Source organism: Oceanicella actignis (assembly GCF_008124525.1).
Lineage (GTDB): Bacteria > Pseudomonadota > Alphaproteobacteria > Rhodobacterales > Rhodobacteraceae > Oceanicella > Oceanicella actignis.
The window spans coordinates 113,662-154,369 of sequence record NZ_VNHJ01000009.1; the positions used below are offsets into that span (position 1 = coordinate 113,662).

33 protein-coding genes and 1 tRNA gene (1 of these 34 cut by a window edge) are annotated in these 40,708 nt (G+C 71.7%); 30 read left to right on the forward strand and 4 right to left on the reverse strand.

Annotated features, from left to right (window positions below):
* Both hisS and LY05_RS12760 read right to left on the reverse strand, forming a co-directional pair.
* On the reverse strand, window positions 1-969 hold the 5' portion of the coding sequence (gene hisS / locus LY05_RS12755) for a histidine--tRNA ligase (RefSeq protein WP_148923413.1). Its footprint begins 537 nt before the window's first position; only the first 969 of its 1,506 coding nucleotides appear in the window; its start codon is at window positions 967-969; its stop codon lies off the left edge, out of view.
* Between the two features lie 698 nt (window positions 970-1,667).
* Complete coding sequence (locus LY05_RS12760) at window positions 1,668-2,624, reverse strand: FAD:protein FMN transferase (RefSeq protein ID WP_148923414.1); 957 nt, start codon at window positions 2,622-2,624, stop codon at window positions 1,668-1,670.
* Between the two features lie 394 nt (window positions 2,625-3,018).
* Between LY05_RS12760 and LY05_RS12765 the strand changes: the two genes are divergently transcribed.
* The 4 genes from LY05_RS12765 (at window position 3,019) to LY05_RS12780 (ending at window position 8,943) form a co-directional block, all read left to right on the forward strand.
* On the forward strand, window positions 3,019-4,002 hold the full coding sequence (locus LY05_RS12765) for a TAXI family TRAP transporter solute-binding subunit (protein WP_148923415.1): 984 nt from the start codon (window positions 3,019-3,021) through the stop codon (window positions 4,000-4,002).
* 310 nt (window positions 4,003-4,312) lie between these two features.
* On the forward strand, window positions 4,313-7,048 hold the full coding sequence (locus LY05_RS12770; RefSeq protein ID WP_148923416.1) for a TRAP transporter permease: 2,736 nt from the start codon (window positions 4,313-4,315) through the stop codon (window positions 7,046-7,048).
* Window positions 7,049-7,056: 8 nt separating this feature from the next.
* Window positions 7,057-7,707 (forward strand): ribonuclease HII, encoded by a 651-nt coding sequence (locus LY05_RS12775; RefSeq protein WP_148923433.1) that lies wholly within the window; start codon window positions 7,057-7,059, stop codon window positions 7,705-7,707.
* Between the two features lie 90 nt (window positions 7,708-7,797).
* Window positions 7,798-8,943: a site-specific DNA-methyltransferase gene (locus LY05_RS12780; RefSeq protein WP_072747984.1), complete on the forward strand. Its 1,146-nt coding sequence runs from the start codon at window positions 7,798-7,800 to the stop codon at window positions 8,941-8,943.
* Window positions 8,944-9,025: 82 nt separating this feature from the next.
* On the opposite strand, the gene mutY is transcribed toward LY05_RS12780, so the two are convergent.
* On the reverse strand, window positions 9,026-10,144 hold the full coding sequence (mutY, locus tag LY05_RS12785; RefSeq protein ID WP_148923417.1) for an A/G-specific adenine glycosylase: 1,119 nt from the start codon (window positions 10,142-10,144) through the stop codon (window positions 9,026-9,028).
* A gap of 58 nt (window positions 10,145-10,202) precedes the next feature.
* On the opposite strand from mutY, the gene LY05_RS12790 reads away from it, so the two are divergent.
* The 7 genes from LY05_RS12790 to LY05_RS12820 all read left to right on the forward strand — a co-directional run bounded on the left by LY05_RS12790 (window position 10,203) and on the right by LY05_RS12820 (window position 18,701).
* On the forward strand, window positions 10,203-10,982 hold the full coding sequence (locus LY05_RS12790; protein WP_170259003.1) for a DUF721 domain-containing protein: 780 nt from the start codon (window positions 10,203-10,205) through the stop codon (window positions 10,980-10,982).
* Between the two features lie 140 nt (window positions 10,983-11,122).
* Window positions 11,123-11,758, forward strand: a complete 636-nt coding sequence (locus LY05_RS12795) for a DsbA family protein (RefSeq protein WP_091764261.1) — start codon at window positions 11,123-11,125, stop codon at window positions 11,756-11,758.
* A gap of 112 nt (window positions 11,759-11,870) precedes the next feature.
* The gene (gene smc, locus LY05_RS12800) at window positions 11,871-15,335 is read left to right on the forward strand and encodes a chromosome segregation protein SMC (protein ID WP_148923419.1); all 3,465 of its coding nucleotides are present in this window, start codon (window positions 11,871-11,873) and stop codon (window positions 15,333-15,335) included.
* Window positions 15,336-15,420: 85 nt separating this feature from the next.
* Window positions 15,421-16,305 carry a prolipoprotein diacylglyceryl transferase gene (gene lgt / locus LY05_RS12805; RefSeq protein WP_148923420.1) on the forward strand — a complete coding sequence of 295 codons (885 nt, stop codon included), beginning with the start codon at window positions 15,421-15,423 and terminating at the stop codon, window positions 16,303-16,305.
* Window positions 16,302-17,411: a class I SAM-dependent methyltransferase gene (locus tag LY05_RS12810; RefSeq protein WP_148923421.1), complete on the forward strand. Its 1,110-nt coding sequence runs from the start codon at window positions 16,302-16,304 to the stop codon at window positions 17,409-17,411. The genes lgt and LY05_RS12810 overlap by 4 nt, the downstream gene beginning before the upstream one ends.
* 10 nt (window positions 17,412-17,421) lie before the next feature.
* Complete coding sequence (gene pgeF, locus LY05_RS12815; RefSeq protein WP_148923422.1) at window positions 17,422-18,204, forward strand: peptidoglycan editing factor PgeF; 783 nt, start codon at window positions 17,422-17,424, stop codon at window positions 18,202-18,204.
* A complete protein-coding gene (locus LY05_RS12820; protein ID WP_148923423.1) occupies window positions 18,201-18,701 on the forward strand; it encodes a hypothetical protein in 501 nt (166 codons plus the stop codon). The genes pgeF and LY05_RS12820 overlap by 4 nt, the downstream gene beginning before the upstream one ends.
* 236 nt (window positions 18,702-18,937) lie before the next feature.
* On the opposite strand, the gene LY05_RS12825 is transcribed toward LY05_RS12820, so the two are convergent.
* Window positions 18,938-19,438: an Lrp/AsnC family transcriptional regulator gene (locus LY05_RS12825; RefSeq protein WP_148923424.1), complete on the reverse strand. Its 501-nt coding sequence runs from the start codon at window positions 19,436-19,438 to the stop codon at window positions 18,938-18,940.
* Window positions 19,439-19,570: 132 nt separating this feature from the next.
* Here LY05_RS12825 and LY05_RS12830 point away from each other — a divergent pair, with 132 nt between their 5' ends.
* The 19 genes from LY05_RS12830 to tuf form a co-directional block, all read left to right on the forward strand.
* Window positions 19,571-20,632 carry a mitochondrial fission ELM1 family protein gene (locus LY05_RS12830; RefSeq protein WP_148923425.1) on the forward strand — a complete coding sequence of 354 codons (1,062 nt, stop codon included), beginning with the start codon at window positions 19,571-19,573 and terminating at the stop codon, window positions 20,630-20,632.
* Between the two features lie 108 nt (window positions 20,633-20,740).
* Window positions 20,741-21,703 carry a thioredoxin-disulfide reductase gene (trxB, locus tag LY05_RS12835; protein WP_072747976.1) on the forward strand — a complete coding sequence of 321 codons (963 nt, stop codon included), beginning with the start codon at window positions 20,741-20,743 and terminating at the stop codon, window positions 21,701-21,703.
* A 208-nt stretch (window positions 21,704-21,911) separates the two neighbouring features.
* The gene (locus LY05_RS12840; protein ID WP_148923426.1) at window positions 21,912-22,382 is read left to right on the forward strand and encodes an acyltransferase family protein; all 471 of its coding nucleotides are present in this window, start codon (window positions 21,912-21,914) and stop codon (window positions 22,380-22,382) included.
* Window positions 22,383-22,698: 316 nt separating this feature from the next.
* Window positions 22,699-22,950, forward strand: coding sequence for a hypothetical protein (locus LY05_RS12845; protein ID WP_148923427.1), 252 nt, complete (start codon window positions 22,699-22,701; stop codon window positions 22,948-22,950).
* 106 nt (window positions 22,951-23,056) lie between these two features.
* Window positions 23,057-23,941: a crotonase/enoyl-CoA hydratase family protein gene (locus LY05_RS12850; protein ID WP_072747974.1), complete on the forward strand. Its 885-nt coding sequence runs from the start codon at window positions 23,057-23,059 to the stop codon at window positions 23,939-23,941.
* Between the two features lie 20 nt (window positions 23,942-23,961).
* Window positions 23,962-24,037, forward strand: a tRNA-Trp gene (locus LY05_RS12855).
* A gap of 49 nt (window positions 24,038-24,086) precedes the next feature.
* A complete protein-coding gene (gene secE / locus LY05_RS12860) occupies window positions 24,087-24,284 on the forward strand; it encodes a preprotein translocase subunit SecE (protein ID WP_072747973.1) in 198 nt (65 codons plus the stop codon).
* A gap of 169 nt (window positions 24,285-24,453) precedes the next feature.
* Complete coding sequence (nusG, locus tag LY05_RS12865) at window positions 24,454-24,987, forward strand: transcription termination/antitermination protein NusG (protein ID WP_072747972.1); 534 nt, start codon at window positions 24,454-24,456, stop codon at window positions 24,985-24,987.
* A 103-nt stretch (window positions 24,988-25,090) separates the two neighbouring features.
* The gene (gene rplK / locus LY05_RS12870) at window positions 25,091-25,519 is read left to right on the forward strand and encodes a 50S ribosomal protein L11 (protein ID WP_072747971.1); all 429 of its coding nucleotides are present in this window, start codon (window positions 25,091-25,093) and stop codon (window positions 25,517-25,519) included.
* A 4-nt stretch (window positions 25,520-25,523) separates the two neighbouring features.
* Window positions 25,524-26,219, forward strand: coding sequence for a 50S ribosomal protein L1 (rplA, locus tag LY05_RS12875; RefSeq protein ID WP_072747970.1), 696 nt, complete (start codon window positions 25,524-25,526; stop codon window positions 26,217-26,219).
* Window positions 26,220-26,480: 261 nt separating this feature from the next.
* Window positions 26,481-26,993 (forward strand): 50S ribosomal protein L10, encoded by a 513-nt coding sequence (gene rplJ, locus LY05_RS12880; RefSeq protein WP_072748064.1) that lies wholly within the window; start codon window positions 26,481-26,483, stop codon window positions 26,991-26,993.
* Window positions 26,994-27,065: 72 nt separating this feature from the next.
* Window positions 27,066-27,446, forward strand: coding sequence for a 50S ribosomal protein L7/L12 (gene rplL / locus LY05_RS12885; protein ID WP_072747969.1), 381 nt, complete (start codon window positions 27,066-27,068; stop codon window positions 27,444-27,446).
* Window positions 27,447-27,716: 270 nt separating this feature from the next.
* A complete protein-coding gene (rpoB, locus tag LY05_RS12890) occupies window positions 27,717-31,814 on the forward strand; it encodes a DNA-directed RNA polymerase subunit beta (protein WP_072748063.1) in 4,098 nt (1,365 codons plus the stop codon).
* Between the two features lie 87 nt (window positions 31,815-31,901).
* Window positions 31,902-36,137 carry a DNA-directed RNA polymerase subunit beta' gene (gene rpoC / locus LY05_RS12895; RefSeq protein ID WP_148923428.1) on the forward strand — a complete coding sequence of 1,412 codons (4,236 nt, stop codon included), beginning with the start codon at window positions 31,902-31,904 and terminating at the stop codon, window positions 36,135-36,137.
* Window positions 36,138-36,310: 173 nt separating this feature from the next.
* Window positions 36,311-36,538 (forward strand): hypothetical protein, encoded by a 228-nt coding sequence (locus tag LY05_RS12900; protein ID WP_072747967.1) that lies wholly within the window; start codon window positions 36,311-36,313, stop codon window positions 36,536-36,538.
* A gap of 244 nt (window positions 36,539-36,782) precedes the next feature.
* Window positions 36,783-37,154: a 30S ribosomal protein S12 gene (gene rpsL / locus LY05_RS12905; protein WP_072747966.1), complete on the forward strand. Its 372-nt coding sequence runs from the start codon at window positions 36,783-36,785 to the stop codon at window positions 37,152-37,154.
* 12 nt (window positions 37,155-37,166) lie between these two features.
* Window positions 37,167-37,637, forward strand: a complete 471-nt coding sequence (gene rpsG, locus LY05_RS12910) for a 30S ribosomal protein S7 (protein WP_072747965.1) — start codon at window positions 37,167-37,169, stop codon at window positions 37,635-37,637.
* A gap of 21 nt (window positions 37,638-37,658) precedes the next feature.
* Window positions 37,659-39,800: an elongation factor G gene (gene fusA, locus LY05_RS12915; RefSeq protein ID WP_148923429.1), complete on the forward strand. Its 2,142-nt coding sequence runs from the start codon at window positions 37,659-37,661 to the stop codon at window positions 39,798-39,800.
* A 73-nt stretch (window positions 39,801-39,873) separates the two neighbouring features.
* Window positions 39,874-40,708 (forward strand): elongation factor Tu (gene tuf / locus LY05_RS12920; protein WP_148923120.1); only part of this gene is annotated, 835 nt, incomplete at its 3' end.

Here is a 40,708-nt window from a genome sequence, read left to right on the forward strand (position 1 = left end):
CAGCTCTGCCTCGTAGACCGGGCCGGTGTAGTAGCCCAGGCCGCGCACCACCGAGGGGTCGATCACGACGCGGTCGGGGCCCAGCCCCTGCGCCGCCAGCAGCTCGGCGATCTGCTCGAGCTCGGCCACGCCCTCTTCGCCGACGGCGCTGCCGGCGACCAGCTCGCGCAGGCGCGCGCAGGTTGCGGCGCCGTCCTCGCGGCGCGCGTCGAGAAAGCTCATCACGATCTCGGCGGCCGCGTCGTCGAGCCCGGCGCCGGGGGTGAAGTCGCCGCTCTCGTCCTTGCGGCCGGCGCCCAGCAGGGCGCGCACGCCCTCGCGGCCCAGCCGGTCGAGCTTGTCGATCGCGCGCAGCACGATGCCGCGCCGGGCGGCGTCGCGCTCGGGGTCGGCGGGGTCGAGCACGCCCGCGCGCTCCATCACGCCGTTGAGCACCTTGCGGTCGTTGATGCGGATCACATAGTCGCCGCGCGCGATGCCCGCGGCCTCGAGCGCCTCGGCCAGCATGGCGCAGATCTCGGCGTCGGCGGCCATCGAGGCCGCGCCCACCGTGTCGGCGTCGCACTGGTAGAACTGGCGGAAGCGGCCGGGGCCGGGCTTTTCGTTGCGCCAGACGGGGCCGACGGCGTAGCGCCGGTAGGGCGTGGGCAGCTCGTTGCGGTGCTGGGCGTAGACGCGCGCGAGCGGCGCGGTCAGGTCGTAGCGCAGCGCCAGCCAGCCCTCGTCCTCGTCCTGCCAGGCGAAGACGCCTTCGTTCGGGCGGTCCACGTCGGGCAGGAACTTGCCCAGCGCCTCGACGGTCTCGACCGCCGAGCTTTCGAGCGGGTCGAAGCCGTAGCGGGCGTAGACCTCGGTGATGCGCTCGAGCATGCGGGCGCGCTCGGTGACCTCGGCGCCGAAATAGTCGCGGAAGCCGCGCGGGGTCTCGGCGCGGGGGCGCCGCGTCTTGGTGGGCTTGGTCTTGGCCATCGGCTGATCGTCCGTTTGAGGTCGCGCGCGGGTTTCCTGGCGGATCGTCCGGTTTCCTAGCGGATCGTCCGGGCCGGAGCAAGGCGGCGGGCGCGCGGGGCGGTTCGCGCGCGGGCGTGGCGCAGACCGGGCGGCGCGCGGGGCGGTTCGCGCGCGCGGGCGGGGGCGCAGGGGCGACATGCTGGGCGAGCGCGGGCTTTGGTTCGGTTCGCGCGCGCGGGCGGGGGCGCAGGCGGGGCGGGTGCGGGCCTGCGCGCGCCTCGAGCGGCCGGGTGGGGGTCGGCGCGCCTCTTGCAGGGCGAGCGTCGCGCGCCCGCGCGCCGCCTGCGATGCCGTCGAGCGCAGGCACGTCCCGCGCGGCGGATGAGCGGCGCCGCGAGTCCTGATGCGGGGCGGGCGGGGCGCGAGGGCGCCGCAAGGCGGGGGCGAGGGGGCGCAAGGGCCGGCTGTGCAGGGTTCGCAAGGCTGGGGCGCGCGGGTGCGCAAGCTGGGGCGCGCGGGTGCGCAAGGCAGGACGCACGTGTGCGCGAGGCAAGCCGTGCGTGCGCGCGAGGCAGGCCGTGCGTGTGCGCGAGGGCTGGGCGCGTGGGTGCGCAAGGGCGGACGGCGCGGATGGCAAGAGCGCTGCGCGCGGGGCGCGCGAGGGCGCACCGCGCAGGGGCCGCAAGGGCAGGGGCGCAGGACGCGGCGGCGGGCGCTCAGGCGGCGCGCCAGAACCAGGCCTGGGCGCCGGCGGCGCGGGCGGCGGCGCGGGCCGGCGCCTCGTCCATCAGGCACAGGGCGGTGGACAGCGCGTCGGCCAGCGCCGCCGAGGGGGCGCGCACGCTGACCTGCGCCCAGCGCGGCCCCGCGCCCTCGGGGCGGGGGTCGAGGATGTGCCCCGGCCCGCTGGGCGCGAACAGAAGCCCCGCCGGCGCCGAGGTGGCCAGCGCCGCGTCGCGCAACGCGAAGGGCGCGCGCCGCCCCTCGGCGCCCGGCGGCGGCGCAAGGCCGATGCGCCAGGGCCCGCCGTCGGGGCGCGCGCCCAGCGCCCGGTGCTCGCCCGCATCGATCAGCGCGCTGCGCAGGCCGGCGGCGCGCAGCAGCGCCGCGACGCGGTCGGCGGCCAGCCCTTGCGCCAGGCCGTTGAAGGTCAGCGCCATGCCCGGCGCGGCGAAGCGCAGCGCGCGCCCGTCGTCGATGACGCGGCCAAGCCCGATGCGCGCGCGCGCTTCGGCCAGCTCGGCCGCCGAGGGCCGCCCGCCGCTGCGCGCCATCAGCCGCCAGAGCGGCTGCACGGTGGGATCGAAGGCGCCGCCGGTCAGCGCATGCACGCGCCGCGCCAGCGCCACCGCCGCGCGCAGCTCGGGCGGGGGCGCGTCCAGACGGCCCTCGCGGTTGAGGCGCGCCAGCGCGCTGTCGGGCCGGTGCAGCGAGAAGATCGCCTCGATGCGCGCCAGCTCGTCGCGGGCGGCGGCCAGCAGGGGGCCGGGTTCGGGGTGGTCGAGCAGGATCTGCGCCTCGGCGCCCAGCGCGACGCCGCGCCAGCGCGCAAGCGGCCTCGCGCCGGCGCGGCCCTCGCGCCCGGGGCCGAGAGCCGCGGCGACGGCCGCCGCGCCGGCCGCGATCAGCACGAAGCGGCGCCCGCGCGCGGGCGGCTCGGCGGCGGGCGGCATGGCGCGGGCATCCTTCGCGCCGGGCCGGGCGCGGCGTCGGGGCGGGCGGTGGGGCGTCTGGCGCTCTGGCATGGCGGCGTCCGGGTCCTGGCGCGGGCCGCGGCTGCGGCGGCGGCTGGGGGCGGCTGGGGGGCGGGCATCGCAACATGGCGCCCCGTTCGGCGGCGCCGCGCAACTGGACTTTGGTCGGGTCCGGCCGGATTTGGGGCCGGAATGGGGCGAAAAGCGGGTCGTGCCGCCGCAAAACCGCCGTCTTGGGCGTGTTTTCGTCCGTTTCCGCCCATGTGCGCCCATCGGCGCGCGACGGGAAGCCGCAGGGCGCGGCAGATGTTAACATTCGCCCATGCGCCCCGGAGAATCGCTTGGGGGCGGAACAACGAGACAGGAGGGTTCGATGAAGACCACGATCACGAGATTCGCCCGCGGCGTCGCCGCGGCCGCCGGGCTGGCGGCGGGCTTCGCCGCCGGCGGCGCGCTGGCGCAGGAGAAGTTCATCACCATCGGCACCGGCGGTCAGACGGGCGTCTACTATGTGGTCGGCCAGTCGATCTGCAAGCTGGTCAACCGCGGCGCCGCCGAGCACGGCATCAAGTGCACCGCGCCGTCCACCGGCGGCTCGATCGCCAACATCAACGCCATCCGCGCCGGCGACATGGACATGGGCGTGGCCCAGTCCGACTGGCAATATCACGCCTATCACGGCACCTCGAAGTTCGAGGGCCAGCCCTTCCCCGAGCTGCGCGCCGTCTTCTCGGTGCATCCCGAGCCCTTCACCGTGGTCGCGCGCGCCGACAGCGGCATCCGCACCTTCGACGATCTGAAGGGCAAGCGCGTGAACATCGGCAACCCCGGTTCGGGTCAGCGCGGCACCATGGAGGTGCTGATGGCCGCCAAGGGCTGGACGATGGACGACTTCGCCCTGGCCTCCGAGCTGAAGGCCGCCGAGCAGAGCCAGGCTCTGTGCGACAACAAGGTGGACGCCATCATCTACACCGTCGGCCACCCGAACGGCTCGATTCAGGAGGCGACCACCTCGTGCGCCGCGGTCATCGTGCCCGTCGAGGGCCCCGAGATCGACAAGCTGGTGGCCGAGAACCCCTACTACTCGAGCGCCGTCATCCCGGGCGGCATGTATGCCGGCAACGACAAGGACGTGAAGACCTTCGGCGTGCGCGCCACCTTCGTGTCGTCCTCGAAGGTCGATCCGGACGTGGTCCATGCGGTGGTCAAGGCGGTGTTCGACAACTTCGACCGCTTCAAGCGCCTGCATCCCGCCTTCGCCCATCTGAAGGAGGAGGAGATGATCTCGGCCGGCCTGTCGGCGCCGCTGCATGAAGGCGCCGTGCGCTATTACAAGGAGCGCGGCTGGCTGAAGTGACGCCGGCGCGCCGGGGCGTGGGCCGCGCGCCCGCGCCCCGGCCCTGGCGCGCGGCCCCCGAACGGGGCGGCGCGCCTTGCCGCGGGGCCTTCGGCGCCGCGGAACGATCGCCGATCGGGCGCGGGGCCGCCTCGCCGCCCTGGGGCGTCCCGCCCCCTGCGTCCGGCCCCCCTGCGCCCGGGCGCCTCGCAGCCAAAGCCGGCGCGCCCCGCCGCGCGCGCCGGACGCGGCCCGCCGCGGGCCTGCTTCGTCCCGTCGCGGCCGGCCTCTTCCGCCGCGCATCGCGCCACACCTTGCCAGGAGACCGCCCATGACCAGAACGACGGCAAGTCCCGAGGGCCGCCCCGCGGCCGACGTCGAAGACCTGGTGGCCGCCGCCGACACCGGCGCGCGCGCGCCCGAAGGGGGCGTGGGGCGGCTGCTGATGCTGACGGCGCTGGCCTGGTCGCTGTTCCAGCTGTGGTTCGCCTCGCCGCTGCCCTTCATGCTGGGCTTCGGCGTCTTCAACGACACCGAGGCGCGCTCGATCCACCTGGCCTTCGCCATGTTCCTGGCCTTCACCGCCTTTCCGGCGGGCGAGGGGCCGGCGCGCAACGTGCTGGGCATCGTCGTGCCTCTGGCGCTGACGGGGCTGTTCATGATGGGCGCCAAGGACGAGGTTCCCGTCTGGTGGATCCCGCTGGTCGGCCTGGGCGTGGCGGGCGCGGCGGCGCTGGGTTCGCGGCGCGAGCGCATCGCGCCGTGGGAATGGGCGCCGGCGCTGCTGGGCGCGGCGGCGGGGGCGTATCTGTTCGTCTTCTACAGCCAGATCTCCGAGCGCGTGGGCGCCGCCAACATGCAGGACATCGTCGTTGGCGTCGCGGGGCTGCTCCTGCTGCTCGAAGCTGCCCGGCGCGCGCTGGGTCCGGCGCTGATGGTCGTGGCGACGCTGTTCCTGGCCTACGCCTTTCTCGGGCCGCACATGCCCGAGATCATCGCGCACAAGGGCAACTCGCTGGGCGAGGTGATCAATCACCAGTGGATCACCACCGAGGGCGTGTTCGGCATCGCGCTGGGGGTCTCGACCAGCTTCGTCTTCCTGTTCGTGCTGTTCGGGGCGCTGCTCGACAAGGCGGGCGCGGGCAACTACTTCATCCAGGTCGCCTTCTCGCTGATGGGGCACCTGCGCGGCGGGCCGGCCAAGGCGGCGGTGGTCAGCTCGGCCATGACGGGGCTGATCTCGGGCTCGTCCATCGCCAATGTGGTGACCACGGGCACCTTCACCATTCCGCTGATGAAGAAGGTCGGCTTCTCGGCCGAGAAGGCCGGCGCGGTCGAGGTGGCCAGCTCGGTCAACGGGCAGATCATGCCGCCGGTCATGGGCGCGGCCGCCTTCCTGATGGTCGAGTATGTGGGCATTCCGTATTTCGACGTCGTCAAGCACGCCTTCGTGCCGGCGGTGATCAGCTACATCGCGCTGGTCTACATCGTGCATCTCGAGGCCATGAAGGCGGGGATGAAGGGCCTGCCGCGCGGCTACGAGCCCGGGCCGATCATGCGCCGCCTGGTCGGCTTCGCCTTCGGCGCCGCGCTGCTGAGCGGCCTGTCGCTGGCGGTCTATTACGGCATGGGCTGGATCCGCGCCGCCTTCCCCGACACGGCGGGCTACATCGTGTTCGCGCTGCTGACGGCGGCCTATCTGGCGCTGCTGCGCGTCTCGGCGCGCGAGGCGCCGCTGCAGCTGGACGACCCCGACGCCCCCATCGCGGCGCTGCCGCGGCCCGGGCCGACGGTGCGGTCGGGGCTGCACTTCCTGCTGCCGGTGATCGTGCTGGTGTGGGCGCTGATGGTCGACCGCCTGTCGCCCGGCCTGTCGGCCTTCTGGGCGACGGCCTACATGATCTTCATCCTGCTGACGCAGCGCCCGCTGACCGCGCTGTTCCGCGGCGAGCCGCTGGACGGGCAGCTGGCGCGCGGCGCGGCCGACCTTCTGGACGGGCTGGTCGCGGGCGCGCGCAACATGATCGGCATCGGCATCGCCACGGCGGCGGCCGGCATCATCGTCGGGGCGGTCAGCCAGACGGGCGTCGGCTCGGCGCTGGCGGACGTGGTCGAGGTGCTGTCGGGCGGCAACCTGATGGCGATCCTGTTCCTGACGGCGATCCTGTCGCTGATCCTGGGCATGGGGCTGCCGACCACGGCCAACTACATCGTGGTGCAGGCGCTGCTGGCGCCGGTGATCGTCACGCTGGGGCAGCAGAACGGGCTGATCGTGCCGCTGATCGCGGTGCATCTGTTCGTGTTCTACTTCGGCATCATGGCCGATGTGACGCCGCCCGTCGGCCTGGCCAGCTTCGCCGCCGCGGCGGTGTCGGGGGGCGACCCGATCAAGACCGGCCTCATCGCCTTCTTCTACAGCCTGCGCACGGCGGCGCTGCCCTTCCTGTTCATCTTCAACACCGACCTTCTGCTGATCGACGTCGGGCCCTTGCACGGCGCCTTCGTGTTCGTCACGGCGACGCTGGCCATGCTGCTGTTCGCGGCGGCGACGCAGGGCTGGTTCCTGACGCGCAACCGCATTCACGAGGCGGCGGCGCTGCTGCTGGTGGCGTTCACGCTGTTCCGTCCGGGCTACTGGATGGACCAGCTCTACCCCCCCTTCGAAGAGACGCCGCCCGCCGCGCTGGTCGAGGCCGCCGCCGCCACCCCCGAGGGCGAGAGCCTGCGCATCCGCGTGCGCGGGGTGGACGAGGTGGGCGATCCGATCGAGTTCGTCGCCCTTGTGCCCATGCGCGGCCCGGCCGACGGCGCCGCCCGGCTCGAGGCGGCGGGCCTTGCGGTGGTCGAGCGCGACGGGCGCGTCGTCATCGACGACGTGGCCTTCGACTCGGCGGCGCAGAAGGCGGGGCTGGACTGGGATCAGGAGGTGCTCAAGGTGCTGCGCCCGCTGCCGCAGCCCTCGAAATACCTGATGTACATTCCCGCCCTGGCGCTGCTGGCGGGCGTGGCGGCCATGCAGCGGGCGCGCGCGCGGCGCGCTTCGCCGGCGGCGCCGGCCGCGGCCTGACCGTGGCCGTGCGGGCCGGGGAGCGGGGCGCGCCGGGCCCCGACTTCTCGCTCGAGCGGGCGGCGGCCGCGCGGCTGGGCGCCGGCGCCCGCCTCGTCTGCGGCGTGGACGAGGCCGGCCGCGGCCCCTGGGCCGGGCCGGTGGTGGCGGCGGCGGCGGCCTTTCCCGACCCCGCCGCGGCCCCCGAGGGGCTGAACGATTCCAAGAAGCTGACCCCCGCGCGCCGCGCCGCGCTGCTGGCGGCGCTGCGCGAGCGGGCGCTGATCGGGGTGGGCGTCGCGTCGGTCGAGGAGATCGACCGGCTGAACATCCTGCGCGCCACCTGGCTGGCGATGCGCCGCGCGGTGGCCGCGCTGCCGCGCGCGCCCGACTTCGCCCTGATCGACGGCAAGCATGTCCCCGACGGCCTGCCCTGTCCGTCCGAGGCCGTGGTGAAGGGCGATGCGCGCTCGATCTCGATCGCCGCCGCCTCGATCGTGGCCAAGGAAACGCGCGACGAGATCATGCGCGCGCTGGCCCGCGCCCATCCCGGCTACGGCTGGGAGCGCAACATGGGATATGGAGTCCCCGCCCATCGCGAGGCCCTCAAGCGCTTGGGGGTGACGCAACATCATCGGCGCTCCTTTGCCCCCATACACAAGATATTGCTTCAAGATTGATTTCTAAATCCCTGATTCAAAAAAGAAATTGACGCCGAATCGCTGGCGCCTCATCTTGGCCCTACACAACAGGCAACGAGGGGCAAGCCAATGGCGTCCAGCATCAAGACGGGATCGGCCGGCGCATCGCGCGCCGCCGCGCGGGCCGGGGCGGGCGAGCTTCCGCTCAACCAGATCGTGGCGGGCGACTGCATCGAGGCGATGAACGCCATGCCCGCCGGCTCGGTGGATCTGATCTTCGCCGATCCGCCCTACAACCTTCAGCTCAAGGGCGAGCTGCACCGGCCCGACAACAGCCGCGTCGACGCGGTGGACGACGCCTGGGACCGTTTCGACAGCTTCGCCGCCTACGACCGCTTCACCCGCGCCTGGCTCAAGGCCGCGCGGCGCGTGCTCAAGCCCGACGGCGCGATCTGGGTGATCGGCTCGTATCACAACATCTACCGGGTGGGCGCGGCGCTGCAGGATCTGGGCTACTGGATCCTGAACGACGTGATCTGGCGCAAGTCCAACCCCATGCCCAACTTCCGCGGCAAGCGCCTGACCAACGCGCACGAGACGCTGATCTGGGCCGCGCGCGACGAGGCGGGCAAATACACCTTCAACTACGAGGCGCTCAAGGAGCTGAACGACGGCGTGCAGATGCGCTCGGACTGGGTGCTGCCGATCTGCTCGGGCGGCGAGCGCCTGCGCGACGAGAACGGCGACAAGGCCCATCCCACCCAGAAGCCCGAGGCCCTTCTGCACCGCGTGATCGTGGGCACGACCAATCCGGGCGACGTGATCCTGGACCCGTTCTTCGGCACCGGCACCACCGGCGCGGCGGCCAAGCGGCTGGGGCGCAACTGGATCGGCATCGAGCGCGAAGAGGCCTACCGCAAGGTCGCCCAGGCGCGCATCGACGCGGTCGTGCCCTATGACCTGGACGCGGTGCGCGTGACGCGCGCGCGCCGCAAGGAGCCGCGCATTCCCTTCGGTCAGCTGGTCGAGCGGCGGCTGCTCGAGCCGGGCGACCTGCTCTACTCGATCAACGGGCGCCATGTGGCCAAGGTGCGCGCCGACGGCACGCTGGTCGCGCGCGACGCGCGCGGCTCGATCCACCAGGTGGGCGCCGCGCTCGAGGGCGCGCCCAGCTGCAACGGCTGGACCTACTGGCACTTCAAGAAGGACGGCCGCCCGGCGCCCATCGACGTGCTGCGCCAGCAGCTTCGGGCCGAGCTGGGCGACGGCGCCTGACCTTTCCGCCCGCCGGCGCGGCGGCGCCCGGAGCGCAGGCTCCGGGCGTCTGCGCGTGCGCCGTGGTTGCGCGCCGGGGCCGTCAGCGCCCCGGGCCGGCGGCCTCGAGCTCGGGCAAGGCCAGCTCCACCGCCTTGCGGAACACGGTCGGCAGCTCGGCGGCGCGGGCACGCGCGTCGGGCGCGAAGAAGGCGCCGCCCTCGGGCGCCGCCTCGGGGCCGAGCCGCGCGGCGCGGATCTCGAGCGTCAGGGCGAAGTGGGTGAAGACGTGCCGCGCCTCGGCCGTCAGGCGGCGCCAATCGCCGGGGCAGGGCGGGGCCGGGTCGTCGAGCGGCTCGGCCGCCTCGCGCCACGCGCCGCCGGGCAGGCCGGTCATGCCGCCCAGCAGCCCCTCGGGCGGGCGCGTCTCGAGCAGCAGCGCGCCGTCTTCGCGCAAGCCCACGAAGACCACGCCGCGACGATGCGGGCGGGCGCGTCTGGGCGCCTTGCGCGGCAGCTCGGCGGCCAGGCCCAGGCGCCGGGCGGCGCAAGCCTCGCGCCAGGGGCAGGCGGGGCAGTCGGGCTTGCGCGGCGTGCAGACCGTGGCGCCCAGGTCCATCACCGCCTGCGCATAATCGCCCGGCCGCCGCGCGGGCGTCAGCCCGGCGGCCAGCGCGCGCAGGCGGGGCTTGACGGCGGGCAGCGGATCGGTCGCCGCGAACAGGCGCGCCATCACGCGCTCGACATTGCCGTCCACCACCGTCGCGGGGATGTCGAAGGCGATGGCCGCGATGGCCGCCGCCGTGTAGGGGCCGATACCGGGCAGCGCGCGCAGCGCGGCCTCGTCGGCGGGAAAGCGCCCGCCCGCCGCCGCCACGATGCGCGCGCAGCGCAGCATGTTGCGCGCGCGCGCGTAGTAGCCCAGCCCCGCCCAGGCGGCCATGACCTGATCCTCGGGCGCGGCGGCCAGCTCGGCCACCGTGGGCCAGCGGCGGATGAAGGTCTGGAAATACGGAATGACCGCCGCCACGGTGGTTTGCTGCAACATGATCTCGGACAGCCAGACGGCGTAGGGATCGGGCCGTGCCGCCGCGCCCGGCGGCGTGCGCCAGGGCAGGCGCCGCGCGGCGCGGTCATACCAGGCCAGCAGCGCCGCCGGGTCGGGGCGCGGCGCGTCGGGGCAGGGCGCTTCGGGGCGCGGCTCCTGGGGCGCCTCGGCCATGGGCCCTTCCGACTCGGGGGCGGGGCGCGTATCGTGCGCGCTGGAACGGAGCGAGGTCATGACCAGCCACATTGACCATCACGACGCCGCGGGCAAGCCCCCCAGGGCCCCGCGCAAGCCGCGCGCGGCCGCCTCGGCGCCCCAGGAGCCGCCCCCGCGCAAGGCGGTGGGGTTCCTGCATGCGGCCGCCATGATGCGCAAGCCCGTCGCCGGCGCCTTCGGCAAGCGCGGCTTCGCCGAGCCCGCCGTTCTGGCGCACTGGCCCGAGATCGTGGGCGAGTCGCTGGCCGCGCATTGCCGCCCGGTGAAGATCTCGTATGCCGCCGGCGGCATGGGCGCGACCCTGATCGTGCTGGTCCCCGGCGCGCGCGCCCCCGAGGTCGAGATGCAGGCCCCCCGCATCATCGAGCGCATCAACGCCATGTATGGCTACCGCGCCGTCTCGCGCGTCAAGGTCACGCAGGTGGCGCCCGACGCGCCCGCCGGCATGGCCGAAGAGCCCGCCGCCTTCGCGCGCGCCCGCCGCCTCATGGCCGCGCGCCGGCTGCCGCCCGAGAAGGCGCGCGATCTGGCCCGAACCGTGGCGCCGGTGCAGGACGAACGTCTGCGCGCCGCGCTCGAGCTTCTGGGCCGCAACGTCAGCGCCCGCGCGCTGGGCCTCGGCGCCAAGCCCGCTTCGCCCGCCGCCGCGCCGCGCCCCGGGGCCGAGGGCCAGCGGCCCGCCGCGGCGCCCTCGCCCGGCGCGCCTGGCCCGAAGCCTGGCCCGAAGCCGGATCTGCGGTCGGGGCCGAAGCCGGCTCGCGCCGGGCGCGGCTCCGAAGGCGAGGGGGGGTTCTAGGGCGGCGCCGCCCGGCCCGGCCTTCGGCCCCGGCGCGCTCAAGCATCCGTGAGCGGCATTGCGAATCCGGCCCCGGACGGGCATCTGGAAACGGGCGGCCCATGACGCCGCCGCTTGGCATATCGCAGGAAGGAACGTCCATGAGCTTCGACACCGCCATGACCCGCCGCGGCGCGCTGCGCCTTTCGCTGGGCGTCCTGGCCGCCGCCCCGCTGATGACCGCCGCCGGCGCGCGCGCCGAACAGTCCGCGCCCGAATTCGTGCTGGGCGAGCAGGTCATGGGCGATCCCGACGCGCCGGTGACGGTGATCGAATACGCCTCGCTCACCTGCCCCCATTGCCGCCGCTTCCATGAAACCGTGTTTCCGCGGCTCAAGCGCGAATACATCGACACGGGCAAGGTGCGCCTGATCTACCGCGAGGTCTATTTCGACCGTCTGGGCCTGTGGGGCGGCATGCTGGCGCGCTGCGGCGGCAAGGACCGCTATTTCGGCTTCATCGACGCGCTGCTGCGCGGGCAGGAGAACTGGACCCGCGCCGACGACGTGATGGCCGAGTTCAAGAAGATCGGCCGCCTGGGCGGGCTGACCGACGAGCAGGTCGAGGCCTGCCTGCGCGACGAGGACAAGGCCCGCGCCCTGGTCGAGATGTATCAGGGCTACCGCGACGACCCGCGCCTGACCGGCACGCCGACCCTGATCGTCGGCGAAGAGAAGGTCGAGCAGCCCAGCTTCGAGCGCCTCTCCGCCGCGATCGACAAGGCGCTGGCGGGCTGATCCCAACATATGGGGGTCCGAGCGGCGCGCGCTTCAACATCTGCGCGCCGCGGACTTGACAGCAGCGCCGTGGCCCCGAGACTTGTCAGATCGGGAATCGACGGGGCCGCGCGTGCAGTTCGTCAGACTCAGGCTTCAGGGCTTCAAGAGCTTCGTGGACCCCACGGAGCTCGTCATCGCGCCCGGCCTGACGGGCGTGGTCGGGCCGAACGGCTGCGGCAAGTCGAACCTGCTCGAGGCGCTGCGCTGGGTGATGGGCGAAAGCTCGGCGCGGGCCATGCGCGGCGGCGCCATGGAGGACGTGATCTTCGCCGGCGCCGCCAGCCGCCCGCCGCGCAGCTTCGCCGAGGTGTCGCTGCTGATCGACAACGCCGAGCGCCGCGCGCCGCCCGGCTTCAACGATTCCGACACGATCGAGATCGTCCGCCGCATCACCCGCGAGGCCGGCTCGGCCTACAAGGCCAACGGCAAGGAGGTGCGCGCGCGCGACGTGCGCATGATGTTCGCCGACGCGGCGACGGGCGCGCACTCGCCCGCGCTGGTGCGCCAGGGGCAGATCTCCGAGCTCATCAACGCGCGGCCCAAGGCGCGGCGCGCGATCCTCGAGGACGCGGCCGGCATCGGCGGGCTCTACCAGCGCCGCCACGAGGCCGAGCTGAAGCTTGCCGCGGCCGAGGCCAACCTTGCGCGGGTGGCCGACGTGCTCGAGGGGCTCGACCAGCAGCTGGCCCAGCTGGCGCGCCAGGCGCGCCAGGCCGCGCGCTATCGCGAGCTGTCGCAGGCGCTGCGCCGGGCCGAGGCGTTGCTGCTGCTGCAACGCTGGCGCGAGGCGGATGCCGAGCGCGCCGCCGCCGAGGCCGCGCTGACCGAGGCGACCCGCGCCGCCGCCCGCGCCCAGGCCGAGGCCGCCGCCCGCGCCGCCGCCCGCATCGAGGCCGAGCAGGCGCCCCCGCCGCTGCGCGAGGAGGACGCCGTCGCGGGCGCCGTGCTCCAGCGCCTCGTGGTCGAGCGCGAGGGGCTGGACGAGAAGATCCGCGAGGCCGCCGCCGAGGTCGAACGCCTGACCGCGCGCCTGCGCCAGCTCGACGCCGACATCGCGCGCGAATCGGCGCTCGACTCCGAGGCGGCGCAGATGACCGAGCGGCTCGCGCGCGAGGACGAGGCCCTGGCCCGCGCCGAGGCCGGCCATCCCGAGGCGCTGGCCCGCGCCGAGGAGGAAGCGCGCGCCGCCGCGCAGGAGGCCGCCGCGCGCGAGTCCGCGCTCGACGCCGCCGCCGCGGCGGCGGCCGAGCTCGAGGCGCGGTGCAAGACGGTGCGCCAGCGCCTCGAGCAGGCGCGCGCGGGGCTCGAGCGCGCGCGCAAGGCCCATGCCGAGGCCGAGGCCGGCGCGGCGGCGCTCGAGACCCGCGCCCCCGCGCTCGAGCAGGCCGCCGAGGCCGCGCGCGCCGCCGCCGCCGAAGCCCGCGCCGAGGCCGAGGCGGCCGAAGCGGGCCTTGCCGAGGCCGAGAAGGCCCGCGCCGCCGCCCAGGGCGCCGAGGCCGAGACCCGCGCGGCCCTGTCCGCCGCGCAGGGCGAGGCGCGCGCGCTCGAGGCCGAGGCGGCGGGGCTCGAGCGCGCGCTGTCGCGCGATGCGGGGCCGAAGGGCCAGGCGCTGGACGCGCTCGAGGTGACGCCGGGCTACGAGGCGGCGCTGGGCGCGGCGCTGGGCGAGGATCTGCGCGCGCCGCTGCTCGAGCCGGGGCAGCCCGGGGCGGGCTGGCAGGCCCTGCCGCCCTGCGATCCGCCCCTTGCGCCCTTGCCCGAGGGGGTCGAGCCCTTGGCCGCGCAAGTCAAGGCGCCGCCGGCGCTGGCGCGCCGCCTGGCGGCGGTCGGGGTCGTGAAGGCCGAGGACGGCGCCGCGTTGCAGGCGGCGCTGCGTCCGGGGCAGCGGCTGGTCAGCGCGAAGGGCGATCTGTGGCGCTGGGACGGCTATCGGGCGGGGGCGGGCCAGGCGCCTTCGGCGGCGGCCGAGCGTCTGCGCCAGCGCAACCGGCTGAGCGAGCTGCGCCAGGCGCTGACGGCCGCCGCCGCCGCGCAGCAGGACGCCGCCGCGCGCCATCGCGCCGCGGCCGAGGCCGCCGCCGCCGCCGCCCGCGCCGAGGCCGAGGCGCGCGCCCGCCGCCGTCAGGCCGATCAGCGCCAGGCGGACGCGGCGCGCGCGCTGTCGCGGGCCGAAGCGGACCTCGAGGCCGCGCGCGGCCGCCTCGAGGCCCTGCGCGCCGCGCGCGACGCCCGCGCCGCCGAGCTGGCCGCCGCCCGCGCCGCCGCCGACGAGGCCGCCGCCGAGGCCGAGGGGCTGGGCGATGTGGACGAGGCGCGCGCGCGCCTGGCGGCCCTGCGCGCCGAGCTGAGCCGCGCGCGCGAAGCCCAGCTGGCCGCGCGCGCGGCCGCCGACGATCTGCGCCGCCGCGGCGAGGGGCGCGCGCGCCGCCGCGCCCAGATCGCCCGCGAGGCGCAGGACTGGACCCGCCGCGCCCAGGCCGCCGGCGCGCGCATCGCCGAGCTGACCGCCCGCCGCGCCGAGGCGGCCGCCGCGCTCGAGGCCGCCCGCGCCCACCCCGCCGCGCTCGAGGCGCGTCGCCACGAGCTGGTCGGCGCCATCGCCCGCGCCGAGGCGCGCGCCAAGGCCGCCGCCGATGCGCTGGCCGCCGCCGAGGAGGCGCTGCGCGCCGCCGAACAGGCCGAGCGCGCCGCCGAGCGCGCGGCCGCCGAGGCGCGCGAGGCGCGCGCGCGCCTCGAGGCCCGCGCCGAAGCCGCGGCCGAGCGCGCCCGCGCCGCCGCCGCGCAGCTCGAGGAACGGCTGTCGATGCCGCATGCCAAGGTCGCGGCGCATTTCGAGCTCGACCCCGAAGACGCGCCGGACCCGGCCGCGATCGAGCGCGAGATCGCCGATCTGCGCCGGCGGCGCGACGCGCTGGGCGCGGTCAACCTGCGCGCCGAAGAGGACGCGCGCGAGATCCGCGCCGAGCGCGACTCGCTGGCGGCCGAGCGCGACGACCTTCTGGCCGCCATCGCCCGCCTGCGCCAGGGCGTGGCGGGGCTGAACGCCGAAGGGCGCGCGCGCCTGCTCGCCGCCTTTGAGGAGGTGAACCGCAACTTCCGCACGCTCTTCACCCATCTGTTCGGCGGCGGGCGGGCCGAGCTGGTGCTGGTCGAGTCGGACGATCCGCTGGATGCGGGGCTCGAGATCATGTGCATGCCGCCGGGCAAGAAGCTGTCCTCGCTGTCGTTGCTGTCGGGGGGCGAGCAGACGCTGACGGCGCTGAGCCTGATCTTCGCGGTGTTCCTGGCCAATCCCGCGCCGATCTGCGTGCTGGACGAGGTGGACGCGCCGCTGGACGACGCGAACGTGACGCGCTTTTGCGACCTGCTGGACGAGATGCGCCGGCGCACGAGCACCCGCTTTCTCATCATCACCCACCACGCGGTCACCATGTCGCGCATGGACCGGCTGTTCGGCGTGACCATGGCCGAGAAGGGCGTCAGCCAGCTTGTCTCGGTGGATCTGACGCGCGCCGAGGCGCTGCTCGAGGGCTGAGCGCGGCGGCGCGTTGACTTGGGCGCGCGGCTCGCCCATCAGACGGGCGCAGGCGGGCGGCGGGCCCGGCAAGGCGGAGGCGGCGATGCTGGCGATACCCTTTCCCGACATCGATCCGGCGATCTTCACGATCGAGCTGGGCGGGCTGAGCTTCAGCCTGCGCTGGTATGCGCTGGCCTATATCGCGGGGCTGGTGCTGGGCTGGCGCTACGTGACGTGGCTGGTGCGCCGCCCGCAGCTGTGGCGCGGCGCGCCGCCCATGACCCCCGAGCAGACCGAAGAGCTGCTCACCTGGATGGTGGCGGGGGTGATCCTGGGCGGGCGGCTGGGCTTCGTCCTGTTCTACCAGCCCGAATACTTCCTGCAGCATCCCTGGCAGATCCTTCAGCTCTGGAACGGCGGCATGTCGTTCCATGGCGGCTTTCTGGGCGTGGTCGCCGGGGTGATCGGCTTTTGCCGCGCGCGGGGGCTGCCGCTGGCCTCGGTGGGCGACTGCGTGGCCATGGCGGCGCCGATCGGGCTGCTGTTCGGGCGCGTGGCGAACTTCATCAACGGCGAGCTGTGGGGCCGCGTCACGGACGTGCCCTGGGCGGTGATCTTTCCGACGGGGGGCGGCGCGCCGCGCCATCCCTCGCAGCTTTACGAGGCGGCGCTCGAGGGCGCGCTTCTGTTCGCGCTCATGTGGTGGCTGGGAACGCGGCGCGGCTGGCTGCGGCGGCCGGGCGCGATGATCGGCGTGTTCCTGCTGGGCTATGGCTGCGCCCGCGCCTTCGTCGAGCTGTTCCGCCAGCCCGACGCCTATTTCCAGACGCCCGACAATCCCATGGGCTACGCGCTGCGCCTCGGGGCCGAGGGCGGGCTGACCATGGGGCAGCTTCTGTCCTTGCCCATGATCGCGGCCGGGGCGGCGGTTCTGGCGCTGGCCTGGCGGCGCGCGGGGGCCGGGCGGGCCGGCGGAGGCGCGGCGTGAACGCGCTCGAGCGCCTGATCCGCCGGCGCATCGCGCTCGAGGGGCCGCTGCGCCTGTCGGACTACATGCAGATGTGCCTGGCCCATCCCGAGCACGGCTACTACGTCACCCGCGATCCCCTGGGGGCGGGGGGCGACTTCGTCACCGCCCCCGAGATCAGCCAGATGTTCGGCGAGCTGCTGGGCCTGTGGGCCGCGCAGGTCTGGATCGACATGGGCCGCCCGCGCCGGGCGACGCTGGCCGAGCTTGGCCCGGGCCGCGGCACGCTGATGGCCGACGCGCTGCGCGCGGCCGGCCGCGTGCCCGGCTTCGCCGAGGCCGTGCGCCCCTGGCTGGTCGAGATCAGCCCCGCCCTGCGCCGGCGCCAGCGCCAGGCCCTGGCCGGGCGCGCGGCGCGCTGGGTCTCGCGCCCCGAGGATCTGCCCGAGGGGCCGCTGATCGTGCTGGCGAACGAGTTCTTCGACGCCCTGCCCATCCGTCAGTTCGAGCGCCGCGGCGGCGTCTGGCGCGAGCGCGTGGTGGCCTTGCGCGAGGGGCGCCTCGCCCTTGCCCTGGGTCCGGCGGTTCCCTGGGACGAGGACGCGCCCGAGGGCGCCTTGCGCGAGGATTGCCCCGACGGGCGGCGCGTGGCGGCGCTGCTGGGGGCGCGGCTGCGCGCGCATGGCGGCGCGGCGCTGATCGTGGATTACGGCTATCTGAGCGTTCCGCCCATGGGCGGCGACACCTTCCAGGCCCTGCGCGGCGGGCGCTACGCCGATCCCTTCGCCGCGCCCGGCGAGGCCGATCTGACCGCGCATGTGGATTTCGGCGCGCTGGCCCGCGCGGCCGCCGGGGCCGGCGCCGTGGCCTGGCCGGCGGCGACGCAGGGCGTGCTGCTCGAGCGGCTGGGCGTCACCGAGCGCGCCCGCGCCCTGGCCCGCGCGGCGGCGTCGCGCGCGCAAGGGGGCGAAGGGGGCGGCGGCGATGCGGTCGAGGCCATCGTGGCGGCGCATCGGCGCTTGACCCACCCGGACGAGATGGGAAGCCTGTTCAAGGCGCTGGCCCTGACCGGGCCGGGCCAGCCCGCGCCGCCGGGCTTCGCGCCCGAGGCGGGCCGAAACGGATGAGGAAAGTCGCATGCCGCTTGAAGCCCTGCGCGCCGACGAGCTGAACTTCGGCCCCGACGGCCCCCGTCACGCCTTCTTCACCCGCAGGGGCGGGGTCTCGGGCGGGATCTGGGCCGAGTTCAACGGCGGCGCCGGTTCGAAGGACGACCCCGCCGCCGTCGCGCGCAACCGCGCCCTGGCCGCCGAAAGCATGGGCGTCGCGCCCGAGCGGCTCTTGTTCCTGCGCCAGGCGCACACCGCGCGGGCCGTCGCCGCCGAAGGCCCGTGGCCGGGCGATCCGCCCGAGGCCGACGCGCTGGTCGCCGACCGCCCCGGCCTTGCGCTGGCGGTGATGACGGCCGATTGCGCGCCGGTGCTGCTGGCCGACCCCGAGGCGGGCGTGATCGGCGCCGCCCATGCGGGCTGGCGCGGCGCGCTCGAGGGCGTGCTGGAGGCGACGCTCGACCTGATGGAGCGCATGGGCGCCGAGCGCGCCCGCATCGCCGCCGCGATCGGGCCGTGCATCAGCGTGCACGCCTACGAGGTGGGCGAGGAGTTCATGGAGCGCTTCATGGACGAGGACCCCGCCAATGGCCGCTTCTTCTCGGGCGGGCCGTCGGGCAGGCCGCATTTCGACCTGCCGCGCTTCTGCCTCGAGCGGCTGCGCGCCGCGGGGGTCTCGCGCTGCGGCTGGATCAGGCGCTGCACCTTCTCCGAACCCGATCGTTTCCACTCCTACCGCCGTGCGACGCGCGAGGGGGCCGAGGATTACGGGCGCCTCGTCTCGGCCATCGCGCTGGGCGGCGAGGGATGAGCGCCCGCCGCCTGGGCGCTGCGGCGCTGGCGGCGTCGGCGGCGCTGGCCGCGGCGGGATGCGGCGCGGACATGCCGGCGCGCGATGCGGCGGCGCCGTCTTCGCCCCGCGCCGCGGCCGGGGTCGAGGCGCCCTTCCTCGCTGCCGCCGCGCCCTCGGCGCGGGTGCGCATCGAGGTGGCGGCACCGGCGGGCATGGCCCCGGCCGACGGCGCGCGGCTGGCGCTGATGACGGCGCGGCTTCTGGGGCCCGAGCCGGCGCCCGGCGCGCGCCCGGCCAGGCGCCTGCGCGCCGAGGCAGCGCTGTCGCGCGCGGCCGGGGTCGCGCGTCTTGACTGGGTGGTTCGGGATGAGGGCGGGGCGACGATCGGCGCGTTCTCGGCCGCCGTTCCGGGCGACGCCGCCGCCCACGCGCCCCGTCTTGCGGCGGCGTCGGCGGCGCGCATCCGCCGCCTGCCGCCCGTGCGCGCCGCGATCGAGGGCGCGCCGGGGTTTTGAGCCCGCGGCGGGCGCGCGGACGCCTTGCGCCGCGCGCGCCGGGCGGCCTTGGGACGGCGCCGCAGCCCGGCGCCGTCGGCTGGCCCGAAGGGCGCGCGGCTCGGCCCTCGCCGGGCCGGGCAAGCGGAATTCGCCGAAGGCGCGCGGCGCTGCGTCCGACAGGCCCGCCGGGGCGCTTCGGGATCAGCCGGGGGCGCCCTTGGGGCAGCCGGGGGCGGTCGGGGATCGGTCGGCGATCACTCCGCTTGCGCGGCGCGCGCCTCGAGCACGTCGAAGGGCACGCCCGGCTCGTTCTTGGCGCAGCGGATCACCAGCGAGGTCTTGACGCTGGCCACGTTCGGCGCCGCGGTCAGCTCGCCGGTCAGGAAGCTCTGGAACGAGGACAGGTCCGGCGCCACGCATTTGAGGATGAAGTCGATCTCGCCGTTGAGCATGTGGCACTCGCGCACCAGGGGCCAGGCGCGGGCGCGCTCTTCGAACGCGACCAGGTCGGCCTCGGCCTGGCTGCGCAGGCTGACCATGGCGAAGACGGTGACCTCGAAGCCCAGCTCGCGGGCGTTGACGCGGGCGTGATATCCTTGGATGAAGCCCGTCTCCTCCAGCGTGCGCACGCGGCGCAGGCAAGGGGGCGCCGAGATCCCGACCCGGCGCGACAGCTCGACATTCGTCATGCGGCCGTCGGCCTGCAGTTCGGCCAGGATCTTGCGGTCGATCGGATCGAGCTTGACGTGAGGCATGGCGCGTCGTTCGTCCCCTGTGCGGCGCGTCGCCGGGCGCGGCGCGCGGAGTGATCTTTTTCTAATTGCCCCGCTGGGGCGACGCAAGGCAATAATATTGCGCGAGCGCGCAAGAAATGGAAACGGGCGGGCATGAGCGGCGCGGCGGATCATGGCGAAGGCGGCGGCAAGGACCCGGGCGAAGGCGCCGGGCGCCGGCGCATCTGGACGCTGACCGACGGGCGCCCGGGCAATGAGAATCCCGCCCTGGCCCTGGCCGAGGCCCTGGCGCGCAGGCCGGGCGGCGCGTTCGAGGGCGCGCGCATCGAGACGCGGCGCATCGCCCTGCGCCGCTGGGCCGCGGCGCTGCCGCCGGCGCTGTGGGCGCTGGGCGGGGCGCGGCGCGGGGGCTGGCCGTTCTCGGGCCTCGAGGATGGCGGCGCGGCGCTGGATCGGCCCTGGCCCGATCTGCTCGTGGGCGCAGGCCGCCGCGCCGCGCCCGTGGCGGCGGCCATGCGGCGCCTGTCGGGCGGGCGCACGCGCGCGGTGCAGATCCTGGACCCGCGGATGCCGCTGGCGATGTTCGACGCCGTGGCGGCGCCGCGTCATGACGGCCTGCGCGGCGCGAATGTGGTGACGACGACGGGGTCGCTGACGCGCATCACGCCGCAACGCCTGGCGCAGGCCGCGGCCGCCGCGCCGCCCGCCTTGCGCGCGGCGGGCGCGCCGCGTCTGGCGGTTCTGCTCGGCGGGCCCAGCCGCGCGGCGCGGATGGGGCCGGGCGCTTTCGGTCGCCTCGGCGCATGGCTGGCCGCGCGCGCGGGCGAGGGCGCGGCGGTGTGGGTCACGCCCTCGCGGCGCACGCCGCCCGAGGGGCTTGCGGCGCTGCGCGAGGCGCTGGGCGGGGCGGGCTGGATCTGGGACGGGCGCGGCCCCAATCCCTACGAGGCCATGCTGGCCCTGGCCGACGAGATCGTGGTGACGGCCGACTCGGTCAACATGGCCAGCGAGGCCGCCGCGGCGGGCAAGCCCGTGCGCGTGGCGCCGGCCGATCGGCTGGCGCCGAAGCTGACGGCCTTTCACGCCGCGCTGCGCGAGGCGGGGGCGGCCTTCGCGCTCGAGACCCCGGCCGAGGAGGCCCGCGCGCGCTTTCGCCCCCTGCGCGAGACCGACGCCGCCGCCGCCCGCGTCGAGGCGCTGCTCGCGCGGCGGTGAGCGCGGGGCGCTTTCCTTGCCGGCCGCGCGCGCTTATATGGGGCCGGACCGCGCTTGCCGCGCCCATGCCGACGCCCTTTTCCGCGCCCCGAATGCAGGAGCTCCGCCATGTCCGACACCCGCCGCGTCAAGGTTCTGATCATCGGCTCGGGCCCCGCCGGCTGCACGGCCGCCATCTACGCCGCGCGCGCGATGCTGTCGCCGGTGATGATCCAGGGCGTGCAACCGGGCGGCCAGCTGACCATCACCACCGAGGTCGAGAACTGGCCCGGCGACCAGGAGGTTCAGGGCCCCGCGCTGATGGAGCGCATGGAGGCCCACGCCCGCGCCGTGGGAACCGAGATCGTCGCCGATCACGTCAATCGCCTGGACCTGTCGTCCCGCCCCTTCCGCGCCGAGTGCGACTCGGGCCGGGTGTGGCTGGCCGACGCGGTGATCCTGGCCACCGGCGCGCAGGCCAAGTGGCTGGGCCTGCCCAGCGAAGAGAAGTTCAAGGGCTTTGGCGTGTCGGCCTGCGCCACCTGCGACGGCTTCTTCTATCGCGGCAAGGAGGTGGTGGTGATCGGCGGCGGCAACACCGCGGTCGAGGAGGCGCTGTTCCTGACCAACTTCGCCTCGAAGGTGACGCTGATCCACCGCCGCGATTCGCTGCGCGCCGAAAAGATCCTGCAGCAGCGGCTTTTCGCCAATCCCAAGGTCGAGGTGCTGTGGAACCATCAGCTTGACGAGGTGCTGGGCGAGGACGAGCCCAAGGGCGTGACCGGCGTGCGCGTGCGCGACGTGCAATCGGGCGCGACGCGCGAGATCCCCTGCGCCGGCGTCTTCATCGCCATCGGCCACGCGCCGGCCTCCGAGCTGGTGCGCGATCAGCTCGAGACGCATCACGGCGGCTATGTGAAGGTGCGGCCGGGCACGGCCTCGACCGAGATCCCGGGCGTGTTCGCCGCCGGCGACGTGACCGACCATGTGTATCGGCAGGCGGTGACCTCGGCGGGCATGGGCTGCATGGCCGCGCTCGAGGCCGAGCGCTTCCTGGCCGAGCAGGCGGCGCTGGAGCCGGCGGCCGAGTAAGGCCGCCCGCCGCGCCCGTCGCGCCCGTCGCCCGGCCGCCCCTTCGGCGCGCGGCGCCCGCCGCGCCCGTTTCGCGCCCGCCCCGCGTCCGACCCGGGCGGGGCCTGCACCGGACCTGCGCCTGTCCTGCGTCCCGCCGCGCGCCGCCCCGAAGGTTGCGTTCGCTCCGCCCCCGCGCACACTGGCCCCCCTTCGGGGGAACGCGCGCATGGGCAAGATCGTCAGCCTGCAGATCCTGCGCGGCGTCGCCGCGACGCTGGTGGCGGGGTTTCACCTGTTCGCCGCGGCCGAGGCCGAAGGCGCCGATCCGGGGCTGTTCCGGCTGTTCTCGGGCGGAGAGATCGGCGTCGACGTCTTCTTCGTCATCAGCGGCTTCATCATCTTCCACATCTCGCGCAACCGGCCCGGCATGACCAGGTCGGCCTTCCTGCAGTCGCGCTTCTGGCGGATCCTGCCGCCCTACTGGGCGATCCTTTCGCTCTACATCCTGGCCGCCCTTGGCCTTGCCGCGCTGCTGGGCGATCGCGGAAAGCTGCCGGACGGGTCGAGCCTGCTGATTTCCTACCTGCTTCTGCCTCACCCGGATCAGGTGATCGTGATCGCCTGGACCCTGTCGCTGGAGCGCTGTTCTACGCGCTCTTCGCCGCCACCTTCTTCGGGGGCGGCGCGCGGCGGCTGATCGCGGCGATGGTCCTTTGGGCGGCGGCCGCGCAGGCCTTCGCGTTTCTGGTCGAGGACAAGCCCGTCTGGCTGCTGATTCCGCTTCAGACCGCCGTGCTCGAATTCCTGTTCGGCATCCTGATCGCCATCGGCCACGGCGCGCTGAACGGGCGCCGGCCGCCCTGGCGCCTGCCGGCCTTCGTCGCGGGGGCGGCGGGCGTTCTGCTGGGTTCGGCGACGGGGGGCTGCATGTCGAGGGGCTGGGGCGCGAGATCGCCTCGGGCGTCTTCGCCGCGCTGCTGGTCTATGGGGCGCTGGGATTTTCGCTGCGCGACATGCCGCTTCTCGAGACCTGGGGCGAGAGCTCCTACATCCTCTACCTTCTCCACATCCTGTGGTTCTCGGTCGTCGGAAAGGCGGTCGAGGTGCTGGCCGGCGTCAACGTCTACGCCTCGCAGGCGTGGATGCTGGCGCTGCTGGTCTCGGTCGTCGCCGCCTCGTGCGCGGGCGTCGTCTGGATCGAGCGGCCCTACCAGCGATGGTATCGCCGGAGGATCGCGCGCCCGGCCCTCGCCCGGGCGGCATGACGGCGCGGGCGCGGGGGGGCGCGCAAGGCGGGCGCCTGACGTCGCGACCGTCTTGCCCGGGCTGGGGCGCGCATGCTTCGCTTCGCGCCGGCAAGGGAGGGACGCCATGGACAAGCTGCTTTACGAGACCGACGGGCGCATAGCGCGGCTGACGCTGAACCGGCCCGAGCGGCTCAACGCCATCGACGACGAGCTGCCGCTGCTGATCGAACAGGCCGTGGCGCGCGCCAACGACGACCCGCAGGTGCGCGTGCTGGTGCTGTCGGGGGCCGGGCGCGCCTTCTGCGCGGGCTACGACCTGACCTATTACGCCGAGGGAAACCCCGGCAAGGTCACGCAGGACATGCCCTGGGACCCGATGAAGGACTTCGCCTTCATGTGGCGCAACACGCAGCGCTTCATGTCGCTGTTCCGCTCGCTCAAGCCGGTGATCTGCAAGGTGCACGGCGCGGCGGTGGCGGGCGGGTCGGACATCGCGCTGTGCTGCGACCTGCTGATCATGGCCGAGGACGCGCGGATCGGCTACATGCCCGCCCGCGTCTGGGGCTGTCCGACCACGGCGATGTGGGTCTACCGCGTGGGCATGGAGAAGGCCAAGCGCATGCTGCTGACCGGCGACGTGATCGACGGGGCCGAGGCGGCGCGCATGGGGCTGGCGCTCAAGGCCGTGCCGGCGGCCGAGCTCGACGCCGAGGTCGAGCGCCTGGCCGAGCGCATGGCCACGATTCCGGCCAACCAGCTGATCATGCAGAAGATGATGATCAACCAGGCGATCGAGGCCATGGGCCTGAACGAGACCCAGCGCCTGGCGACGCTGTTCGACGGAATCACGCGCCACTCGCCCGAGGGGCTGGCCTTCAAGCGCCGCGCCGAGAAGGTGGGCTGGAAGCGCGCCGTGGCCGAGCGCGACCAGGGCCTGTGGGACTGGACCGAGGATCGGCCGACCAACGGGGCGCCGGATCCGCTTGACGGACGGGGCGGGGCGGAATAAACAGCGTCCTCGCTGGCCGAAGGGGTGTAGCTCAGTTGGTAGAGCATCGGTCTCCAAAACCGAGGGCCGGGGGTTCGAGTCCCTCCACCCCTGCCAGCGTCGGGACCGGCCGCGGTCCCATCGGGCTCCAGGGAAGGAAAGCGCAATGGCTCGGGTGAACCCCGCTCAGTTCGTGCAGCAGGTCCGCGCCGAGGCCGCCAAGGTCGTCTGGCCGACCCGCAAGGAGACCCTCATCACCACCGTCATGGTGTTCGTGATGGCCACGATCGCCGCCACGTTCTTCTTCACGGTGGACCAGATCATCGCCTACGGGGTCGAGCAGATTCTTCTGCTGGGCCGCTGAGGGCGACCGCCGGGGTTGCATTCTCCGCAGCGGTGGAGTAGTGCCCTTCGGCTCAGGACATGCTCAGCGCGCGCGCCGATTCGGGCCGCGCGCTTGACGTTTCGGGCTGCGTCGCGACGGCGCGATCATGACGGGGCGCAGGCCTCGCGGCATTGAGGTGACGAGCGGGATGGCCAAGCGCTGGTACACGGTTCACGTGCTCTCGAATTTCGAGAAGAAGGTGGCCGAGGCGATCAAGGACGCGGCGCGCCAGAACGGTCTCGAGGACGAGATCGAAGAGGTGCTCGTGCCCACCGAAGAGGTGGTCGAGGTCCGGCGCGGCAAGAAGGTGCAGACCGAGCGCCGCTTCATGCCGGGCTACGTCCTCGTGAAGATGGAGATGACCGACCGCGCCTATCACCTGGTGATGGACACGCCGCGGGTCACGGGCTTTCTCGGGCCGCAGGGCCGCCCGAGCCCGCTGCGCGATTCCGAGGTCGCGCATCTGCTCAACCAGGTCGAGGAGGGCGTCGAGCGTCCGCGTCCCGCCATCACCTTCGAGGTGGGCGAGCAGGTCAAGGTCGTGGACGGCCCGTTCGAGAGCTTCACCGGGATGGTCGAGGAGGTGGACGAGGAGAACGCCCGCCTCAAGGTGTCCGTCTCGATCTTCGGCCGCGCGACGCCGGTCGAGCTGGAATACGCGCAGGTGCAGAAGGTCGCCTGAGCGTTCGTTCGCGGGAGGCGAGGGCGGCGCGCCGCCCGGACCGGACCGCTAACCGGGTGCCCGGCGGACGCGTCCGCGCGGGCGGGATGAAGAGGAGGCCGACATGGCCAAGAAGATCGTCGGGACCCTGAAGCTTCAGGTCCCCGCCGGCAAGGCGAACCCCTCGCCGCCGATCGGTCCTGCGCTGGGTCAGCGCGGGATCAACATCATGGAGTTCTGCAAGGCGTTCAACGCCGCCACGCAGGGCATCGAGCCGGGCGCGCCGTGCCCGACCATCATCACCTACTATCAGGACAAGAGCTTCACCTTCGTGATCAAGACGCCGCCGGCGTCCTATCTGCTCAAGAAGGCGGCGAAGGTCCAGTCGGGGTCCAAGACCCCGGGCCGCGCGACGGCGGGCACGGTGACGGTCAAGCAGGTGCGCGAGATCGCCGAGGCCAAGATGAAGGATCTGAACGCGAACGACATCGAGGCCGCGATGAAGATCATTCTCGGCTCGGCGCGTTCGATGGGCATCGAGGTCAAGGGGTAAGGTCATGGCGAAGATTTCCAAGCGCATGGCCGCCGCCCGCAAGGCGCTGAACGGCAAGCACGATCTGCCCGTGGACGAGGCCGTCAAGCTGGTCAAGCAGCTGGCGACCGCCAAGTTCGACGAGACGATCGAGATCGCGGTCAATCTGGGCGTCGATCCGCGTCACGCCGACCAGATGGTGCGCGGCGTGGTGACGCTGCCCCACGGCACCGGCAAGACGGTGCGCGTGGCGGTGTTTGCGCGCGGCCCCAAGGCCGACGAGGCCCGCGAGGCCGGCGCCGACATCGTGGGCGCCGAGGATCTGATGGAGACGATCCAGTCGGGCAAGATCGAGTTCGACCGCTGCATCGCCACCCCGGACATGATGCCGATCGTCGGCCGTCTGGGCAAGATCCTGGGTCCGCGCAACCTGATGCCGAACCCCAAGGTCGGCACCGTGACCATGGACGTCGCGCAGGCGGTCAAGAACGCCAAGGGCGGCGAGGTCCAGTTCAAGGTCGAGAAGGCGGGCGTGGTCCATGCCGGCGTCGGCAAGGCCTCGTTCGACGAGAAGGCCCTGGCCGAGAACGTCAAGGCCTTCGTCGACGCGGTCAACCGCGCCAAGCCCTCGGGCGCGAAGGGGACCTACCTGAAGAAGATTTCGCTGGCCTCGACCATGGGGCCGGGCGTCTCGGTGGACGTGTCGAGCGTCGCCGGGTGACCGGATTCCCCCGGCCGCGGCCGGGGGGATGACCGCCGTTCCCGCCCAGGCGGGGCGGCGCCTGTCCAAGACGGCGGGTGGCGGGGCGCAAGCCTTGCCTTAAAGATCCCGCTCAGACGGGGAACGAATTCGAAGACGCCATTTTCTCGCGGCGATCTTGGTTCGGGACCCGGACGGGACTGAATGGCCGAAGGGGCGCGCGCCCCGACGGCATGTGTGAGCCGGCAGGGGCGCGCCCCTGCCAAGGACTTGGAGAAGACCGTGGATAGAGCACAGAAAAAGGCCATTGTCGCTGAACTCGACAAGGTCTTCGCTGACTCTGGCGCCGTCGTGGTTTGCCGCTACGCCGGGCTCTCGGTCGCTGAGATGACGGCCTTCCGCAACCAGATGCGTGCAGCTGGGGCGAAGGTCAAAGTCGCCAAGAACAAGCTCGCCAAGATCGCCCTGGAGGGCAAGCCCTGCGAAGGTATGTCGAAATACCTGACGGGCCAGACCGTGCTCGCCTACGCCGAGGATCCCGTGACCCCGGCCAAGATCGTGGAGGCCTTCAACAAGACGAACGACAAGCTCGTCATCGTTGGCGGCGCCATGGGCGAGACCATTCTGGACGAGGCCGGCGTTCGCGCGCTGGCCAAGATGCCCTCCCGCGAAGAGGTTCTGGCCAGCATCGTCGGCGCGCTCGTCGGCCCGGCCAGCAACCTCATCAACGCGATCACGGCGCCCGCGACCAACATCGCGGGCATCCTCAAGGCTCGCGCCGAAGAGGAAGCCTGAACTTGCAGCGAACGTGAGACGGCGGGGACGACCCCGACCGCCCAAACCCTGTGAACGAACGGAATCGAGAAAATGGCTGATCTGAAGAAACTCGCCGAAGAGCTCGTCAACCTGACCCTCATCGAGGCCAACGAGCTGAAGAACATCCTCAAGGAAGAGTACGGCATCGAGCCCGCCGCCGGCGGCGCGGTCGTGATGGCCGGCCCCGCGGGCGACGCCGGCGGCGCCGCCGAGGAGGAGAAGACCGAATTCGACGTGATCCTCGTCTCCGCCGGCGACAAGAAGATCAACGTCATCAAGGAAGTGCGCGCCATCACGGGCCTGGGCCTGAAGGAGGCCAAGGAGCTGGTCGAGGCCGGCGGCAAGGCCGTGAAGGAAGGCGTCTCCAAGGACGAGGCCGAGGAGATCAAGAAGAAGCTCGAAGAGGCCGGCGCCAAGGTCGAGCTGAAGTGATGCGGCGCGCGGCGCCCCTTGCGGGCGCCGCAAGCATGCGATGATCAAGGCTGGCTCCGCCCCCCGGAAGGGGTTCGGCGGAGCCGGCCCGCGTCGTCTAGGACGCCCCCGGCCGGAAGGGCCGCATATGGGGGGCGTCCCAGAGGGCGCGACGGATCCGGGAGCGACGGCGGTGGGACGCCGACGCAGCATGGGATCCGCAAACCTGAGGCGGAGCTTCGCGGCCGTTCCCCGGCGGCGCGCGGGCGTCAGCAGAGGTACATGACGAGCATGGCTCAGACTCATTCCGGTCGCAAACGCATTCGCAGGCACTACGGCAAGATCCGCGAAGTCGCGCAGATGCCGAACCTGATCGAGGTTCAGAAGTCCAGCTACGACCTGTTCCTGAAATCCGGGGACGGCGACGCGCCCATGGACGGCGAGGGGATCCAGGGCGTCTTCCAGTCGGTCTTCCCGATCAAGGACTTCAACGAGACGGCGATCCTCGAATTCGTGAAATACGAGCTCGAGCCGCCGAAATTCGACGTCGAGGAGTGCCAGCAGCGCGACATGACCTACGCCGCGCCGCTGAAGGTGACGCTGCGCCTGATCGTGTTCGAGGTGGACGAGGAAACGGGCGCCAAGTCGGTCAAGGACATCAAGGAGCAGGACGTGTTCATGGGCGACATGCCGCTCATGACCGAACACGGCACCTTCATCGTCAACGGCACCGAGCGCGTCATCGTCAGCCAGATGCACCGCAGCCCGGGCGTGTTCTTCGACCACGACAAGGGCAAGACGCACTCGTCGGGCAAGCTGCTCTTCGCCTCGCGCATCATTCCCTATCGCGGCTCGTGGCTGGATTTCGAGTTCGACGCCAAGGACATCGTCTACGCGCGCATCGACCGCCGCCGCAAGCTGCCGGTGACGACGCTGCTCTATGCCCTGGGCCTGGACCAGGACCAGATCATGGAGCACTTCTACAACACCATCGTCTATCGCCGGACCAAGGACGGCTGGGCGGCGCCCTTCGACCCCGAGCGGCTGAAGGCGACCAAGCCCGCCCATGACATCGTCGACGCCGCCACCGGCGAGGTGCTGTTCCCCGCGGGCAAGAAGATCACGCCGCGCGCGATCAACAAGCTGGACAAGGAGAAGGTCAAGGAGATCCTCCTGCCCTTCGAGACGATCTACTCGCGCTTCGCCGCGCGCGACATGATCGACGAGAACACCGGCGAGATCTTCGTCGAGGCGGGCGACGAGCTGACCGAGGAGGTCGTGCAGCGCCTTCTGGACGCCGGCTTCGAGGAAATCCCGACCCTCGACATCGACAACGTCAACTACGGCCCGTGGATCCGCAACACCATGGCCGTGGACAAGAACATGAACCGCGAGCAGGCGCTGCTGGACATCTACCGCGTCATGCGCCCGGGCGAGCCGCCGACCGTCGAGGCGGCCGAGGCCATGTTCGAGTCGCTGTTCTTCGATCCCGAGCGCTACGACCTGTCGGCCGTGGGCCGCGTGAAGATGAACATGCGCCTCGACCTTGACGCCGATCCGCAGCAGCGCACGCTGCGCCGCGAGGACATCATCGCCGTCATCAAGGCGCTGGTCGAGCTGCGCGACGGCCGCGGCGAGGTGGACGACATCGACCATCTGGGCAACCGCCGCGTGCGCTCGGTGGGCGAGCTGATGGAGAACCAGTATCGCGTCGGCCTGCTGCGCATGGAGCGCGCGATCAAGGAGCGCATGTCGTCGGTCGAGATCGACAACGTCATGCCGCAGGACCTGATCAACGCCAAGCCCGCGGCCGCGGCGGTGCGCGAGTTCTTCGGCTCGTCGCAGCTGAGCCAGTTCATGGACCAGACCAACCCGCTTTCCGAGGTGACGCACAAGCGCCGCCTGTCGGCGCTTGGTCCGGGCGGCCTGACGCGCGAGCGCGCGGGCTTCGAGGTGCGCGACGTGCACCCGACCCATTACGGGCGCATGTGCCCGATCGAGACGCCCGAAGGTCCGAACATCGGCCTCATCAACTCGCTGGCGACCTTCGCGCGGGTCAACCGCTACGGCTTCATCGAGACGCCCTACCGCAAGGTGGTCGACGGGCAGGTGACCGACGAGGTCGTCTACATGTCCGCCACCGAGGAGATGCGCCACACCATCGCCCAGGCCAACGCCGAGCTGGACGAGGAAGGCCGCTTCGTCAACGAGCTGGTCTCGTGCCGGCGCGCGGGCGAGCACACCATCGCGCGGCGCGAAGACATCGACATGATGGACGTCAGCCCCAAGCAGCTGGTGTCGGTCGCCGCGGCGCTGATCCCGTTCCTCGAGAACGACGACGCGAACCGCGCGCTCATGGGCTCGAACATGCAGCGCCAGGCGGTGCCGCTGATCAAGGCCGAGGCGCCCTTCGTCGGCACCGGCATCGAAGAGGTGGTGGCGCGCGATTCGGGCGCGGCGATCGTGGCGCGGCGCGGGGGCGTCATCGACCAGGTGGACGCGACGCGCATCGTCGTGCGCGTGACCGACCCGATCGCGCCGGGCGATCCGGGCGTCGACATCTACCGCCTGCGCAAGTTCCAGCGCTCGAACCAGAACACCTGCATCAACCAGCGTCCGCTGGTGAAGGTGGGCGACGTGGTGCGCGCGGGCGACGTGGTCGCCGACGGGCCCTCGACCGATCTGGGCGAGCTGGCGCTGGGCAAGAACGTGCTGGTCGCGTTCATGCCCTGGAACGGCTACAACTACGAGGACTCGATCCTCATCTCCGAGCGCATCGTCAAGGACGACGTGTTCACCTCGATCCACATCGAGGAATACGAGATCTCGGCCCGCGACACCAAGCTTGGCCCCGAGGAGATCACGCGCGACATCCCGAATGTGGGCGAAGAGGCGCTGCGCAACCTTGACGAGGCGGGCATCGTCTACATCGGCGCCCATGTCGGGCCGGGCGACATCCTGGTGGGCAAGATCACGCCCAAGGGCGAAAGCCCGATGACCCCCGAAGAGAAGCTGCTGCGCGCCATCTTCGGCGAAAAGGCGTCGGACGTGCGCGACACCTCGCTGCGCCTGCCGCCGGGCGACTACGGCACCGTGGTCGAGGTGCGCGTGTTCAACCGTCACGGCGTAGAGAAGGACGAGCGCGCGCTGCAGATCGAGCGCGAGGAGATCGAGCGCCTGAACCGCGACCGCTCGGACGAGCTGGCGATCCTCGAGCGCAACACCTATGCGCGCCTCAAGGCCCTGCTTCTGGGCAAGACGGCGGTCAAGGGCCCGCGCGGCGTCAAGGCCGGGACCGAGATCACCGAAGAGCTGCTCTCGACGCTCAGCCGCGGCCAGTGGTGGCAGCTGGCCCTGCCCGAAGAGGCCGACGCCTCGGCCATGGAGGCGCTGCACGCCCAGTTCGAGGCGCAGAAGAAGACGCTCGACCGCCGCTTCGACGAGAAGATCGAGAAGGTGCGCCGCGGCGACGATCTGCCGCCGGGCGTGATGAAGACGGTCAAGGTCTTCGTCGCCGTCAAGCGCAAGCTGCAGCCGGGCGACAAGATGGCCGGCCGCCACGGCAACAAGGGCGTCATCAGCCGCGTGGTCCCCGAAGAGGACATGCCCTTCCTCGAGGACGGCACGCCGGTCGATTTCGTGCTGAACCCGCTGGGCGTGCCCTCGCGCATGAATGTCGGGCAGATCCTCGAGACGCATATGGGCTGGGCGGCGCGCGGCCTGGGCCGCCAGATCGGCGAGGCGCTCGACGCCTATCGCCGCTCGGGCGAGCTCGATCGGGTGCGCGAGGCCATGCGCAACGCCTATGGCGACGCGCTGTTCGACGAGGCCCTCGCGCCCATGAGCGACGAGGAGCTGGTCGAGGCGGCCGAGACGGTGCGCGCCGGCGTGCCGATCGCGACCCCGGTCTTCGACGGCGCCAAGGAGGCCGACGTCAACGACGCGCTGCGCCGCGCCGGGCTGGACGAGAGCGGGCAGGTCACCCTCTATGACGGGCGCACGGGCGAGCCCTTCGCGCGGCCGGTCACGGTGGGCATGAAGTATCTGCTCAAGCTGCACCACCTGGTGGACGACAAGATCCACGCGCGCTCGACCGGCCCCTACAGCCTGGTCACCCAGCAGCCGCTGGGCGGCAAGGCCCAGTTCGGCGGCCAGCGTTTCGGCGAGATGGAGGTCTGGGCGCTGGAAGCCTACGGCGCGGCCTATACCTTGCAGGAGATGCTGACGGTCAAGTCCGACGACGTGGCCGGGCGCACGAAGGTCTACGAGGCGATCGTCAAGGGCGAGGACAATTTCGAGGCGGGCGTGCCCGAGTCGTTCAACGTTCTCGTCAAGGAGATCCGCTCGCTGGGTCTGAACATGGAGCTGCTGAGCAGCGAGGAAGAATAAGCGCCCCGACGATCTGCGCGCGGCCCCTTCCCCCGGGGGCCGCGGCGCGCGGGACGCCACGCAACAGGGTCATTCAAGGACACGGGAATGAACCAGGAACTCAGCAACGTCTTCAATCCGAACCAGCCGCCGAAGACCTTCGACGAGATCAAGATCACCCTCGCCTCGCCGGAGCGGATCCTCAGCTGGTCGTATGGCGAGATCAAGAAGCCCGAGACGATCAACTACCGCACCTTCAAGCCCGAGAAGGACGGGCTGTTCTGCGCGCGCATCTTCGGTCCGATCAAGGACTACGAGTGCCTTTGCGGCAAATACAAGCGCATGAAGTATCGCGGGGTGACCTGCGAGAAGTGCGGCGTCGAGGTCACGCTGCAGAAGGTCCGGCGCGAGCGCATGGGCCATATCGAGCTGGCCGCGCCGGTGGCGCACATCTGGTTCCTCAAGTCGCTGCCCTCGCGCATCGGCCTGATGCTGGACATGACGCTGCGCGATCTTGAGCGCATCCTCTACTTCGAACAGTATGTGGTCATCGAGCCCGGCCTGACCGAGCTCAAGCACGGCCAGCTGCTGACCGAAGAGGAATATCTCGACGCGCAGGACGCCTACGGCGAAGACGCCTTCACCGCCGGCATCGGCGCCGAGGCGATCCGCGAGATGCTGGCCGCCATCGACCTCGAGGCCGAGCGCGACCAGCTGCGCGCCGAGCTGGCCGAGGCCACCGGCGAGCTCAAGCCCAAGAAGATCATCAAGCGGCTGAAGCTGGTCGAAAGCTTCATCGAGTCGGGCAACCGCCCCGAATGGATGATCATGACCGTGATCCCGGTCATTCCGCCCGAGCTGCGCCCGCTGGTGCCGCTGGACGGCGGCCGCTTCGCGACCTCGGACCTGAACGACCTGTATCGCCGGGTCATCAACCGCAACAACCGCCTCAAGCGGCTGATCGAGCTGCGCGCGCCCGACATCATCATCCGCAACGAGAAGCGGATGCTGCAGGAGTCGGTGGACGCGCTGTTCGACAACGGCCGTCGCGGCCGCGTCATCACCGGCGCGAACAAGCGTCCGCTCAAGTCGCTGTCCGACATGCTCAAGGGCAAGCAGGGCCGCTTCCGCCAGAACCTGCTGGGCAAGCGCGTCGACTTCTCGGGCCGCTCGGTGATCGTGACCGGCCCCGAGCTGAAGCTGCACCAGTGCGGCCTGCCCAAGAAGATGGCGCTCGAGCTGTTCAAGCCCTTCATCTACGCGCGCCTCGACGCCAAGGGGCTGAGCTCGACGGTCAAGCAGTCGAAGAAGCTGGTCGAGAAGGAGCGCCCCGAGGTCTGGGACATTCTCGACGAGGTGATCCGCGAGCACCCGGTTCTGCTGAACCGCGCGCCGACGCTGCACCGTCTGGGCATCCAGGCGTTCGAGCCGGTGCTGATCGAGGGCAAGGCGATCCAGCTGCACCCGCTGGTCTGCGCCGCCTTCAACGCCGACTTCGACGGCGACCAGATGGCCGTGCACGTTCCGCTGAGCCTCGAGGCGCAGCTGGAGGCGCGCGTGCTGATGATGAGCACGAACAACGTGCTCTCGCCCGCCAACGGCAAGCCGATCATCGTGCCCTCGCAGGACATGGTGCTGGGCCTTTACTACATCACCCTCGAGCGCGAGGGGATGCCGGGCGAGGGCATGGCCTTCGCCTCGGTCGACGAGGTCGAGCATGCGCTCCATGCCGGGCTGGTGCACCTGCACTCGAAGATCAAGTGCCGCGTCAGGCAGCTTGACGAGAACGGCGAAGAGATCTTCAAGCGCTACGACACCACGCCGGGCCGCCTGCGGCTGGGCCAGCTGCTGCCGCTCAACCCCAAGACGCCGTTCGACCTGGTCAACCGCCTTCTGCGCAAGAAGGAGGTGGGCGAGGTCATCGACACCGTCTACCGCCATTGCGGGCAGAAGGAGTCGGTCATCTTCTGCGACCGGATCATGTCGCTGGGCTTCACCGAGGCGTTCAAGGCCGGCATCAGCTTCGGCAAGGACGACATGGTGATCCCCGACTCCAAGTGGGAGATCGTCGAGGAGACGCGCAAGCAGGTCGCCGAGTTCGAGCAGCAGTATCTGGACGGCCTCATCACGCAGGGCGAGAAATACAACAAGGTCGTCGACATCTGGGCCAAGTGCACCGACCGCGTGGCCGAAGAGATGATGAAGGCGATCTCGGCCGTGCAGGTGGACGAGGAAGGCCGCCAGAAGGAGCCCAACTCGGTCTACATGATGTCGCATTCGGGCGCGCGCGGCTCGCCGACCCAGATGCGCCAGCTGGCCGCCATGCGCGGCCTGATGGCCAAGCCCTCGGGCGAGATCATCGAGACGCCGATCACCTCCAACTTCAAGGAGGGTCTGACGGTGCTCGAATACTTCAACTCGACCCACGGCGCGCGCAAGGGTCTGGCGGACACCGCGCTCAAGACCGCCAACTCGGGCTATCTGACCCGTCGTCTGGTGGACGTGGCGCAGGACTGCATCATCCGCGCCGACGATTGCGGCACCGACAAGGGCATCACCGCCCGCGCGGTGATCGACGGCGGCGTGGTCATCGCCACGCTGGGCGAGCGCGTGCTGGGGCGCGTGCCGCTCGAGGACGTGGTCGATCCGGCCACCGAGAAGGTGCTGGTCAAGGCCGGCCGCCTGATCGACGAGCGCGACGTCGAGGCCATCGAGGCCGCCCAGATCCAGGAGATCCGCATCCGCAGCCCGCTGACCTGCGAGCTGCAGGACGGCGTCTGCGCCCAGTGCTACGGGCGCGACCTGGCGCGCGGCGCGAAGGTGAACCCCGGCGAGGCGGTGGGCATCATCGCCGCCCAGTCGATCGGCGAGCCGGGCACGCAGCTGACCATGCGCACCTTCCACATCGGCGGCGCGGCGAACGTGACCGACAACTCGTTCATCGAGGCCAGCCAGGAAGGCGAGCTCGAGATCCGCAACCGCAACCTGATCCGCAACGCGGACGGCGAGACCATCGTGATGGGCCGCAACGTCACGCTGGCCATCGTCGACAAGCGCGGGCCCAAGCCCGTCGAGCGCGCGACCTACAAGCTGGCCTACGGCTCGAAGCTGCTGGTCGAGGAGGGGCAGGAGATCAAGCGCGGCCAGAAGCTGGCCGAGTGGGATCCCTACACCCTGCCGATCATCGCCGAGAAGGCCGGCCGCGCCAAGTTCGTGGACCTGATCCCGGGCGTCTCGGTGCGCGAGGACACCGACGACGCGACGGGCATCTCGCAGCGGATCGTGTCCGACTGGCGCACCGCGCCCAAGGGCAACGAGCTCAAGCCCGCGATCATCATCGAGGACCCCGAGACCGGCGAGCCCGTGCGCCTCGACAACAACAACCCGGCGCATTACGCCATGTCGGTGGACGCGGTGCTGTCGGTCGAGGACGGGCAGGAGGTGCGCGTGGGCGACGTTCTGGCGCGCATCCCGCGCGAGGGCGCCAAGACCAAGGACATCACCGGCGGTCTGCCCCGCGTGGCCGAGCTGTTCGAGGCGCGCCGTCCGAAGGATCACGCCATCATCGCCGAGGTGACCGGCTACGTCCGCTTCGGGAAGGACTTCAAGAACAAGCGGCGCATCACCATCGAGCCGCTCGACGAAAGCCAGGATCCCGTCGAGTATCTGGTGCCCAAGGGCAAGCACATCGCGGTGCAGGAGGGCGACCTGATCCAGAAGGGCGAATACCTGATGGACGGCAACCCGGCGCCGCACGACATTCTGCGCATCCAGGGCATCGAGGCGCTGGCCGACTACCTGATCAACGAGGTCCAGGAGGTCTACCGGCTGCAGGGCGTGAAGATCAACGACAAGCACATCGAGGTGATCATTCGCCAGATGCTGCAGAAGGTCGAGATCACCGAGTCCGGCGGCACCACCTTCCTGCCCGGCGAGCAGGTGGACAAGGTCGAGTTCGAGGAGGTCAACGCCAAGGCCGAGGCTCAGGGGCTGGAGCCCGCCAAGGGCGAGCCCGTCCTTCTGGGCATCACCAAGGCGTCGCTGCAGACGCGCAGCTTCATCTCGGCGGCCTCGTTCCAGGAGACGACCCGCGTGCTCACCGAAGCCTCGACGCAGGGCAAGGTGGACAAGCTGGTGGGCCTGAAGGAGAACGTGATCGTCGGGCGCCTGATCCCGGCGGGCACGGGCGGCGCGACGCAGCGGCTCAAGCGCATCGCGCAAGAGCGCGACGCCAAGGTGATCGCCGAGCGCCGCGCGGCGGCCGAGGCGGCCGCGGCCGAAGCCGCGCGGCTGGCGCCGCCGGCCGAGCCTTCGGACCCCGACGCCCCGCAGCCCGACGCCTGAGCCGGCGCGGCATCGATGCGAATGGCGGCCCGCGGCCCCTTCTCGAGGGGGGCCGCGGGCCTTCTTCCTTCGGGCGGCCGGGCCGGCGCCGCAGTTCGCGTGAATTCGTAAGCATTGGACAACCCAGGCGGCAGCCGCTAGCCTTTTTCGACCCTTATGCAGGAGGCGCCACGATGGCAGACGATCGACTTGCCGCGGTCATCGACGCCGAAGGGCCGCTGTCCGACGTGGAGCGCTGCGCGGCGCTGGCCGTGGCGGCGGTGGCGGGGCTGCGCGATCTGGCGGCCGCCTCGCGCCCCATCGATCCCGCGCTGGCCGAAGCGTTGGCGGCGGCGCTGCACCAGATCGACGCCGCGCTGGGCGAAGCGGTGCGCGCGCTGCACGCGCCGCCCGAAGACTGAGCGGCGCCGCGGCCGCTGTTGACAGCGGCCCGGCGCATGCGTAGGTTCCGCGCACTCGTAGCGCGGCGAGTCGTCGTGTTGCGCCCGACAACCTGATTCTGGCGGTCAAGATCCGGGCTTCGGCTCCGATCCTCTGGAATTTCGCCGCAGGATGCGCTTCGGCGCAATCCTCGCGGCAATTCGCGTTGCGCGATCCGCGCGCGGCGCGGCCAACGAACAACGTGTTGAGAAGGGTATCCGCCCTATGCCGACGATCCAGCAGCTGATCCGCAAGCCGCGGCAGCCCAAAGTGAAGCGACAGAAGTCGATGCATCTGCAGGCCTGCCCGCAGAAGCGCGGCGTCTGCACCCGTGTCTACACCACGACGCCGAAGAAGCCGAACTCGGCGCTTCGCAAGGTCGCCAAGGTGCGCCTGACGAACGGGTATGAGGTCATCTCCTACATTCCGGGCGAGGGGCACAACCTGCAGGAGCACTCGGTCGTGCTCATCCGCGGCGGCCGCGTGAAGGACCTTCCCGGCGTGCGCTACCACATCCTGCGCGGCGTCCTCGACACCCAGGGCGTCAAGGATCGTCGTCAGCGCCGGTCGAAATACGGCGCCAAGCGGCCCAAGTAAGGAGAGAGCGCGATGTCTCGACGTCACAGCGCCGAAAAGCGCGAGGTCCTGCCCGACGCGAAGTATGGCGACCGCGTGCTGACCAAGTTCATGAACAACCTGATGTATGACGGCAAGAAGTCCGTGGCCGAGAAGATCGTCTACGGCGCGATGGAGCGGGTCGAGGCCCGTCTCAAGCGCTCGCCGATCGAGGCGTTCCACGAGGCGCTCGACAACATCAAGCCGTCCGTCGAGGTGCGCTCCCGCCGCGTCGGCGGCGCGACCTACCAGGTGCCCGTCGAGGTCCGCCCCGAGCGCCGCGAGGCGCTGGCGATCCGCTGGCTGATCAACGCCGCGCGCGCCCGGAACGAGAACACCATGGAAGAGCGGCTGGCCAACGAGCTGCTCGATGCGGTCAACGGCCGCGGCGCCGCGGTGAAGAAGCGGGAAGACACCCACAAGATGGCCGACGCCAACAAGGCGTTCAGCCACTACCGCTGGTAACCCCACAGCAGGACGAAGCCCATGCCCCGCCAATACCCGCTCGAGCGCTACCGCAACTTCGGCATCATGGCGCATATCGACGCCGGCAAGACGACGACGACCGAGCGCATCCTCTACTACACCGGCAAGTCCCACAAGATCGGCGAGGTGCACGACGGCGCCGCGACGATGGACTGGATGGAGCAGGAGCAGGAGCGCGGCATCACGATCACGTCGGCCGCGACGACCACCTTCTGGTTCCACACCGAGGACGGCAAGACCCCCTCGCCCGAGTGGGGCTCCGATCCCGAGAAGGCGAAGTTCCGGTTCAACATCATCGACACCCCCGGCCACGTCGACTTCACCATCGAGGTCGAGCGCTCGCTGGCGGTGCTGGACGGGGCGGTGTGCGTGCTTGACGCCAACGCCGGCGTCGAGCCGCAGACCGAGACGGTCTGGCGCCAGGCCGACCGCTACAAGGTGCCGCGCATCGTGTTCGTCAACAAGATGGACAAGATCGGCGCCGACTTCTTCAACTGCGTGCGCATGATCAAGGACCGCACCGGCGCCACGCCGCTGCCGATCCAGTGCCCGATCGGCGCCGAGAACGACCTCGAGGGCCTGGTCGATCTCATCACCATGAAGGAGTGGGTCTGGGCCGGCGACGACCTTGGCGCGTCCTGGGAGCTGCGCGACGTGCGCCCCGAGCTGCGCGACAAGTGCGAAGAGATGCGCGCCGAGATGATCGAGATCGCCGTCGAGCAGGACGACGAGGTGATGGAGGCGTATCTCGAGGGCAACGAGCCCGACGCCGCCACCCTGCGCCGCCTGATCCGCAAGGGCACGCTCAGCATGTCGTTCGTGCCGGTGCTGTGCGGCTCGGCGTTCAAGAACAAGGGCGTCCAGCCCATGCTCAACGCCGTGATCGACTACCTGCCCGGGCCGCTCGACGTGCCCGCCTACATGGGCTTCCGCCCCGGCGACGAGACCGAGACCCGCAACGTCGCCCGCCATCCGAGCGACGATGAGCCCTTCGCGGGCCTGGCCTTCAAGATCATGAACGACCCCTTCGTGGGCTCGCTCACCTTCACCCGCATCTATTCGGGCAAGATCAAGAAGGGCGACTCGGTTCTCAACTCGACCAAGGGCAAGCGCGAGCGCATCGGCCGCATGATGATGATGCACTCGAACCAGCGCGAGGAGATCGAGGAGGCCTTCGCCGGCGACATCATCGCCCTGGCCGGTCTGAAGGAGACCACCACCGGCGACACGCTGTGCGATCCGGCCGATCCCGTGGTGCTCGAGACGATGACCTTCCCCGATCCGGTGATCGAGATCGCCATCGAGCCCAAGACCAAGGCCGACCAGGAGAAGATGTCGCAGGGCCTGGCGCGCCTGGCCGCCGAGGACCCGTCCTTCCGCGTCGAGACCGACCTCGAATCGGGCCAGACGATCATGAAGGGCATGGGCGAGCTTCACCTCGACATCCTGGTCGATCGCCTGAAGCGCGAGTTCAAGGTCGAGGCGAACATCGGCGCGCCGCAGGTGGCCTATCGCGAGACCATCTCGAAGGAAACCGAGATCGACTACACCCACAAGAAGCAGTCGGGCGGCTCGGGCCAGTTCGCGCGCGTCAAGCTGATCCTGACCCCGACCGAGCCGGGCGAGGGCTTCAGCTTCGAGTCCCGCATCGTCGGCGGCGCGGTGCCGAAGGAATACATCCCCGGCGTCGAGAAGGGCATCAAGTCGGTGCTCGACTCGGGTCCGCTTGCGGGCTTCCCGGTCATCGACGTCAAGGTGGCCCTGGTCGACGGCGCCTATCACGACGTGGACAGCTCGGTCCTGGCCTTCGAGATCGCCTCGCGCGCCGCGATGCGCGAAGGCATCAAGAAGGGCGCGCCCAAGCTGCTCGAGCCGATCATGAAGGTCGAGGTGGTCACCCCCGAGGAATACACGGGCGGCATCATCGGCGACCTGACCAGCCGCCGCGGCCAGGTCACCGGCCAGGAGATGCGCGGCAACGCGACGGTGATCAACGCCTTCGTGCCGCTGGCCAACATGTTCGGCTACATCAACACGCTGCGCTCGATGTCCTCTGGCCGCGCGCAGTTCACGATGCTCTTCGACCACTACGAGCCGGTGCCGCAGAACATCAGCGAAGAGATCCAGGCGAAATACGCCTGATCCACGGAACAACCAATCGGCCGGAGCGGTCCGCGATGCGGCGCTCCGGCGACCAAAGGAATGGAGGCCTCTCATGGCGAAGGCAAAGTTCGAGCGCACGAAACCGCATGTGAACGTCGGCACGATCGGCCACGTTGACCACGGGAAGACGACGCTGACGGCTGCGATCACGAAGTATTTCGGCGAGTTCAAGGACTACAGCCAGATCGACGCGGCTCCCGAGGAGCGCGCGCGCGGCATCACGATCTCGACGGCGCATGTCGAGTACGAGACCGAGAAGCGCCACTACGCGCATGTCGACTGCCCGGGCCACGCGGACTACGTGAAGAACATGATCACGGGCGCGGCGCAGATGGACGGCGCGATCCTGGTGGTTTCGGCGGCCGACGGCCCGATGCCGCAGACGCGCGAGCACATCCTGCTGGCGCGCCAGGTGGGCGTTCCGGCGCTGGTGGTGTTCCTGAACAAGGTGGACCAGGTCGACGATCCCGAGCTGCTCGAGCTGGTCGAGATGGAGGTGCGCGAGCTGCTGTCGTCCTACGACTTCCCGGGCGACGAGATTCCGATCATCGCGGGCTCGGCGCTTGCGGCGCTCGAGGGCCGCGACCCCGAGATCGGCGAGAACAAGATCCGCGAGCTGATGGCGGCGGTCGACGAGTACATCCCGACGCCCGAGCGTCCGATCGACCAGCCCTTCCTGATGCCGATCGAGGACGTGTTCTCGATTTCGGGCCGCGGCACGGTGGTGACGGGCCGCGTCGAGCGCGGCGTGATCACGGTCGGCGACGAGGTCGAGATCGTGGGTCTGCGTCCGACCAAGAAGACGACCTGCACGGGCGTCGAGATGTTCCGCAAGCTGCTGGACCGCGGCGAGGCGGGCGACAACATCGGCGCGCTGCTGCGCGGCA

Coding starts and splice junctions, on each gene's coding strand:
- LY05_RS12760 (WP_148923414.1), bottom strand. CDS start 2,624: ATGCCGCCCGCCGCCGAGCCGCCCGCGCGCGGGCGCCGCTTCGTGCTG.
- LY05_RS12765 (WP_148923415.1), top strand. CDS start 3,019: ATGAAGACCACGATCACGAGATTCGCCCGCGGCGTCGCCGCGGCCGCC.
- LY05_RS12770 (WP_148923416.1), top strand. CDS start 4,313: ATGACCAGAACGACGGCAAGTCCCGAGGGCCGCCCCGCGGCCGACGTC.
- LY05_RS12780 (WP_072747984.1), top strand. CDS start 7,798: ATGGCGTCCAGCATCAAGACGGGATCGGCCGGCGCATCGCGCGCCGCC.
- mutY (WP_148923417.1), bottom strand. CDS start 10,144: ATGGCCGAGGCGCCCCAGGAGCCGCGCCCCGAAGCGCCCTGCCCCGAC.
- LY05_RS12790 (WP_170259003.1), top strand. CDS start 10,203: ATGACCAGCCACATTGACCATCACGACGCCGCGGGCAAGCCCCCCAGG.
- LY05_RS12795 (WP_091764261.1), top strand. CDS start 11,123: ATGAGCTTCGACACCGCCATGACCCGCCGCGGCGCGCTGCGCCTTTCG.
- lgt (WP_148923420.1), top strand. CDS start 15,421: ATGCTGGCGATACCCTTTCCCGACATCGATCCGGCGATCTTCACGATC.
- pgeF (WP_148923422.1), top strand. CDS start 17,422: ATGCCGCTTGAAGCCCTGCGCGCCGACGAGCTGAACTTCGGCCCCGAC.
- LY05_RS12820 (WP_148923423.1), top strand. CDS start 18,201: ATGAGCGCCCGCCGCCTGGGCGCTGCGGCGCTGGCGGCGTCGGCGGCG.
- LY05_RS12825 (WP_148923424.1), bottom strand. CDS start 19,438: ATGCCTCACGTCAAGCTCGATCCGATCGACCGCAAGATCCTGGCCGAA.
- LY05_RS12830 (WP_148923425.1), top strand. CDS start 19,571: ATGAGCGGCGCGGCGGATCATGGCGAAGGCGGCGGCAAGGACCCGGGC.
- trxB (WP_072747976.1), top strand. CDS start 20,741: ATGTCCGACACCCGCCGCGTCAAGGTTCTGATCATCGGCTCGGGCCCC.
- LY05_RS12840 (WP_148923426.1), top strand. CDS start 21,912: ATGGGCAAGATCGTCAGCCTGCAGATCCTGCGCGGCGTCGCCGCGACG.
- LY05_RS12845 (WP_148923427.1), top strand. CDS start 22,699: ATGCCGCTTCTCGAGACCTGGGGCGAGAGCTCCTACATCCTCTACCTT.
- LY05_RS12850 (WP_072747974.1), top strand. CDS start 23,057: ATGGACAAGCTGCTTTACGAGACCGACGGGCGCATAGCGCGGCTGACG.
- secE (WP_072747973.1), top strand. CDS start 24,087: ATGGCTCGGGTGAACCCCGCTCAGTTCGTGCAGCAGGTCCGCGCCGAG.
- nusG (WP_072747972.1), top strand. CDS start 24,454: ATGGCCAAGCGCTGGTACACGGTTCACGTGCTCTCGAATTTCGAGAAG.
- rplK (WP_072747971.1), top strand. CDS start 25,091: ATGGCCAAGAAGATCGTCGGGACCCTGAAGCTTCAGGTCCCCGCCGGC.
- rplA (WP_072747970.1), top strand. CDS start 25,524: ATGGCGAAGATTTCCAAGCGCATGGCCGCCGCCCGCAAGGCGCTGAAC.
- rplL (WP_072747969.1), top strand. CDS start 27,066: ATGGCTGATCTGAAGAAACTCGCCGAAGAGCTCGTCAACCTGACCCTC.
- rpoB (WP_072748063.1), top strand. CDS start 27,717: ATGGCTCAGACTCATTCCGGTCGCAAACGCATTCGCAGGCACTACGGC.
- rpoC (WP_148923428.1), top strand. CDS start 31,902: ATGAACCAGGAACTCAGCAACGTCTTCAATCCGAACCAGCCGCCGAAG.
- LY05_RS12900 (WP_072747967.1), top strand. CDS start 36,311: ATGGCAGACGATCGACTTGCCGCGGTCATCGACGCCGAAGGGCCGCTG.
- rpsL (WP_072747966.1), top strand. CDS start 36,783: ATGCCGACGATCCAGCAGCTGATCCGCAAGCCGCGGCAGCCCAAAGTG.
- rpsG (WP_072747965.1), top strand. CDS start 37,167: ATGTCTCGACGTCACAGCGCCGAAAAGCGCGAGGTCCTGCCCGACGCG.
- fusA (WP_148923429.1), top strand. CDS start 37,659: ATGCCCCGCCAATACCCGCTCGAGCGCTACCGCAACTTCGGCATCATG.